The organism is Mycobacterium sp. IDUB_1, assembly GCF_055419625.1.
Genome location: NZ_JBVAYA010000003.1, coordinates 572,365 through 629,430, shown reverse-complemented (window position 1 = coordinate 629,430; position 57,066 = coordinate 572,365). Strand labels below are relative to the sequence as shown.

The following is a 57,066-nucleotide window of genomic DNA, read 5'->3' as shown; positions in this document are numbered from 1 at the left end:
CGCGCGTGCTCGAGTCGGAAGAAGTCGCCGGCGAAGTCGACGGGTCCATCGCTTTCCCAGAGCGTCTTGATCACCTGGATCGCTTCTTCGAAGCGGCTGACGGGCTTGGCGAAATCGAACCCGTAGGGCACGGTGTTCTCCAACTCGCCCGAGCCCAGTCCCAGGATGAAGCGACCGCCGCTGAGATGGTCGACGGTCAGAGCGGTCTGGGCAAGCATGGCCGGGTGTCTGCGGACGGTGTCCACCACACTCGTCACGAGGGGCGTTCTGGTCGTCAGGACAGCCGCCGCGGCGGCTACGGCCATTCCGTCGAGATGGCGGTGCGGCGACGGTGACACCGTCGCCAGGTCGGTGAACTCGGGTGTCCAGATGGAGTCCGGCCAAAAGCTGACCATGTGGTCGGGCAGCCAGATCGAGTGGTAACGCCCAGAGTCGTACTCCGCCAGGACATCCAGGGAGAGTGGCAGAGTGGTGCGTAGGAACGCGGCGGGCTGAATCATCGTGCTTGCCAACTGTGCCTCCGGTGGCTCGAGACCCGATTACGCCTTCGGTTGCTCCGGGCGCTTCATCACTCGCTCGGCGGCGGCCCAGTGGGCGTCGGACACCCACAGCTTGGCGAAGGAATCGATCGCCTCCTCGGGCGTGGCTCCCGCGATCACACGCTTGATGGCGGTGACCGGTGCGGCCGCCAGCTTGCGTGCCAGAGTGCGCCACTGGTCCTCGAAAGAGTCGCGGGGGACCACGACGTCGATGAGGCCCACGCGCTGGGCCTCGTGCGCGTCGAGTACGTGCCCGGTGCCTGCCAGAAGCAGAGCGCGGCTCTTTCCGACGATGTCAGCGAGGCGCTCGGCGCCACCCCAAGCCGGCATGATCGCCAGCGCGACTTGATTGAAGCCGATCTTCACGTCGTCGGCGGCCAGTCGGATGTCGGCAGCTACCGCCACCTCGGCGCCACCGCCAAAGGCGTGCCCGTTCAGCGCCGCCAGCACCGGACCGGGGAAGCCGGCGATCCGATCGCAGACCGCACGCATCCGCCTGGCCATCGCCGCCGCATCGGCTTCGCTGCGAAGGGCGGCGAGTTCCTTCAGGTCGCCGCCGGACACGAATGCCTTGTCTCCTGCACCCCTGATCACCAGTGCCCGAGCGCACGCAGCTCCGTCCAGGGCTCTGTCGAGCTGATCCATCGTCTCCAGCGAGATGGCATTGCGCGCATGCGGGCGGTCGATGGTGACGACGGCAACGCCGTCGTCAATGTCCAGATCGACCATGGATTGACCTGCCGTTCTCATTGCATGGCATTGGCATTCTCAATAACGGAGAATAGCATCGCCCACGTGTTCGCAACCCCGGTGCGGGTCGTCCCGCGCGACCTCGCCACACGCTACGAGCTAGAGGGCTGGTGGCGGCCGGAGACGCTCGGCGACATGCTGGCAGCGGGCTTGGGGGCGCATCCTGCGGTGAGTTTTCGGGTGCATTCCGAGGAGCGACCCTGGTCGGCACCTTCGGCGACGTCGAACTCGTGGCCCGTCGGCTCGCCGCCGGATTGCGAGAACGTGGGGTCGGGCCAGGCGATGTGGTCGCCATGCAGTTGCCGAATTGGATGGAGGCCGCCGCGACGTTCTGGGCGACGGCGCTGCTCGGTGCCACCGTGGTGCCGATCGTGCATTTCTACGGTTCCAAAGAGGTCAGCCACATCCTGCGTACCGCCGCACCCCGGGCCTTCGTCACCACTGAGCACTTTGGTCGGATGACGTTCTCGCCTGAGCTGTGCAGCGACGTACCGATCGTCGCGTTGGTCGGCTCCGAGGGCGAGCGCGGTTTCGACGCGCTGCTCGCCGATCGTCCCTTGGCGGGGACTGTCGCGGCCGACCCCGGTGCGCCCGCGCTGATCGCGTTCACCTCTGGCACCACCCGCGACCCGAAGGGCGTCGTGCACAGTCATCAGACCCTGAGCTGCGAAACCCGTCAGCTGCTGGCTTCCTACCCGCCCGACCGCGGCCGGCAGATCACGGCCACGCCGGTCGGCCACTTCATCGGCATGGTCTGCGCGTTCTTGATCCCGGTCATCGAGGGGGCCCCGGTCGACCTGGTCGATGCGTGGGATCCAGCGAAGGTCCTCGCACTGATGAAGTCTGAGGGGTTGTCAATTGGCGGTGGGCCGCCCTACTTCGTGACAAGCCTGCTGGACCATCCGGACTGCACTGAGGACCATCGACGCCTATTCACCACGGTGGGGCTTGGCGGATCGACGGTGCCGGCCGCGCTGACCACGCGTCTTGCGGACCTGGGCTTCTTCGTGTTCCGGTCCTACGGCAGCACGGAACATCCATCGATCACCGGATCATCGCCCGACACGCCGGAGAGCAAGCGGCTCTACACCGACGGCAGAGCGCGTCCGGGGGTCGAGCTGAAGCTCGACGAAGACGGCGAAATCCTCAGCCGCGGGCCAGACCTCTGCCTGGGCTATACCGATCCCGAGCTGACGGCCCAGGCTTTCGACGACGAGGGCTGGTACCGGACCGGCGACATCGGCGTGCTCGATGCCGACGGATACCTCACGATCATCGACCGTCGGTCGGACGTGATCATCCGAGGTGGCGAGAACATCAGCGCGCTCGAGGTCGAGGAGGTGCTCCTCGGGATGCCTGAGGTGGTCGAGGCTGTCGTGGTAGCTGCCCCCGATCATCGGTTCGGCGAGCGCGTCGCGGCGGTGCTGCGGATCCGCGCCGACGCTGCGATGCCCACGTTGTCGCAGCTGCGCGAACGTTTCCGGGCTGTCGGTGTAGCCCGGCAGAAGTGGCCGGAGGAACTGCACGAAGTGGACGACTTTCCCCGCACGGCCAGCGGCAAAGTGCAGAAGTTCAGGGTGCGAGAGTCGGTCCGGCGGGGCGCTTGACCCGGTCGAGCATTGCCAGTCGGCGCGCATGAGAATATGATTCTCACAAACGATAAGGAGAATTCCGCATGGGTCAGCTTTCGCACCGGGTCGACATCCCCTTTCCGCTGTTCGACGCAGACAACCACCTCTACGAGCCGCCCGAAGCTCTGACCAAGTACCTGCCGAAGGAATACAAGGACGTCGTCCAGTACGTCGAGATCAACGGCCGAACGAAGATCGCGCTCAAGGGGCAGATCAGCAACTACATCCCCAATCCGACGTTCTCCGTGGTGGCCAGGCCCGGCGCCTGGGAGGAGTACTTCAAATTCGGCAACCCGGACGGTAAGAGCAAGCGCGAACTGTTCGGCGAGCCGATGAAGGCGATCCCGGCCTTCTTCGAGCCCGCACCCCGTCTGGAGAAGATGGACGAGCTCGGCATCCAGCGGTCACTGATGTTCCCCACGTTGGCCAGCCTGATCGAGGAACGTCTCGCCGACGATCCGATCGCCATCCACGTTCTGATCCACTCGCTCAACGAGTGGCTTCACGAGGTCTGGGGCTTCAACTATCAGAACCGCATCTTCACCACCCCGGTCATCACGCTGCCGATTCTGGAGAAGGCGATCGAGGAACTGGAATGGGCGGTGGCGCGAGGTGCCCGCGCGATCCTGATTCGGCCCGCGCCGGTGCCCGGTTTCCGGGGGCCCCGCTCATTCGCCCTTCCCGAGTTCGACCCTTTCTGGGAGCGGGTCGTTCACCATGATGTCTTCGTCGGTATGCACTCGAGCGACAGTGGCTACTCCCGCTACACCTCCGAGTGGGACGGCCAGGCGCAGGAGATGCTGCCGTTCCAAACGAATGCCATGTCGATTCTCAATGAGTGGCGCCCCATCCAGGACGCTGTCGCCTCATGGGTCATCCATGGTGCTCTGTTCCGGCACCCCAAGCTCAAGGTCGGCATCGTGGAAGCTGGCTCCAAATGGATGTTCCCCCTTTTGGATTCCATGGCCGAGGTCTACAAGAAGGCCCCCGAGGCGTTCCTGGGCCATCCGATCGAAGAGATCAAGAACCGTATCTATGTCAGCCCCTTCTATGAGGAGGGCATCGACGATCTGATCAACCTCATCGGTGTCGATCAGGTGCTCTACGGATCCGATTGGCCGCATCCAGAAGGGTTGGCCGAGCCCACCCACTATGTCACCGCGCTCGATCATCTCTCGGTCGACGATCAGGCAAAGATCATGGGCGGCAACTTGTCCCGCCTCATCCTTGCGTGACTCCAGCAGGTCACTGGACGACCATTCCCGAGCTGGTCGCGAGTTCAGCGGATCGCTTCGGCGACAGCGAAGCCGTCGTAGACGGTTCGGTGCGCCTCAGTTTCGCCGAACTCGTCGACCGGATCGGTCGCGCGTCGGGTGCCCTTGCCGACTTTGGCATCCAACGCGGCGACCGTGTCGCGCTGTGGGCCCCGAATTCTGTGCACTGGATCGTCGCCGCCTTCGGCGTGATGGCCGCTGGTGGCGTGCTCGTTCCCGTGAACACGCGATTCGCCGACGGTGAGGCGGCGGATGTCATCAGCCGTAGCGGAGCCAAAGCCGTGCTCGTGCAACGGGGATTTCTGGGTCGCGACTTCGACGTCTCACCGGGGGTCACAGCGGTCGACGTTCGATCGGATGTCTTGGCTTCTGGGAAGCCCTACTGGTGCCCAGCGAGCGGCGACGAAATCGCCGACGTCGTCTACACGTCTGGGACGACGGGTAAACCCAAGGGCGCCATGATGAATCACCGCCAGACGCTGCGTATGTACGAGGAATGGGCCACTCTCGCGGATCTGCGCGAAGGTGACCGCTACCTCATGGTCAACCCGTTCTTCCACACCTTCGGTTTGAAGGCCGGTCTGGTGGCCGCGTTTCTGCGCGGAGCGACCATGCTGCCGGTCGCTCAATTCGACATCGATCGGGTGGTCGACTTGATCGAGCGCGAACGCATCACGATGCTGCCCGGTCCGCCAACGCTGTACCACTCCCTCCTCGACGTCGAAGACAAAACCAGGCTGGCGTCGCTGCGAGCAGGGGTGACCGGCGCGTCCGACATTCCCGTCGAGCTGGTCCGTCGAGTGCACGCCGAACTGCCTTTCGAGACCCTGATGACGGGATACGGCCTGACCGAGGCAGGCAACGTGACGCTCTCTCGGCCCGGCGACTCGTTGGTCGACGTCGCGACCACGGCCGGAGTGCCCTGCGACGGAGTGAACGTGCGCCTGGGCGAGGACGGTGAGGTCCTCGTGAGTGGATACGGCGTCATGCAGGGATACCTCGACGACCCTGCGGCGACAGCCGAGGCCATCGACGACCAGGGTTGGTTGCATACCGGTGACGTCGGGGAGTGCACGGAATCGGGCCGCTTGCGCATCATCGGGCGAAAGAAGGACATGTTCATCGTCGGGGGATTCAACGCCTACCCGGCTGAGATCGAAGGTGTTCTCACAGAGCATCCGGCCGTCGCACAAGCGGCCGTTGTCGGCGTGCCCGACCCCCGGTTGGGTGAAGTCGGCAAAGCCTTCGTCGTACTGCGCCCGGGCGGACTGCTCACCACCGAGGCCCTGGTCCGCTGGACTCGTCAGCAGATGGCCGGTTACAAGGTTCCGCGATTTGTAGAGTTCGTCGACTGCCTACCTACCAATGCCAGTGGCAAAGTGGTCAAGGACAGTCTCCGCTGATCGCCAGGTCAACCCGGAGAACCACATTTTCGCTGTAAAAAAGGGCATTCCGAACGTGAGATTCTCGGGTACGCTAAGGGCAATAGGCAATTTTGGAAACGTGATTCTCGTGCCGCGACGACCGGCCGATCTGAGAGGGGAGGGCAGATGTCCAATCTGGAGCGACCCTCATCCACGCTCAACGGCAGGGGCGCCGGGCACGCGATCATGACGCGCGACAGTGACGGCGCGAACCTCGGTGCCGAACACTTGGCGGCGCTCGCGCAGGAGGCCGAAGCCGAGGCGCTGGCAGCTGAGGCCACCGCGGCGGCGGCGCGAGCGCGTGCCCGGGCGGTGAAGATGCGCAGGCAGGCGAGTGCGGCCGCCACACCGGCGGAGGCGGAAGAAGTTGCGTCACCTGCGTCGCCCGACATCGTCGATGCCGGGCCGCTGATCGAAGAATCACGAACCACCGATGCCGCGGACGATGACGAGATGGCCGCAGGCGCGCCCGTTCCGCCGGTCACCTCGACGGCCTCGGAGACATCTGAATCTTCCGACGGGAGCGTGTCGAAAAGGCGTCGCTCACGTCTGCGCGCGCCCTCGATCTCGCTCAGGATAGTGGCCGCCACGGTGGTGGTCATGTGCACGCTGGGCTTCGTAGGGGCCTCTGGATACATGCTGTGGCAGCACCACAAGGTCGTGACGGAGCAGCAGCGTACGGCGGAGTTCGCGGCTGCCGCCCGCCAAGGCGTTGTCACGCTGATGTCGTTGAATTTCAACAATGCTCAAGACGACGTCAAACGCATCCTCGACAACACGACTGGCGACTTCAAGAAGGACTTCGAAGGCCAGTCCGAGCAGTTCGCCTCGGTTGCGCAGGCCTCGAAGGTCATCACCGAGGCGACAGTCACCGCGACGGGCGTGCAGGCCATGACCGCGGACACCGCTACTGTGCTCGTCGCGGTCACCACGAAGGTCTCCAATGCCGCAAGCAAAGAGCAGCAGCCGCGATCCTGGCGACTTCGAGTGGACATGGCGCGCGACGGCGGTCAACTCAAGCTGGCGAAAGTGGAGTTCGTACCGTGAAGCCAGACGATGATGGAACCGCCGGCGTGATCGGTGTCGAGTCGACGGCGGACGCTTCGACCGAAGGTGCGCAAGGCGACTCCGCCGCCGACGCGGTGTCAGGCGTTGATGCGGGCGCGGACTCGGACGCGACATCCGGGCGCTCCCGGAGCAGGCGCCTCGCCGTTCCCATCGTGCTCGTAGCTGCGTTGCTCGGCTCGGCAGGCTTCGCGGCGTGGCTGTATGTCACGACGTTCCGGCCAGATCGGGAGACGAATGCCTCGGTCGCGGGTGACGTCATCAAGGCGGCGAGCGACGGATCCGTGGCGATGTTGTCGTATGCGCCCGAGTCGATGGACAAGGACTTCGCAGCGGCCAAAGCGCATCTCACTGGTGACTTCCTCTCCTATTACAGTCAGTTCACCCACGACGTCGTCACTCCTGCCGTCCAGCAGAAGGCGGTGAAAACCACTGCAGCAGTGGCGCAATCGGCGGTTTCGGAACTGAAACCGGGTTCCGCTGTGGTTCTGCTGTTCCTGAACCAGACGACTGTCAGCAAGGAGAACCCCGAAGGCTCGTTCACGGCCAGTTCGGTGAAGGTGGGCCTCACCGATGTAGGCGGCAAGTGGCTGATCTCGTCCTTCGACCCCGTCTGAGGATCAATGAGTAGACAGGCGATGGAAATACAGTCGCGGCCACCCGCTGCGAGTATCCGGCTCTGTTTAGTGAAATCTGTTCTGCCACAGTCTGTTTCAATCCGTCGCGTCTTTACAACACGCGATGGATCTGTCATCGTGAGACTAGGTCCGCCCCTCGAGGCGGCGGGTGTATCGGAGGTACCAGCTTGAACGTCGACGATCTGATTCTGGTGAGCATCGACGACCATGTGGTCGAGCCGCCCGACATGTTCCTCAACCATGTGCCCGCGAAGTACAAATCCGATGCGCCGATCGTCGTCACCGACGACAAGGGCGTGGACCAATGGATGTATCAGGGCAAGCCGCAGGGTGTCAGTGGGCTCAACGCTGTGGTGTCATGGCCGCCCGAGGAGTGGGGCCGTGATCCCGCCGGCTTCGCCGAGATGCGACCGGGTGTTTACAACGTGCACGAGCGCGTCCGCGACATGAACCGCAACGGCATCCTCGCCTCGATGTGCTTCCCCACCTTCACGGGGTTCTCCGCCCGCCATCTCAACCAGTTCCGCGAAGATGTCACGCTGATCATGGTGTCGGCGTATAACGATTGGCACATCGACGAGTGGGCGGGCAGCTACCCAGATCGATTCATCCCCATTGCGGTGATGCCCACCTGGAACCCGGAGGCGATGTGCGCGGAGATCCGCCGCGTGGCAGCCAAGGGTTGCCGGGCTGTGACGATGCCGGAATTGCCGCATTTGGAGGGGCTGCCGAGCTACCACGATGGTGAGTACTGGGGTCCGGTGTTCCGGACCCTGTCTGAGCTGGGCGTGGTCATGTGTCTGCACATCGGTACGGGTTTCGGGGCGATCAGTATGGCGCCCAACGCCCCTATCGACAACCTCATCATCCTGGCCACGCAGGTGTCGGCGATGTGTGCGCAGGATCTGCTGTGGGGTCCGGCGATGCGCGACTACCCGGACTTGAAGTTCGCCTTCTCCGAAGGTGGGATCGGTTGGATACCTTTCTATCTCGACCGCAGCGACCGGCATTACACCAACCAGAAGTGGCTGCGCCGCGACTTCGGCGACAAGCTCCCGAGCGAAGTGTTCCGCGAGCACTCCCTGGCTTGTTACGTGACCGACAAGACGTCGCTGAAACTGCGCCACGAGATCGGCATCGACATCATCGCCTGGGAGTGCGACTATCCGCACTCGGACTGCTTCTGGCCGGACGCGCCTGAGCAGGTACTGGCGGAGTTGAACGGAGCGGGAGCCGACGACGAGGACATCGACAAGATCACCTGGCAGAACTCGTGCAGGTTCTTCGGCTGGGACCCGTTCGCGAGGACGCCGAAAGACCAGGCTTCTGTGGGGGCGTTGCGCGCCAAGGCATCCGACGTCGACGTGTCCATCAGGTCGCGCAGCGAGTGGGCGCAACTCTACGCCCAGAAGAACTTGACCACGACCTAGCGGGAGACTGAATCGTCGATCATTCGGGCGCGAGGTCCGAACGGCGGAATCTGACATGGACCGTTACGAGTTACGCAGGCTTGACTACAGCCTCACCGAAGACCACGTCGACCTACAGATCGCATACCGGGGGTTCTTCGAATCTCGCTGCTCGATCGACGTCGTTCGCGCCGCCGAGGCCTCCGGGTTCGACGCCGGGCTGTGGGATCGTCTGTGCGCCATGGGCGCGACGACGATGGCCTTGCCTGAGTCCCACGGTGGTGACGCGGGCACGCTGCTCGATCTGACCCTGGTGGCCGAGGAGGTCGGACGCGCGATCGCACCGGTGCCGTGGATCGATCATGTGGTCACGACACGTCTGCTCGCCGAATTGGGAGCCTTCGACGTCGACCAGGTCCTGGCTGGTGACCTGCTTCGCGGCAGGTGCGTCGCGGCCATGGACCCGCGTACGAGGGTTTCCGGGGATAGGCGACTCATCGCCGCCGGCGCCATCGCCCGCCAGGTGGTCCTCGTCGAGGGAGACGACATCGTTCTCCTGACATTCGGCTCCGATCGCGCGGTCGTCGACAATATCGGCCGTCTGCCCATGGCGTGGATTGATCCGGCTACTGCAGACAGCAGAACGGTGGTGGCTTCCGGACGCGCCGCCCTCGAGAAGTACGAGCAAGCGGTGGACGAGTGGCGACTGTTGACGGCCTCAGCGTTGGTGGGACTTGTGGAGAAGACACTCGACGGCGCAGTCGAATTCGCTAAGAACCGGCAGACCCTCGGCGTTCCGATCTCGACGCTGCAAGCCATCTCGCACCCGATGGCCAATATCGCAGTCGTCGTCCAGAGTGGCCGCAATCTGGCTCGACGAGCGGCGTGGTTCCTCGACCATGAACCCGGCGAGCGCTCTGAGCTCGCGGCGTCGGTATTCGTGTTCATGACCGAAGAGGCGGCCAAAGCTGCGACGATGGCCGTCCACGTGCAGGGCGGTCTCGGCGTCACGGTCGAGGCGGCGGCGTCGGCGTATCTGGTCCGCGCCAAGGGGTGGCCACTCGCCGGCGGTGACGTCAGCGTCGCCGCCAAGCGGATCGCCGACATCGTCGTGGCGCGCGAGAGACGCTTCGACACGACGGCGTAGCGGTGGACTTCTCCCGACTACCGCTGTCAGGCGACGACCAGCATTTCGTGGATCGCGTCCGAACCTCGTTGCGAACATGCGTCACCGACGAGGTGATCCGACGCGCTCGGGAGACCGGCGACAACTTCGACGAGGCTGTCCATCTCGCACTCGGCGAACAAGGCTTCTTGGCCGGAGACTTCCTCCCAGAATCCCATGGTGGATTCAGCCCGGTCCGACGCCGGATCTGGGAGCTCGAAGTGGGACGGGCGCGAACGCCATGGTTTCACTGGGGCACCACCGCCATGGTCGCCCGTATCGTCGAGAAGCTCGGGTCGCCAGAACTGGTCGACGAGATCCTGCCGGGCGTGCTGTCAGGCCAGATCCGGATATGTCTGGGATTCACCGAACCCGACGGCGGGTCTGACGTCGCCACGTGCAGAACCAGGGCCGTGCGAGACGCCGATGTCTGGGTGGTCAGCGGCTCCAAGATGTACACCTCGAACGCCCACCACAGCCGGTATGTCTTCCTGCTCACCAACACCGATCCGGCTGCGCCGAAACATCGCAGCCTGACCATGTTCCTCGTTCCCCTCGACACCGCAGGTGTAGAGATCCGTGGAATTCGGACTGTGGACGGCGACCGGACCAACCTCGTCTTCTACGACGATGTCCGCGTTGACGACAGGTACCGCATCGGTTCGGTGAATGACGGCTGGAGCGTGATGCGGGAAGCGCTCGCGGTCGAACATGGCGTTCAAGAGCGCAATGGCTCCGGGTTGCAGTCTATTTCGACGATGTCACATCACGGGACACTCATGGCCCAGGCAGTCGACGGTGTCGCGGCAGCGATAGGAGACGTTCGACCCGACGGGCGTCGCCGGATAGAGGACGATTCCGTTCGATTCCGCTTCGGCCGCATCGTCGCTCGAATGGAGGCGGCGCTGAGCGCACCCGGGATGTTCGGGCGCGTCGCGCTGGCCCAGATGATGCGTGACGTTGCGCCAGAACTCATGGATGTCGTCGGGGCGGAGTCGAGCCTTCCCGCGGACACCGAAGGCTCCATCGACGACGGCGCAGTGGAACACATGTTCCGATTAGCCGTCCCGATGGGCATCTACGGGGGCACTCTCGAGGTGTTCAGGAACATGATCGCTCAGAGCGTGCTCAAGATGGGCAAACCCAGTTACTCCCGAAGGATAGACGGAGGCGGATGTTGACATGACAACAGATTCGAAAGCGGGACTCTGGTCGCTGGCAGACTTGCTGGGCTTGTTCGATGTGAACGCCGACGGGACGGACCGGTTCGTCGGCGAGACGGGCTTGGCCGGCGTAGACGACCGTCAGGTGGTCGAGGGCACCCAGGTGCTGTCGCAGGCGATCGTAGCCGTGGGAAAGCGGTTCGCGGACAAGTCGATTCGTTCTGCACACGCGGTGTTCAGTCGGGCGATCATGGTTGGCGCACCGGTGGAACTGGTGATCGACGTGGTCGCCGAGGGGAGATCCACTGCTACTGCCGTCGTGTCGGCGGTGCAGGAGGGACGGCGGGCGATCACGATGACGGTGCTGGCCGATGTTCCGTCGGCTGACGTCATAAGGCACCATGTGCCGCGCGCCGAGGTCGGCAAGCCCGCTGAAGCCCACGAGGCGGACATGCCGATGGTCGGGCGGCAAATCCGTATGGTGGACGTGGTCGATGTCAACAGCCCCGACGAGGTCGGGCCGCCGGAACTCCACGCGTGGGTGCACTACGACAGCGTTCCCCCGAGTGACGCATTGGCGAAGGCGTTGTTGGCATACTTCACCGGTCATTTGGGCATTTCCACCACAATGCGGGCCCATGCGGGAATCGGAACGGCGCAAGCGCACCACACAGTGTCCACCGCACCGATGACTGTCACCGTCAGCTTCCACGAGCCGGTGTCCTGGCGGGGTTGGCTGCTGTACACCCACGAGAGCACACAAGCCGGTTCAGGGATGTCCTATGTCCGCGGAACGGTACACACCGATGAGGGTGAACTTCTCGCGTCGTTCTCTCAGGAAGGACTGATCCGTCCGCTGAGGCGCACCGACACCGCGATCGAGGTGCAGTCGCGCCTGTGAACGCTGGGCGTGCCTCGGCCTCAGCGCCGCCAGAAATCGAACGGGTCACGGCCCGGGCGGAAGCCGGCGGCCTCGACGATGTCGACCGCCAACTCGAACCGGTTGCCGACGTGAGCGGGCTGGTGGGCGTCACTGCCGAACGACACGGCGTCGCCGCCTTCTTGCCACCACCACCGCACGAGATCGACTGACGCCAAGGGAGATTTGGTGTTGATCTCCAGCGCCCGCCCCGTTCCGGCCAGCGCGGCGAACACCGTCCGGTAGTGCTCCTCGAAGTCGGTCTCGCGGTAGGCGCCGGCGCGGTCGGCGGGCCAGTAGCGGCGTGGATAGTCGCAGTGGGCGAGGACGGTGAACACGTCCGACCGCTCGATCAGCGTGACCATGTCGGCGAAGTAAAGGCGCACCAGTTCGTGGGGATCGTGGTCGGCGAACAACCGCCTGCTGATCCCTTCGAGGCGGCCTGCCACCGGGATCCCGTGCAGGCTTCCCAGCACCCGGTCGAACCCACCGGCGGCGAGGACAGCCGCGACACTGCCGGAAAACCAGTGAGGCTCACCGGCTTCGATTCCCGACAGGATTCGCAGATCGGGGAACATCTCACGGCAGCGCTCGACATCGGCGAGGTAGCCCTCGATCTCGAGCGGTGCGACGCGGGGTCGATCAGCGAGTGTCATCCCGTGAGCGGAAGCGTCGTCGTCACCCCACTCTGTGAAATCCACGTGCTCGGTGAAGGCCACCGCCGGGATCCCGAGTTCGACCGCGCGTCGGCAGGTGGCCTCCATCGTCGAGGTGTCGGCGGTGTCCCAGGACCACCGCGTGTGCACGTGGTTGTCGGAAGGCAGCATCAGTCCGTGCGAGCCGCTTCGAAGGCCTCGCGCTGGATGCGCTCGAACTGAGCGCCCATGGCCTCGGCCAGGGCGGTCGCCCCCGAGAGCGGCCGCACCATCACCATCAGGTCGTCGATGAGCCCGTTCTCGTCGACGTGGAGGAAGTCGCACCCGGTGATCTTCCTGCCGTCGACCGTTGCCTCGAACAGGAGCGCATGATCGGGACTGGTGGCGTCGCCGATCTCCCTGATGTAGCGGAAGTCGGCGAACACGCGCATGACCGCGCGCAGGATAGCCGCGGTGATCGGCTTCCCGGTGTAGGGCTTGAACGCCACCGGGCTGGTGAAGACGACGTCGTCGGCGAGCAACGCCTCGATGGCGGCTGCGTCGCGCGCCTCGACGGCCTGACGGAAGGGATGCATACCGAAACGGTAGCCAACGCCCGGGTGCTGCGATCACCACGGCCCGTCACCCGCGCGGAATAGCGTTCCCGGTCGTGAAATCGGCGGGTCCGCAGCCATGGCTTCTCACCGGCGGAAGCACTCGACGAGCCTCAGCTGTCATCCCGGGTGCGGCGCTCGGCCATCGCGGCCAGCCGCCATGTGGTCTCTCGGTTGCGGGGGAAAGCGGCGGTCAGCGCCACCTGTTTGGGCAGCAAGTTCAGCGGCGGTGACACCGGCACCTCGGCCATGTCGATGCGGCAGCCGCCGCCGTCCAGGTCGGTGAGGCGAAGGGTGACTCGCGCTTTACCGAACGGTCGGCCGTTGGCGATCAGGACGAGTTCGGTTTCGGGATCGCACGATTCGACGACTGTGCTGTCGTTGAGCACCAGCGGCCAGACGCCGATGGAGTGGTGGATGGTGCTGCCAGGCGCCGGCCACGTCGCGTCGACGGCGCGCATCCGGCTGTTGCCCACCACCCATTGCGAATAGGTCCAGCCGTCGGCGATCACGGCCCAGACGTCGTGGCGCGACGCTGACGTGTCACGCGAGACGACCGGCGTGCTCTCGATGTCCTCGGGTTCTGTCGTCATCGAGTCGAACTACCCGTACCCTCCGCGGGCAAACGTGGCCCGTCTGGTTCCATTGGGGCCGCATTCGAGAAGGAGGTGCCGGCAATGCCCGCGGTGTGGAACGGTGACCCGCTGTGGCTCGCCGACGTGTTGCGCGCCGAGGGCCTCGACGTGGCGGAGTTCCCGGGCTGGCGCGGCCGTGGTCACGGTGATTTCGCCGACATCCGCGGGGTGATGGTGCACCACACGGGGTCGGATACCGCGACAGCCGAATCCATCGCACGGGGTAGGCCCGACCTGTCCGGTCCGCTGTCCGCGCTGCACATTGCGCGCACAGGCACCGTGACAGTGGTGGCGGCGGGGGTCTCCTGGCACGCCGGCAAGGGCTCGTTCCCGTGGCTGCCCGTCAACGGCGCGAATCGGCACATGATCGGCATCGAGTGCGCGAACAGTGGAACGAGCCCGACGGCCCCGCATCGCACGCACTGGCCCGACGCCCAGTACGTCGCTCTGCTGCGCAGCTGTGCCGCGATCTGCCGTCGGCTGGGCCACTCCGCCGACCGGGTCATCGGACACAAGGAGTACGCGGGTCGCGCCCAGGGCAAATGGGACCCCGGCGCGATCGACATGACCATTCTGCGGCGCGACATCGCCGAGGACCAGACCGCCCCGCGGCCGCCCGGCGACGAGTACGCCGACATCCTGCTGCAGCGTGGATCTCGTGGCCCCCAGGTCGCCGAACTGCAGCGACGCCTGAAAGCGGCCTACACCAGCTACGCGGGAGACCTCGTGGTCGACGGTGTGTTCGGACCGCGAACCGAAGCTGCTGTCCTGGAATTCCAGCGCCGCACAACGGGTTTGGTGGTGGACGGAATCGTCGGGCCGGCGACCGCGCGGGCGCTAAGGCTGCGGGTGGTCAGCGTGTCCGGCTGACTTCGACCGGGATGCCGTTGAGGGCGCCGTTGCCCGATGGCTCGTCCAGGAAGTCCACGGGCGACAGGACATTGGTGTTGACGCCGGGGGAGCTGTTGGCCACGTCCAGGCGGGTACCTGCTTTGCCGTGGCCCCAGCCGTGCGGCATCGAGACCACCCCCGGTTTGATCTCGTCGGTGAGTTCGGCCGGCACGTCGATGCTGCCTCCGGAGGACGTGACGGTGACGATGTCGCCGGTGGTGATGCCGCGCCGGTGCGCGTCGTCGCGGTGGATCAGGAGTGTGCAGCGATCGCGGCCCTTCATCAGCGGTGCCACGTTGTGCAGCCAGGAATTGTTGGAGCGCAGGTGGCGCCTGCTGACCAGGACGAGGCCGTCCGGCGCGCGGTCGAGCCGCCGAGCGAGCCGCGGCAGATCGTCCGTCAGGTACGGCGGTGCCACCCGGATCTTCCGGTCAGCGGTCCCGAGGATGTCCGGGATGCGGGGCACCATCGGACCGAAATTGATCCCGTTGGGGTGCTCTCTGAGCGTCGCCAGGGTCAGCCCGCCGGGATTCTCGCCGTAGCGGTCCCCGAAGGGGCCCGTACGCAAGGTGAGGTCCAGGATGCGTTCGGGCCCACCGTGCTCGTAGTGCGCCCGCACCGTCGCGCCGTCGAGTCCCTGGGTGAAGCACAGGTAGTCGAAGAAGCCGTCGTCGATCGCGCCGACGTCGACGTCCTCGGCCGGTGTGCCCGTGCACAGGCCGGTCAGCCGGATCAGGATCTCCCATTCGTCCGGTGCCGAGGGATTCGGTTTGGTGAACACGGGTGGCGAGTAGTTGGCGACGCTGTTGACGGCGAAGTGCAGGATGAGGTCGTCGTGGTGAGGCTGCTCCAATGGTGATGGGCCGGGCAGGATCACGTCGGCGTGGCGGGTTGTTTCGTTGAGCCACAGGTCGATCGAGATCATCGCGTCGAGCAGGGGGAGTGCGTCGTCGAGGCGATCTCCCGCCGGGGTGGACAGCACGGGATTGCCGGCGACAGTGATCAATGCCTTGACCTGGCCCTCGCCGGGTGTAGCGATCTCTTCGGCCAGACATGACACCGGAACCTGGCCCAACACTTCCTTGGCGCCACGCACCCGTGTCCGGAAGCGGCCGAAGTCGGCGGCACCGTCTTCGAGGCCGGGGATGGGTTGCACCGTCACCGACCAGGCTGCCGCGGTGGGGAACATGGCCCCGCCCGGTGTGTCGAAATGTCCGGTCAGGATGTTGACCACGTCGACGAGCCAGCTGGCCAGGCTGCCGAACTCCTGGTTGCAGGTTCCGATGCGGCCGTAGACCACTGCGCGGGGGGTGGTGCCGAGCTGCCGGGCCAGCTCCCGGATGCGGTCGGCGCTGATTCCGGTCACCGCGGACACCCGCTCGGGTGGCCAGTCCGCGGCGAGGGAACGTAGCGTCTCGACTCCGTCGAGGTGCGGTTCGAGGGCGCCGAGTGTCACCAGATCCTCGGCGAACAACGTGTGCACCACCGCGAGCAGCAGCGCGGCGTCGGTGCCCGGGGTGATGGGGAGCCACTCGTCGGCGCGTTCGGCGGTTCGGGTGCGGACGGGGTCCACGACGACGACCGTGCCGCGACGGCGGACAGCCTCGATCAGCCCCATGACATCGGGAGCTGCCAACAGCGAACCCTGCGACGCAGCAGGATTGGCGCCCATGACGACCAAGAGGTCGGTGCGCTCGATGTCGGGCACGGGGAACGTCCACCAGCCGCCGTACATCAGATGCGAAGACAGGTTTTTCGGCCATTGATCGACCGTGCCGGGCGAATAGGTCAGAGGCATTCCCGAGAGTCCGAGCAGCACCCCGGCGTAGCGCGCCAGCGAGAACGAATGGGCCAGCGGATTGCCGGTGTAGGCGGTGACAGCGGCGATTCCGTGTTCGGCGATGACGGGTGCCAGTAGCTCGGTGCAGCGCGCGAACGCGGTGTGCCAATCCACTTCGTGCCACTGACCGTCGATCTTGATCATCGGCGTCCGGATTCGATCGGGATCGTCGTGCACCGCGCCCAGGGACGCACCCTTGGGGCAGATGTGGCCGCGGCTCCACACGTCGTCGCGGTTGGGTCGAACGTCGCTCACCCGCCCCTGCTCGACCTGAATCTTCAAGCCGCACATCGCTTCACACAGTGGACACGTGTAGAGATGAAGTCCGTCCTCGCCGATGCCCGCGAGTTGGCCAGTGTTCGTCATCGAACCCCCTGTGTCGTGACACACTGTATCGACAAATCGACGGACGGGGATGGGCTTTCGTGAATGGATCGGCGGTGGGCGGGTCGACGCCGAGCGCACGGCGACATCATGGATCGCGCCGCGATCCTGCGATCGATGCGTCCGTCCTCGAGGCGGCACGCGCGCTGCTGGTGACGCGGGGTTACGCGGCGACGTCCATCGACCTGATCGCTGCGACCGCCAAGGTGAGCCGGCCGGCCATCTACCGCCGCTGGCGCACCAAGGCGCACCTCATCCACGAGGCCGCATTCCCGGATCTCGGCGCAGAACCCCAGGAGGACGACCTGGCGGCGGAGATCACCCGTCTGTGCCGGGGAGCGCTGGTCATGTACGCCGATCCCATTGTGCGCGAGGCAGTTCCAGGCTTACTCCACGATCTGCGGCTGGAGCCGGCGATGCGCAGACTGATCAACGACCGGCTGGAAGCGGCAGCGCGCCGCAACCTCGGCGAGCACCTGCGACGGTCCGACGCCGCCCGACCCGGCGTCGACGCCGACACCGTCATGGACGTCATCGCCGGAGCCGCGTGGTACGCGGTATGTGTGCGTCGGGTGACCGATCTCGATGACGCGGCCGCGAAGCTGGCGGACCTGGTACTGGGCGGGGTGCTCAGCCCTCAGAGCCGCCCGACCTGACGCAGGCCCTCGGCGGTGTCGGCGATCGTTTCGGCCGGATCGCGCCAGTGCAGACCGAAGTCGCGGGCGCTCGGCGCATCGTCGGACGCCGGCATCTGCGTGTAGTACTGCATGGCCGCAGAGTTGATCGGCGTCTCGAACGGCAGGAACGGTCCCACGACGTCGAAGAGCCGGCCCGCGCTGCGCAGCGCTACGTCAGGCACCGGCACCACGGCGAGTGTGCGGTTGGTGGCGCGTCCGATCATCTGTGCCAGTTGGTCCACGGACACCCGCTGACCGCCGGCCATGTAGCGGCGCGGTCCGCGGCCGGGCTCGAGCAGTGCGACGTGCAAATCGGCCAAATCGCGCACATCGATCACGATCCAGCCGGCGCCTCGGCCGGGCACGGCGTGCATCTTGGCCGACGCCTCCACGCCTTCGGCCGCCTCGCCGAACTGATCGCCTGCGGGCGGTCCCAGCACCATGCCGGGATAGGTGATGTTCACCGGCGCGCCGGCGTCCTGCAGCCCGCGCGCATAGGCCTCGACCGCGGCTTTGGACCGGCCGTAACCGTCGGTGCCGCCGACCACCGGGAGGTCGGCGGTCAGCACCTCGAGGTCGGGCCGGAACAGCGCGGTGAAGCTCGACACGTGCACGATCGGATCGATCCCGGCGGCGACGGAGCCGCCGAGGACGTTGCGCGCACCCTCCAGGTTCGTGTGCAGCATCTCGTCTGCTCGGCTCGGATCGGTCGACACCATGGCCGCGCAGTGGATCACGGCGTCGCATCCCTGGAGCGCGGCTTCCGTGCTCTCGGCGTCGGCGATGTCGCCGAGCACGTGGTCGTCGATGTCGACGCCGATCTTCTCCGCGCTGGTGGCCAGCCTGCCCGCATTGCGCACCAGGAAACGAACCTTGTGCCCGGCGTCCTGCGCTGCCTTCGCGGTCCACGCGCCGACGAAGCCGGTGCCGCCGGTGATCAGTACCAACATGAGCCCTCCGATTCCACGACGCGCTTTATACCCGTTTTCTGCCCGGGCGCCCCACGGGGGAACCCATGGTCATGATCAGGCTGTCACGCCGCCCGGCCCGCAATTGACGGGCGTCAATTAGTTTGTCGGATGTGTCCGTCGCGGCGACCCTGCTGCTATACGTTGACCGGGTGTCCACGCCACCACCGCTCCTGGAAAGCCCCGCCGACCTGACCGTCGAATGGCTCAGCTCCGCACTCGAGCGCGACGTGTCGACCTTCTCGGTCACCCGCATCGGCACCGGTCAGATGAGTGAGTGCTACCGGGTGGACGTGCAGTACGCCTCAGGAGATGAGCGTCCGGCATCGGTGGTCCTCAAGGTGGTCGCCGCTGATCCGAGCAGCCGTCAGACCGGGCTGGCGATGGGGCTCTACGAGCGTGAGGTCCGCTTCTACACCGACATCGCACCGGGCCTCGGCGGTCCGGTCGCGCCCTGTCATCACGCGGCATACGACAGCGCGACGGGGGCGTTCGATCTGCTGCTCGACGACGCCGCCCCGGCGACCGTCGGTGACGAGATCCGCGGTGCGACCCGGAACCAAGCGGACCTCGCGATGCGCCAACTCGGTCTGGTGCACGCTCCGCTGCTGGGCAACGAGGCGCTCGCCGATGCAGCGTGGCTCAACCGTGAGTCGCCGGTCAACCAGGGATTGATCAGCGCGCTGTACGCCGGGTTCATCGACCGCTACGCCGACCAGGTGGCTCCGGAACATCGCGCGGTCTGCGAGCAGTTCGTGAGCGCGTTCGACGCGTACATGGCCGCAGAGGGCGGCAACGGCCGGCGCGGCCTGGTCCACGGCGATTTCCGGCTGGACAACATGCTGTTCGGCCAGCCGGGGGCCGACCGGCCGCTGACCGTCGTCGATTGGCAGACGGTGACGTGGGGTCCGGCGTTCACCGATGTCGCCTATTTCCTCGGGTGCGCTCTACCTGTCGAGGAGCGACGCGCCCGGTACGACGAGCTGCTCACCGCCTATCACGATGCACTCGGCGGAGCTTCCGGCGTCACTGTGGACGAGGTGCGCGAGGGCGTACGGCGGCAGACGTTCTTCGGGGTTCTGATGGCCATCGTGTCGCCGATGCTGGTGGAGAGGACAGCCCGGGGTGACGAGATGTTCATGGCGATGATCGCCCGGCACTGCCAGCACGTGCTCGACACCGATGCACTCTCGCTGCTGCCGCCGCCGTCGACGCCGGAACCGTTGCAGCCGAACGCATCCGACGAAGGGCGACACACCCCGACCAACGAGCCGCTCTGGAGTGAGAGTTGGTACTTCGACTTCGTCGACCCCAGTCAGAACGCGGGCGGCTGGTTCCGGCTCGGCCTCATCCCCAACCAGGGCCACGCCTGGGTCAACGGTCTGCTCTGCGGCCCGGGCCGTCCCACCGTGGCAGTGCTGGACTTCGAGGCACCTCTGCCCGAGGACCACACCGTGGTGGCTGCCGATGGTGCGGAGTTCAGCATGGAGGTCGCCGAACCTCTTGTCCGCTTTTCGGTGACGCTGCGCGGACGGGGGCAGGCTCATGACGATCCGGGCGCGCTGCTGCGCGGCGAGGCGGGCAGGCCCGTCGATGTCGCAGTGGAGCTCGAGTGGACGAGCGAGGGGACGCCCTTTCAGTACCGGGTGTCGCCACGCTACGAGATTCCGTGCCGGGTGTCGGGCACGGTCACGGCCGACGGACATTCGTACATCATCACCGGCGTCGCCGGGCAGCGCGATCATTCGTGGGCGTCGCGGGACTGGTGGGGGATGGACTGGGTGTGGAGTGCTCTTCACCTCGACGACGGGACACATCTGCACGGCGTGGACATCCGCATCCCCGGCGCCCCTGCGCTGTCGGTGGGCTACCGGCAGTGCCGTGGTGAGCCGCTGGTGGAGCTCACCAAAGTCGAAGCGCGCGAGACTGTCTGGGACGGCGAACGACCCGTTTCGGCAGTGGTCGACTACGACGGGCTGACCGCGACGATCACGACAGTGGGTCACGCACCGGTGTTGCTGAGCTCTCCCGACGGCCGACTCAGTCGTTTCCCGCGATCCTGGGCCACGGTCACCACCGATGACGGCCGCACCGGGACGGGGTGGATCGAATGGAACCGCAGTCAGGGCTGAGGATCCCTCAGCTGGGGCGGATCATTTCGAACCGCGCTTCGGGTAGCACGTCGAAGTAGGTCGCAGGCCCGCCGGCGCGAAGGATGGGGCGGGCGGCCGCTGTGTCGTAGACGCCGTCGACCAGGTACTGCCGGTCGATGTGGACCGCGATGACCTCACCCAGCACCAGCCACGTGTCGATCGGCGACCTGTCTCTGTCGTGAAGCTGAATGAGCTGCGTCAGAACGCATTCGAAGTTGACGGGGCTTTCGAGGACCCGCGACGGCTTGACTTCGGCGGAGTCCACGGGCGTGAGCCCGCCGAGGGTGAACTCGTCGACGTCGGGGTCTGCGCTGGCCGCCGTCTCGTTCATGGCTACAGCGATCGGGCGGGTTGCGAGGTTCCACACGAACTCGCCGGTGGCCTCGATGTTGGCGACGCTGTCCTTCCAGCCGATCGAGGCGAAGCCGATCACCGGCGGGTGATAGTTGAACCCGTTGAAGAAGCTGTAGGGAGCCAGGTTAGGCGTGCCGTCTGCGCTCACGGTGGAGATCCAGCCGATCGGCCGCGGCCCGATGATGGCGTTGAACGGATCGTGGGGGAGCCCGGTGCCGTCTGCGGGACGGTAGAAATGAGCGTCGGACGTCGCCATCGCAGCAGTCAATCACACGTTGGTGCGCGGGAGAAAACGCCGAAAAAGAGAGACCGAAAGCCGCAACCTCTGTGATCTCTCGCTGTGACCGCACTACGTGCAGGATCCGCGCCGGCTCACGGTAACACCTCGGCTCACCGAGCGTTGCGCAACTTCACCAGCGATACGAGCCCCATGTCGTAGAGCGCCGCGGGAGGAAACGTGCGTAAACCCCGCACACCGGAGATCCCCGTGCCGGATTGCACGATCTTGCGCGCAATCCGATAGTCCAGATCCTTGAGCGTCCCTCTGTCGGTGGTCGCGTCGAGCAATGCTGATACACCGGCAACGGCAAACGGATTCGTGACATCGAGCATCACGTTGGTGGCCGCGATGAGGTGGTGGATGCGTTCCGCGACAGCTTCGTCTGCGAGTGTGACTGCGGCACCATCGATTCGGGCGGCAATGCGGGCTACCAGGCGCCGAAGCCGATGAGGTCCCAGCGCCACCGTGCCGTCGAAGAGCACCGACATCCCCAGGCAGTTGATCCGGTCGCGACCTCGGTACGCCGGATCGACCTGGCACGGCCGGCCGTGGCCACTGAGTGCCGTCCGCAGGTCTTTCGAGATCTTTCTCCTGACGCCGAGCTCTCCGACGAGGACATCGATACGTCGATCTGCCTCGTGAACAGCGCTCAGGTCGGGGTGCGCTACCAGAAAATCGTCGTTGTATCGGGCATAGAACACGCCGTCGATGTCTGTGATCGCATCGTCCATCGGGACGACGGCGAGATTGCCCAGTGCGGGAACCAGTGGCGTTCCCATGGCCACGCCGTTGAGCCGAGTGAACTCGGCGCCGTCCGCGTCGCGGACGACGGGACGGACCAGCGTGGTGATGATGTTCCAGGCGGCACAACTGATCTGTCCGGACGGTGCGCCCAGGGAGGCGACCTCGCGCAGCATCCTCCACACCGCTGCGTCGGGGCCGACTGGGAGGTTGTCTCCGTATTTCTCGAAGTCCGACTGCAGTACGTACAGCGGGCCGCTGCGGGGCCCTGCGCGGCGGCGATGCTCACGCACGAACGCCGCGAATGCGCGCATTGCGGTGAGGTTGGTCAGGCCGGGGAGATAGGAGTACACGCCGGGTAGCCCGCGGCAGCGGGCATTGTGCGACAACAGTTTGAATAGCGCGGAGCCCACGACGTGGTCGACGAACGCCGCGGTGTGCGCGGTGCGACGTTTCCCGCCCGTCTCCAGGACCCACTGATCGACGGGTTGGGGTCGGTAGGTGGCGGCGGCGACGCTGGAGGCGATGGCACGGGCCAGAGCGCGACGGTCGGCTGCGGCCGCGAAGTAGGTGATGTGCGGGTGGAACTCCGCGTGTCCGAGCCCGCGTTCGGAGCGCTTGGTGTAGATCCGCAGAATCGTCTCGTCGTAGGTCGTCGGATCGATGAGTCGCCGCTCGATGTCGACGGGTTCAAGAGGCACGATCGATACCACCTTCGGGCCACTCGCCCAGGCGCCATTTCCGCAGCGTCTGCAGCCATCCACGGAACTGCTCGGGGTCGGGGTCGGGTGGAAGAACGAACAGCATTCGTACCCTGTTGTGGTGGAAGATGGGCGAAAGCCACCGTCGCGCAACCAAAACCACCAGCGCATCGTCATCGAGGCTGCGGACTGCTGCGGGTAAAGTCATCGCCAGCAGATCATGGTCGAGGCTTCGCAGAGCCTGCCGCCCACTGCGCGTGCTCACGTCGGCTGCGATACCGGCTGGGAATCTGGACAGGAACTCCGGCGTCAACATGCGCGGATTCGTCGGTGGCTGCGGCACCCCTGTCAGGCCGGCCAACCATGTGTCGTCGACGATGCGGGTGAGCGCTGCACGACCGTCAGCAGCGGGCTGGCGCCAACACCGTCCGCGGTGGGCTGCACCACCTGTGCCATCCTGCAGCGACACATGCACCGGCGGCTCGCTCCGTGGGCCACGCTCGTAGAATATCAACGTCGTCGCCGATGTGAAGGCCAGAGCGCCCCTGCTGTGCAGTGCCTTTCGCAACATGTCGACCGCAGCGCGGCGCTGTCGCGCCGGAATCCACTCCGGAACAGTGATCGTGCCGGCGCACACGGGTCCGGGCTCCTCGGCGAGAGCGCGAATCCAGTCCCCGAGGGGTAACTGGCTCGGTCGCGGGGGAGAGCGGTCCTGCAGGTGTTGGACGTTGATGTGAACCAGGAGCAGGACGAGCATCGCCGCAGAGAGTTCGACGAGATCGGATGCGGGGTTGATGTCGATCCACACCAGCGCGAACAGCGCACCGGAGAACAGGATCGTCAGATTGAGCGTGCGGAAGCGTCCCTCGGCAAACAGTCGCATCTGGTACGTGCCGATGAAGCTGCGGGCGAGGAACAGGGGAAGCAGCGCGAGGAGAAAGGTGAGTGGCACATCGGGCAGGACGAAGACGCCCAGGCCGACAGCGAGGGCCCAGAAGTACATCGTGACCATCGGAGTGACCCAGAGCAGACGATGGAAGAACCACACGCGATACTCGCGAAGTGCCGGGATACGGCGCAGCCGAACGAAATCGAAGTAGAACACGGCGGTGGTCTCGTAGGCGCCTCGCAGCAGCGGCAACACGAGGTAGAAGAACTGGAACGCGTCGATGTCACGCCACGCCTCGAACCCGGCCGTCAGGTCATAGGAACGAGTACTGGTGCCGTAGATTCCGGCGATCGCCAGAACGGCGACGGCGTCCAGGCGCAGCCCGAGACCCGCGAGTGTCGCCTCGACCGCCTGCCGCAGTGGCACGAACGGAAGGCGTTGATGCCCTGGTCGCCACCGCGGAGTCTGCCCGTTGAGTCGGTACAGGCGCAGTGTGAAGTGAACGGTGATCCAGATCGAGATCGCATTGGATACGACGATCGCGATGATCACCGCGGCGGTCGGATAGAACAGTGCGCCTATGCCGAGAACGCTGATCTGCGCGACGGCCGGCGCGAACAGTGTCCACGGCGGCCGGAAGATCCGTTGCGTGGCGAACATTCCGGAGTGCAGCACCCGCAACGGAATTCGTGCGGCCAGTTCGATCAGGACCAGAAAGGCGTAGAGGCGTCCGAGGGGGTCGTCACCAGACGGAGCCAACGCCAGCAGCGTGGTCGCACCGGCGACGGTCACAGCGCCCGCGGTGAGGTAGGACAACCTCAACCACGACCCGATCTCGGTGGCGATGGCCTCGCGATCACCGGACACCGAGAACGCGCGGAGCCGTTCGCGCATGATCTCCAGCAGACCCCACCACGCCCCGCTGACGATGAGGCTGCCCACCCGAAGGATCATCACCGTGAACGCGGCGAGTCCCCCCAGGCTGGTGAGGATGATCAGGAACTCGGCGACGTGGACGACGAACGTGATGCCATCCACCAGAAGGGCGTATCGCAGGCGATACCAGAAGTAGCTCAACATCTTTCCGGTCAGCAAGCAGGCGTACAGCGACACTGTGCGGTGGTCCTCGCGTGCCGCCCGCTCGAACCACCGGTCGATGTCGTTCACCCGGAAGTCCTCCTGTCGGCACGCTGCTGTGGGAGGCTTGCCCTGTAGAAGGGTGCACCATGGCGCGAGGCGACGTCGCCGTAATGTCGATTTCAGCTGCGCTGGTGGCGATCGTCGTCGCCGCTGTCACGTACAGCGTCGTCGTCCTCGATTCGAAGCCCGACCCGTCGGCGATGGTGACCGACGATTCTTCGAGTTGGCTCGTGCTGACGTGGGCGCCCAGCTTCTGCTCCGCCGAACCCGCCAATCCGGGATGCACGTCGGGTGATGCGCAGCGCGCGGGTCAAACGATGTTGCTGCACGGCCTGTGGCCCCAGCCGGCGGACCGGCGATACTGCGGCCTGGCGCACGACGTGAAGGAATCGACGTTGCCGCGCCTCGATCTCGATTATCAGGTCGATCAGGATCTGGCGGCGACGACGGTCAACTCGGCCTCGCTGACCCGACACGAGTGGTACACCCACGGCACGTGCTCAGGTGTCTCTCCGGACAGCTACTTCAGCGACGCCACCGCACTGACCCGAGAAGCCCGCGATGCTCTCGATCCGATATTCCGCGAGGCGGCAGGGGCTCGGTTGACCCTCAACGCACTTCGCGACCGCGTCGACGAGAAGCTCGGTGCTGGTGCGGGTGAGCGGGTCGGGCTCAGCTGCCAAAAGGCCACCGGGACCGGGTCGATGGTCGTGGAGATCCGGTTGTCCTTGCCACCCGTGGTTGCACTGCGCGACGGCGATCGGCTGCGGTCGCTGCCGGAACTGCTACAGGACGGTCCGCCGATGCCGGCGCAATGTCGGCATGGCACTGTGCCAGCCTGAACCGAGCGTCAGTACGGCACGACAGTCATCGTGCTGATGGCTCCGATGTGCGCCTGCCGCAACGATCGAGCCATGACTCAGCTTCTTTCCGCAGATGCCGACACTCAGTTCGTCGACGGACCGAGCGCCCGGTTCGCCTATCGACGATTCGGCGTCGAGGGTGCGACTCCAGTGGTACTCGCTCTGCGGTTTCGCGGCACGATGGATCATTGGGATCCGGAGTTCCTGGATCAGCTGGGCGCCGAACGCGACGTGGTCATCTTCGACAACGTCGGTCATGCCAAGACCAGCGGTGATGCGCCGACCACCATGGAGGGGTTGGCGGCCGGTCTCGTGGAGTTCACCGAAGCCTTGGGGCTCAGCGAAGTCGACCTGCTCGGTTGGTCATTGGGTGGCATCGTGGTTCAGGCGGCGACACTGCAGGCCCCGAAGCTGGTGCGGCGCCTCGTCGTGGCCGGCAGCTCGCCCGGCGGCGGCGTGCCAGGCATGCCCGCCGCCGATCCGAAGGTCTGGCAGGTGGCCACCAAACCCCTCAACGACGACGATGACTTCCTTTACCTGTTCTTCCCCGACGCAGGACCGGGGCGGGAGTTGGGGGTGGAATCGCTCCGCCGCTTGGACGCCCGCACGCTGGCATCCGAGCACACGCCTGTGTCTGCCGACACGATGCGCGCCCAACTCGCGGTCATCTCCTCAACGGGGTCGTCGGTGTGGGATCGCCTCCCCGATGTGACGATCCCGGTGTTGGTGGCCAATGGCGCGCACGACCGGATGATCGACGCCTACGCGAGCTACGCCATGGCGTTCCGCTTGCCGAACGCCAAGGTCATCCTCTACAGCGATGCGGGGCACGGCTTCCTTTTCCAGCACATCGAGGATTTCAGCACCGAGATCCTACGGTTCCTGTCCTGAGCTCAGCGGCGGGTGAAGTCGAGTACGATTCGAAATCGGGCTTTGCCGGCCATCATTCGCTCATAGGCCTGCGGAGCTTCCTCGAAAGGCATCGTCTCGATCATCGGCGCGATCTGATGGGTGAGTCCGAAGCTCAAGCTGTCTTCGTTGTCCACCACCGATCCGGTCAGACTGCCGACGATGCTGCGCCCCCCGAAGATCAGATCTGACGTCTGCACCGGTATCGGCTCGGGAGAGGCGCCGACGACGACCAGCCGGCCACGTGGCCGCAACCCCGCCAGTAGGCCGGCCATCGACGCGCCGCTGGCGGCGGTGGCGACTATGGCGGTGGCGCCACCGAGCGTATTCAACGCCGACGTGGTGTCCTCCCGCGCACTGTCGATGTAGTGGTCGGCACCCAACCGCTCTGCGAGAGAAGCCTTCTCGTGACCGCGCGCGATCGCGACGACGCGATATCCCATGCTCTTCGCGTACTGGATTCCCAGATGGCCCAGCCCGCCGATGCCCTGGACCGCGACCAGCGTGTTCGCCGGTGCATTCGCTGCCCGCAGCGCATTGAACACGGTGACGCCCGCGCACAGTAGCGGCGCGGCGGTCAGCGGGTCGAACCGCTCGGGCACGCGCACCAGCCCCGACGCACGCGCGTAGGTCACCTCGGCGTATCCACCGTCGACCGTGGTACCGGGCTGTGGCTGGTCGGTGCAGTTGACGAAGTCACCTCGCCGACAGAAGTCGCAGTGACCGCACTGCCCGCCGAGGAACCCGACACCCACTCTCTCACCCAGCTGCCACCGAGAATCGACACCGGGGCCGACGGCGTCGATTTCGCCGACGATTTCGTGGCCGGGAACGATGGGGAGCGCAGGATCCTCGCGCTGTCCCTCAACTGCCAGCGCGTCGCTGTGGCACACGCCGCATGCCAGGGTTCGGATCCTGACGTGGCCTGGCTCCGGATCGCGCACCTCGCGATCGACGAGACTGAAGCTGCGTGTGCCGGTGACCTGGAAGGCCCGATAGGACGTCATGGATAGAGCGCATCACACGAACGGGCCCGGCGGCATCGGTACGTTGACCGTAGGTCGTGTGAGACAGTCACGCGACGGATTCCCCTGCGACCCGAGCCGTGTCACGGTCGAGTGATCGCGCGCATCCGAAGGAGTCCCGTGACACGAGCCGCTGACGCACCCGCGCCAGATACCCAATCCTCCGCGTTCGCCGCCACCCGCGACATCGACATCGCCGGTGATGTGGTGCGCTACCGTCGCGTGGGATCACCCTCTGAGACCGTCCCTCCTGTGGTGATGTTGCAGCACTTTCGCGGCAACCTCGACTACTGGGATCCCCTTCTGCTCGACACCCTGGCCGCGCACCGCGAGGTCATCACCGTGGACCTGGCAGGGGTGGGAAGCTCGACGGGGCGTACGCCGGACAACGTCACGGATATGGCACGCAATGCGCTGGCCTTCATCGATGCGCTGGGCTTGAGGGAAATCGACATTGTCGGGTTCTCGCTGGGAGGCCATATCGCCCAGGAGATCGCACTGGTCCGACCGCGGCTGCCGCGCCGGCTGGTACTTGCCGGAACTGCACCCCAGGGCGCACCGGACCTGCATCGGTGGAGCGACGACGTCTACCGGTGGGCGGCGAGTGACGTCACCGCACCCGAGGACTTCATTTCGCTGTTCTTCTCCGGCTCGTCCGAGGGAACTCGACTGGCGTGGCAACATCTGGGCCGTACCCACGTCCGCACCGAGAATCGCGACACCGAATCGTCATTGGCCTGCCGGGACGCCCAGTACCAGGCTTTGATGACCTGGGGAATCCCAGAATCGTCAAAACTGGAACGACTGGCTGCGATCACTCAACCCACGCTGGTCGCGGGCGGTGACAACGACACCATGATGTACACGAAGAATTCGGTCCTGCTCGCCGAACGCATTCGCGGCGCGCAACTTCGGATCTACGCCGACGCTGGGCACGGTTTCCTCGACCAGTATCCGGTTGAATTCGGCCAACACGTCGCGCAGTTCCTGGGCCACTGACTCACGCGGTGTCTTGTCTGGAGATGCTGTCCCGCAACTGATTACGACTGGTGATGCCGAGTTTGGGAAATATCTTGTACAGGTGCGCGGCGACCGTTCGGTGAGACAGGTAGATCTGATCCGCGATCTGGCGGTTCGTGAGTCCGGCCGCAGCGAGTCGAGCGATCTGGAGTTCCTGGGGGGTCAACTCGGCGCGCTGTGTCTCCGGGCGCGGACCGGCCAGATGCACCCCGGCGGCGCGCAGTTCGGCGCGCGTGCGCTGTGCCCACATCTGGGCATCGCGGGCTTCGAAGATGCGCAACGCCGCGCCCAGCTGGACGCGGGCGTCGATGATGCGGCGCTGCCGGCGAAGCCACTCGCCGTAGGCCAGTCGGGTGCGGGCGTACTCGAGCGCGGCAGTCTGCTCCGACGGCGCCTGCTCTAGCGCGATCTCGAAGTGACGCTCGGCGTCAGGTCGACCGCCCGCGAGTATCGCCCGGCTACGCTGAACGAGCATGATGAGGTGGGCCGAGCCCAATGTTGTCGCTTGCGAATCGATCTCGTCGATCAACCCGTTGAGGACCACGTCGGTTCTCCCGGCGGCCACCGCGGCTTGGGTGAGATCGGCGATCGCCCAGCGGCGGACACCGCGGTCCGCGCCAATCTGAGACAGCTCAGCGACCGCGAGCTCGGGATCGTGAGTGCACAGTGCGAGCAATCCCTGCGCCCATGCCAGGTCGTCACGCCACATCAGCGCTGTGTCGGTCGGCATGTGTTCTCGAGCGATGCGAAGCGCCTCGTGCGCCGATGGGATGTCACCGCGCCAGACCTGCGCGCGAGCAAGTAGTGCCGCGGCCGCTCCGACACTGACGTGCAGGTCGGCGTCGGTGGCGAGGCGCAGCGCGGTCTGCGCACTGATCATCGCCTCGGTGGGGTGCCCGGCGATGAGTTGCGCACGTGCGGAGCCCCGCAGCGCTTCGCACTCGATTGCGGGCGCCCCCATCTCATGTGACAGACCGATCGCGGTGCTCCAACAGCGTTGCGCGATGTCGAGATCGGATACCGACTCGGCTGCGAGTCCCATCGACATCACGGCAGTCAGATCGTCGGCGACCTCGGCAAGAAGTAGGCCGGCGCTGTCTCGGAATCGCTGGGCCTCCTCTAGGTCGCAGATCGTTGCCAAAGCGATCTCGACGATCGGTTCCCGGCGACCTTCGCACGATCGGAGACGGCCCGCGACGTGCGACCTCTCTTGATGATCCGACCCGAGAAAGCGGCATTGGGCGGCCGCGGCTGCGAGCAATCTCAGCTCGTTCTCCTGATGCGCAGGCGCCGGTGATGCACCGAGTCGGTCGGCCAGCGACAGGAGGTCGGCGACGGGCGGTGATCCGGTGCCCGTGGTCACGCCCAGGGTGAACCGGGCGAAGGCAATGGCGAAGAGGTGGTCGAGATCGGTGGCCAGCGGCTCGACCTCGCAGAGCGCGTCGATTGCAGCCTCGGTGAGGCCCGCTCGGTACGCGGGTTCGACAGATCGCACGAGCCGGCGGACCCGGTCATGGATGTCGGGGGACAACGCCGCTGAACGCCGCCACCCGGCGGCGGCTTCCGCGCTGGCGCCGCTGCTCTGCGCGTGCACGGCCACTCTTTCGAGCTCGGCCGCGACCGCTTCGTCGGGACCGTAGGCCGCAGCCGAGCGCTGCCATGCTGCACGCAGCGGGTCTGTTGCCGCATCGGCGAGGGCGCGGTGGAAGGCGGATCGTCGGGCCAGCCCGACCGACCGGTAGGCCACCGTCCGAATCAGCGGATGGCGAATGCGTACCCCGGCGGCGCTCAACGTCACCAATTCGGCGTTTTCCAAAGGGTCGATGTCGCACTCGCCGAGGCCTACCCGGCCCGCCGCGTCGACGAGTTCGTCGAGGGCACTGTGGTCGGCCGCCGCGATCAATGCGAGCATGTGCCGGCTGGCGGCCGGTATGGCGTCGAGCTGGTCTTCGAATGACTGCTCGATCCGCCGAGTCGTCGGCAGGGGCAATCGCGCCGACACTGCGTCCCGACCGCCGCGGGAGACCATCCCTGTGGTCAGTTCGGCTATTGCCAAAGGATTTCCTGCCGCGTCAGCGAGCACTCGGCGCTGTTGCGACGCACTGAGCCGGTGGCTGCCTACCACGTCGGCCAACAGTGCGTGCGACGTCGCATCGTCGACCGGGCCCAGGGTCATTCGGGGCAGTGATCCGAGGATGGGCACGCGGCCGTCGAATCGGGGTCGAGCTGCACACAACAGCAGTACAGGCGCCCCACCCACCCGTCGTCCCACGAATGTCACAGCTTGCAGCGATGATTCGTCGAGCCATTGGGCGTCGTCGACGACGAGCAGTAGCGGCTGCTCCGCCGCGGCCTCCTCGATGAGACCCAGGAGCGCCACCCCGGTGAGTAGCGGCGGCGGTGGCTGACCCTCGGCCAGTCCGAAAGCGGTCAGCACGGCAGACCCCTGGTGAGTCGGAAGCGCGTCGACGTGCCCCATGATCGGGTACACCAACTCGTGGAACCCCGCGTATCCCACCGATGAGTGGCACTGGACGCCGGCGCAGGACAGCACGCGAAAGCCGTTGTTGCCCGCCCACTGTGCGGCCGCGGAGAGCAGTGTTGACTTTCCGATGCCGGGCTCGCCGCCGATGACCAGTGCGCTACCGCGCCGTGACACGTCGTCGCCCGCGCCGGTGATCACCGAGAACTCTTCGGCGCGTCCGATCATCGCCGGGCTGACCGTACGTTCGGCCATGCACTCGCGCGCCACCACGCGACGCTAGCACGGCTGAATTGGATGGACAAACTCAGCTGGATGGTCAAGTGACTGATGCGCGGAGGCCCTCTGCTGGGCGACGATTCGTGCGTGCACACTTTGGTCGACGACATCCTCGACGCGTATGGCGGCGCGCAACGCTGGTCAGACGTCACCGCGATCACCGCGCGCAAACGTTTCGGCGGTGCAATCTGGGGTCTCAAACAGGTCGCGGGCGTCGTCGACGAGGGCGAGGTCACCGTATGGATCCAACGGCAGCACACCTCGTTGCGACCATTCACCGGTGAGGATCTGAGAAGCGACTACACGCCGGACAGAGTGGCGATCGCGCGCACGGATGGTGTCGTGGTCGAGGCCATCGACCAGCCGCGAGCCACCTTCGCCGGGCACTCGCTCGAAACACCCTGGACTGCAGTTCAACTGGCATACTTCACCGGCTACGCGATGTGGACCTATGCGGCCGAGCCGTTCAATCTCACGTTGCCGGGTGTCGTGATCGAGCAGGGGTCGGACTGGATCGAAAGCGACCAGATCTGGCGACGCCTGTACGTCACGTACCCGGACTCCATCGCGACTCACAGCCCGCGCCAAGTCCTCTACGTCGACGGCGAAGGTCTGATCCGTCGGCGCGACTACCAGGTGGACATCGCCGGGGGATCACCTGCGGCCCACTACGTCTCCGAGTTCGAACGCGTTGACGGGATTGTCGTACCGGCACGCCGGATGATCTACGTTCGCGACGAGCACGACAACCCGATGCTCGACCAACTGGTCGTGTCCATCGAGCTCACCGACATCCGAGTCGTGTGAAACTCTGATCGATGCCGACGGGGCGGTAGCGCATGACGCCTAGGATGTGACGATGCGGACCGACCCATTGCTGGACGATTCCTGCCCGATCGCGCGGGGGATGGCAGTGATCGGGCAGCGGTGGGCGGTCCTGATCGTGCGCGAGGCGATGCTCGGTCGGACCCGCTACTCGGAATTTCGCGACCAACTCGGCATTGCCTCGGACGTTCTCAGCGCCAGGTTGGGTGAGCTCGTCACAGCAGGTGTTCTCGAGACCGTCGAGTATCGCGAACCGGGGGATCGGACCCGCAGCCGCTACGAGCTGACTCCAGCCGGCCGAGACCTTGCTGTGGTGCTCGCGGCGATCGGCCAGTGGGGATACCGGCACGGCGATCGGACCAAGGGGGCGAGTCACCGTTTCGTCGACGCGGAGAGCAACGAGCCGGTGATCGCCGGGTTCCGGCGCAAGGACGGTTCGGTGATCGCGGACGCCGACGTGCGACTCATCGAACGTGTCAAGGGCTGACATCAGGGATATTGTGACAACGCGGCCAAGGCCAGTGTGTACCTGTTGCCGAAGTGTCCGTATCGGCCCATCATGGCGTCGATGACATCCGAGGCGGAGTGAGACGCGGTGACTGCGGCGTCGAAATCCTGTATGTATCGGCGCGATTGGTCGATCTGACGGGTGGCGTCATCATCCGGTGCGCCTGGATCTCGATGACCGGCGATGATCGTGTCCGCACCCAGCGTCGCCACCGCGTCGATGCTGTCGATCCATGCCAGCCGGTCAGCCTGTGTGGAGTACGCCAGCCACATGTGCACATCGTTGTAGACGATGTCGCCGGCGCACACCGTGGCGCTTCCTGGCATGTGCACGACGCTCCCGAGCATGCCGTCCGCCGAACCGACCGTGAACCAGCGCACCTGCTCCCCGTCGATGACGAACTCCTGGGTTGACGTGGCACGCGGCATCCTCGCGGACAGGTCGACGGCATCGCCGAACCACCCCGCCCAGTTCGCCAGGTTTTCGGCCGCGTGCTGTGTCGATGCTTCCGCGGCGACGGGGTCGAGCGCGAGCAGCTCCGCAGACGGGAACGCTTCGAGCACCGGACCTGCGCCGAAGTAGTGGTCGGCGTGGCCATGAGTGAGCAGGATGTTGCGGAGTGTTCGCCCGCTGTCGACGACCCAGTCCCGCAGCGACTTTCCCTGCCCAATCGTCAGCAGCGAATCCACCAGGATGGCGTCGCGTTCGCCGGTGATGAGCGTGGCCGTGGACGCAGGCCAGGTCGCGGGGATGGACGGATCCCAGCCGGGGCCGGGATCGACCGGTGTGTAGTCGGTGGTGAAGACCTGAACGCCCAGCGTCATGGCTCCACGGTAAGTGCTCCGCCAGGCCTGAGACATAGGCAGGATGACTGCACGTCCGCGGATCCGGCGGTCCCCGCCGCGTCCTGTAATCTACTAAGTGAAATAGTAGATCGAGCGAAGGGCGACGACGTCGATGCAGCAGAAGGCGCGGTGGTGGCTCACCGGCATCGTCGTCGTCCTGATCGCCGTCGTCGGGATCGTCGTGCTGAACGTGGGGAGTTCACCGGCGCCAGGTCGGGTCGATGCGCAGAGCCAGGCTGCAGCCGGCCCGCTGCCGGGCGATTCTGCTCCACCGGGGGAAGTGGTTCGCGAGAGCAGTCGACGGCTCAACGCCGTTCCCGGCAGTGACGTGACGTTCGTCGAATTCCTCGATTTCGAGTGTGAAGGGTGCAGAGCACTGTTCCCGGTAGTCGAACAGCTACGTAGCGACTACGGAGATCGCGTCAACTTCGTCATCCGGTACTTCCCGTTGCCGGGGCACTTCAACTCGGAGCGGGCCGCTCGGGCGGTGGAAGCTGCTGCGCAGCAGGGCAAGTTCGAGGACATGTACAAGAAAATGTATGAGACCCAACAGAGTTGGGGCGAGAAGCGCGTCCCTGCCGACGAGGTGTTCCGGAGTTTCGCTGCCGATATGGGTCTCGACATGACCGCCTACGACGCTGCCTACAGCGATCCGGCGACAGCTGCGCGTGTACAGCTCGACGTCGCCGACGGCACAGCGCTCGGCGTTGTCGGCACACCATCGTTCTTCGTCGATGGCACTCGGCTACAGCCGAGGAGCTATCAGGATCTGACCGACGCGCTGGACAAGGCGCTCGCCACCTGACTCTGCCCTCGTCGTGGGCGTTCTCGTCACGGTGTCCGCGGTCCTGAACGGTGATGACGTGCGACACCCACGGCTACCATGAGCGGAAACGCAACCGAGAACGCGAGGAAAGACCCGGTGCAGCAGCGAGGATTCGGCGACCTGGAAGCTGCGGTCATGGACTGCATCTGGGCGTACGACGGTGAGGTCACCGTGCGCGACATCTTCGACGAGATGACGGCGCAGCGGGACATCGCCTACACCACGGTGATGTCCACGATGGACAACCTGCACCGCAAAGGCTGGCTGGATCGTCGGCGCGTGGGCAAGGCGTACAGCTACTGGCCCACGATGACGCGCGAGGAGCGGTCGGCCAACCTGATGCGTGAGGCGTTTCAGTCAGGCGGCGACGCCGACCTCGTGCTGAATTTTTTCCTCCGGCAGATGGACGACGACGAGGCCGCTAGGCTGCGCGCGGCGCTGCGCAAGGTCGCGCGCCGTTCCCGCACATCATGAACGCCGCGCTGTGCGTTCTTCTCTACGGAGCCGTCGTGGTGTGGGTGGCGCCGCCGCTGTTGCGCAGAGTCTCCCGCACGGCGGGCAGCCCTCGGCTGCTGGTCTCCATGTGGCTGACCGCCGTCGTGGTGGCGCTGGCGTCGTGGGTCGTCGGCGTGGCCGGCATGACCAAGGAGGGTCTGGGTCGACACGCGGCAGGCCCGTTGCGTCATTGCCTCGATGCGCTTCTCGCGGTCAACGATCTCGGCTGGGCGGGCCACCTCGTCGTCCTCGCAGGAAGTGCAGCCGTCCTCGCGACCACCGTGGTGGTCGCACGCCGTCTCGTTCTGGCTCTCAGGAGATTGGTGGCAGGGAGTCGTAGGCATGCCGATGCAGCGCACATCCTGGGCACGCCTTCCGGAATGCCCGGTGTCGTCGTCGTGCACAACGACTGCGCGGCTGCGTACTGCGTCGCCGGGCGTCCGGATGCCATCGTCGTCACCAGTGCAGCGGTGTCGACGTTGGGGGAGCGGGAACTCGATGCCGTGCTGGCGCATGAACGCGCACATCTGGCAGGGCGCCATCCCCAGGTGATGATGGTGCTTCGCGCGTTGGCGGGTTCGCTTCCCCGGCTACCGCTGTTCCGGTCGGCCACCGAGACGGTCGGCGCTCTGTTGGAGATGCGTGCCGACGACGCAGCCGTCCGGCGGCACGGCAGTGAGTCCGTTCTCGGTGGTCTCATCAGCCTCGCGGGTGCGCAACGCGCACCAGGTGGGGCGCTCGGAGCAGCTGATACGGCGGTTCTCGAGCGGGCTCAGCGTCTGGCTACTCCCGCCGCGGCGCGGGCGCTTCTGGCCGAGCGCGTCGTCTCGAGCGCGACCATGATCGCACTCGTCGTGGCGCCTGTGCTGATCTCTTTGGCATGCCACCCCTGAGGCACCTGCACCGTTCGGTCGCGGTCTACGTGCGGGCGCTCCATTCCGGTGTCCGCTCAGGAGACGCTTCGGCCAGCGCCTTCACCGTCTTCTCCACATCGAAGTCTTTGCCGTACACCGGAGTTCCGGGCTGCTGTCGCCACGACTCAGAGATTGGGCCGGCATCAACCGGGTCGAAGCCGAGATCGTCGACGATGCCGTGCACGAGGTCGCGGCCGGGGCCGTCGTCACCTGCGACCGGGAGTGCGATCCGATCGGCTACTCCGCTGGGCTTGCCGCTTTCGAGCAGATGCTTCCACCAGATGCCGTTGAACACCTTGAAGACGGGCGCCCCGATCTGATCGGCGACCCAGGCGCTTTCCACCTGCCCGTCTTCGATGGCGGCGATCTCACCGTCGCGCTGCTGCGGGTAGTAGTTGTTGGTCTCGATCACCGGGGCGCCGGGCTTTCGCGCGTCGACGATGCCGTCGGCGAGGTCCGGAACGTTCTTCTGCGGGATGCTGATGATCACCAGATCAGCATCGCTCGCGGCGTCACGCGCCCAGACTGCGGTGGCGCCTGTCTCGGTTGCGAGGTCCGCGAGGGTCTCCGGTGATCGTGAGTTGGCGACATACACCTCGTGGCCGAGTTCGGTGAGACGGCGAGTCAGTGTTCCGCCGATCAAGCCTGCTCCGATGATTCCGATCCGCACAGTGATCCTCCTGTTTGTCGACCTCGTCGGGCAACGTCGGATGGTTGGGCGCTATTCCGTGGGATCTGACTCTCAGCGGAGGTGAATCAGTACCCGGGAATGCTCGGTTTCCTGCTCCGCCGGTCAGCGGCGACTGATTCGTCGTCGGCAGTGGAGTCGTAGCCGACGAACGTCGATTGGAAAAGCCCCTGTGCGGCTCTCGGGCCGAAGCTCAGTTGCCATGGTGACCGGCCACCACCGACGACGAGAGGGGTCGGAAAAGCAAGTGACACCGTGGCTGCCCGTGGCACCAGTAATCGCGCGATGGGGTCTGCAGCCCCATCTCGATTGATCGCGATGTCGAAGTACGACACGTCGCCCTGATTGGCCAGGTGAATGCTGCTGATGCAGCAGGTGCGACTCGGCTCTTCGTCGAGAGTCGCGAACGATTCGCCAGGGCCCCACTCGTTGAACCACCAGAACGGCTGCTGCGGTTGATTGGGCCAATGCGTGATGTTGACGCTCATGAGTGTGACGCTATGCCGCGAAGGCTTCCGGCGACGCCGGACCGGCCGTGTTACCGACCTGTTGCGGGAAAAGGGTCGAACACGGACCGACGGAAATGCACCCGTATTCCCGTCATAACCAGTGCGCAACAGCTGAGCCGTCTAATGGCTCTCAACCGAATCGTTCTTCGGTCCACGTACCCCGGCGGATCACTGTGACCCGTCGGCAACCTCGACATCAACATCGGAGCACCCCATGGCTTTTGACGCATCAATCGCAGACAACATCGCCACCTCGCTGGCCGAGATCCCCCATCCGTCACTGCCCAAGGGCAGCAACATCTACGGCGGCACCAAGATCTTCCCGGACTACCAGGCCGAGGAAGGGGAGAGCTACTTCACCCTCGTGCACGGCATCGCCCACGAATCGTCGGTGAGCTTCGTCGCCGTGCTGCAGGCGACCCGCGCGCTGCGCAAAGGATTCGAGTCCGCCATCTACTTCTACGGTCCCGGCGCCATCAACTGCCTGGCCACCCGCGGCTTTCCCACGACCGGTGACTCCGGTTTTCCTGGTGAGCAGAACATCAACGACGCGCTGGCCACATTCATCAAGGAGGGCGGCACCGTGTTCGCCTGCCGGTTCGGCCTGGCCCTGCACGGCGGCCGCGAAGAAGACTTGATCGAGGGTGTCATCCCTGCACATCCCCTGGACGTGCAGGATGCCCTCATCTACTACGCTCGCAAGGGCGCCATCATCAACTCCACCTACATGGTGTGACGACGAAATGACCACTATTGCAGCGGCTTCCGCGAACTTCACCCGGGATCTGGAACAGAACTACGCTCTGATCGCGTCGCTGGTCGACGAGGCTCGCGACCGTGGGGTCGATTTCCTGGCGCTGCCCGAAGCGGCCATCGGGGGGTACCTGTCGTCACTGGGGAACCATGGGGACACCGTCAAGACCACCACTCGCTCGCTGCCGCCGGCCATCCGTGTCGACGGACCCGAGATCCGTCGGGTGCAGCAGCTCGCCGGTGATCTGGTCGTGGCCATCGGATTCTGCGAACTCTCCGATGACGGCGAAACCCGTTACAACGCAGCGGCTCTGCTCGATGGCGGCACGGTGTACGGGGTGTATCGCAAGGTGCATCAGCCGTTGGGGGAGGGCATGTCCTACTCGGCGGGAGATCGCTACGACGTCTGGGACACCCCGGCCGGTCGGATTGGACTACAGATCTGCTACGACAAAGCGTTTCCGGAAGCAGCCCGGATGATGGCGCTCGACGGCGCACAGATCATCGCCAGCCTCTCTGCGTGGCCGGCGGCCCGCACAGCGACCGCTGAGAATCTGCAGGACGACCGCTGGACGTACCGGTTCAACCAGTTCGACATCGCCCGAGCGCTGGACAACCAGGTGTTCTGGGTGGCTGCCAACCAGAGCGGTACCTTCGGTTCACTGCGATACGTCGGTAACGCGAAGGTAGTGGACCCGGGCGGGAACATCCTGGCCACGACGCTGCTCGGCAGCGGTATGGCTGTCGCCGAGGTCGATATCGACTCGACCTTCCGCACGATGCGCGCCGGCATGTTCCACCTGCGTGACCGCAGGCCCGACGTCTACGGTCCGCTGACCGACACCGAGACAGCGAAGTGGGCGGGGCTGGCCCATGCCTGAGATGACGTTCGACATCCGTTGGCCAGACGGCTCCACGCAGTCGTGCTATTCCCCGAGCCTGGTGATGTACGACTTCCTGACCGCGGGCGAGCGCTACACCGTCAGCGACTTGCTGGACCGTGCCGGTGTGGCGCTGCAGCAGGCCAGCGACAGGGTGCGCGCGAAGTACGGGTTCGCATGCACGTCCGCGTCGGCCACCAATGAGCAGATCATGCACGCCGCCAGGCGGTTCTCCGACGACGCGGAGGTCGTCATCACCGAGATGCGTCCCGCATCGGGGTTGTCATGACCACCGCGACGCACATTCCGGTGGCCATCATCGGCGGTGGGCAAGCCGGGTTGTCGGTCAGCTGGTATCTGAGCAGGGCCGGCATCGAACATGTGGTGCTCGAAGCCGCCACCCCTGTGCACGCCTGGGCGGACAGTCGTTGGGACAACTTCACCCTGGTCACCCCTAACTGGCACTGCAAGCTGCCCGGCTACACCTACGACGGTCCGGATCCTGACGGCTTCATGACCCGCGACGAGGTGGTGGCCTGGCTGCACGGCTGGTTGGAGACGTTCGACGCGCCGCTGCGAACCCACACCCGGGTCACCAGGCTGGCGCAGCGACTGGAGGGTGGATTCGAGCTCACCCTCCAGACTCCCAGCGGGACAGAGATTCTGACGTGTGAGAACGCGGTGATCGCCACGGGCGGATACCCGCTGCCGGTCATACCGGCCTACGCCGCGTCACTGGCCGAGGGCGTCACTCAGATCCACTCTGAGCAGTACCGCAACGCCGATCAACTGCCCGACGGCGCGGTGCTGGTCGTGGGGACCGGACAATCGGGAGCGCAGATTGCCGAGGATCTCCACCTCGCCGGCCGCCAGGTGCACCTCGCCGTGGGGAGCGCACCTCGCGTCGCACGGTTCTACCGCGGCCGTGACTGCATGACGTGGCTTTCCGACATGGGGCTCTACGACCGAGCTGCGCAACAGTATCCGGGTGGAAAAGCCGCGATCGAGAAGACCAATCACTACGTGACAGGACGAGACGGTGGCCGCGATGTGGATCTGCGGCAGTTCGCCTTGGAGGGCATGAAGCTCTACGGGGCGCTGTCCGACGGCAAGGACACCACGCTGCGCTTCGAGCCCACCCTGCGGGCTGCCCTCGACCATGCCGACGCCGTCTTCAACTCGATCTGCTCGGACATCGACGCCTACATCGAACGCGAGGGCATCACCGCGCCGCCGGCCACCCGCTATGAGCCAGTATGGGAGTCCGAGGCAGAGCCCACCACACTGGATGTGGCCGCCGAGAACGTCACCAGCATCGTGTGGGCCATCGGCTACCGGCCGGACTACCGGTGGATAGAGGCCAGCGCGTTCGACGGTGGTGGCCGGCCGATGCAGACTCGTGGGGTCACATCGGTGCCGGGGCTGAGCTTCGTCGGTCTGCCGTGGATGCACACGTGGGGATCGGGCCGGTTCCTCGGCATCGACCGCGACGCCTCGCACATCGCCGCCACCATCATCAGCGGCTACCACGAGTCAGTGCTACGACTCGCCGTCGGGAGCTGACGCCATGACATCCGCACCTACGGCACATCGATGTGCCTTCCACGCACAGAAGACCGCACGAGCGTAGGAGGCTTTTCATGTCTGTATCCACCCGAGTTGATCTTGCGCTGTTGGGTTTTCGGGGCACACCACCCGTGAGTCGCACGGCGGGTGCCGGGCCCAGTGCTGACGGTCACCTGGTCATCGACGGCCTCAATGCCGCCATTCCACGTAACCCGGACAGTCCCTTCGTCTTCGACGGAACGCGAGTGATACTCGACGGCGAGGACACCGGGCTGGACGTCGAGGTGGTGACTCGGCCACGGTTCTATGACCTGTGCACGGTCGACGGTGTGCCCTACGAGAAGCTGGCCCGCCTGCACGGCCGCGACGTGCTGGCCACCACTGTGGTTCAGACATGCATCCGGTACGCCGAAGACCAGCGCTGCCGGTTCTGCACGATCGAGGAATCGCTGCGAACGGGGGCCACCACTGCGGTGAAACGGCCCTCTGAGCTGGCCGAGGTGGCCGCTGCGGCCGTGCGTCTGGATGGCGTCACCCAGATGGTGATGACGACCGGCACATCGGCGGGCAGCGACCGCGGTGCTCGCCACCTGGCCCGCTGTGTCCGTGCGGTCAAGGGTGCGGTGCCGTCGCTGCCCATCCAGGTGCAGTGCGAACCGCCTGCGGACCTGGAGGTGTTGACCGAACTGCGTGAGGCCGGCGCCGACGCCATCGGCATCCACATCGAATCGCTCGACGACGAGGTCCGGAAACGATGGATGCCCGGCAAAGCCCAGGTCACTGTCGAGCGCTATCGGGAGGCCTGGCGTGAGGCGGTACGGGTATTCGGGCGCAACCAGGTGTCGACCTACCTGCTTGTCGGACTCGGGGAAGACCCGCAGGAGTTGATCAGTGGCGCAGCAGAACTGATCGACATGGGGGTGTACCCGTTCGTCGTCCCGTTCCGTCCGCAGTCTGGATCGCTTGCCGTCGACGTCGATGGTGCCTGTGCCCCAAAGGCATCGGTGGTCGAGAAGGTCAGCCGCGAAGTCGCCCTGATGCTGCAGTCAGCCGGCATGACAGGAGCCGACCAACGGGCGGGGTGCGCCGCATGCGGAGCGTGCAGCGTCCTGCAGAACCTGGGGGCGTGATGATCCCGTTCGCAGCGAGCGCGCACGCCCCTGTCGGACTGTCGATCCTGTCCGGCACGCCGCGCCCGGCGGCTCCGTTCCTGATCACCCCGGCGTCGAGCTCGTCAGAGATCACGGCTTACCGGCACCTGCGCCGAGAAGAGTTCGTCTCCGCTCAAGGCCTGTTCACGGGTTCCGACCGCGACGACATCGACGACGATCCACGCACAGTCGTCCTGGTGGCCACCGCCCCCGATGGGAGTGTGCTCGGGGGAGTGCGGCTGGCCCCGGCCACCGACCCCGACATCGGATGGTGGACCGGCAGCAGGCTGGTGGTTCACCCCGGCGTTCGGTCCGACGGTGTAGGCCCCGCGCTGGTGCGGGCGGCCTGCGCCCATGCCGAGTCGGCCGGCGTGCTGCGATTCGAGGCGACCGTGCAACGGCGGTACTCCCGGTTGTTCGAGAGCCTGGGATGGCATCTCGTCGGTGAGCGGGTGGTCGCCGGACAGGAGCACGCCTGGATGCGATGGCCGATCACATCGATCCAACGAGTCGCCACCGCCACCAAGTCGTTTCTCGGTGATGCGTTGGCGCCCCTACGAACTGTGCCGGGAGCACTCGGGCCCGCGGGTTTCGTCGGTGACGACGGCGTGCCGGTGCCGGGAAGCGATCTGATCGCCGCGTGCGACGCGATCATCCCGTCCATGGTGGAACGGGACCCTGAATGGGCCGGCTGGTGTTCGGTTCTGGTCAACGTCAACGATCTGACCGCCATGGGAGCGCGCCCGATCGGTCTCCTCGATGCTGTGGGCGCTCCTACCCGGGCCCTGCTCGACAAGGTGATCGCCGGCGTCGCCCGGGCGTCGGCGGCCTGGCAGGTACCGGTTCTCGGCGGACACACCCAGCTCGGTGTGCCGGCAGCCCTGTCCGTCACTGCGCTGGGACGCAGCAGTGCCCCCGTTCGAGCCGGAGGAGCCGCAGTGGGGGACACGGTGCGGTTGACCGCTGACACTTCGGGTCGATGGCGGCCGGGATATCACGGGCGGCAGTGGGATTCGACCGGCAGACGCAGTAGCGCCGACCTGGTGGCCATGACGGGCCTGGTGGCGCAGGCGTCGCCGAAGTCGGCGAAAGACGTGAGTATGGCCGGCATCGCCGGCACCCTCGGCATGATGGCCGAAGCGTGCGGCACCGGAGCGGAGATCGACGTTGCGTCGGTCCCTCGGCCCACTGATGCGGCGATGGGGGACTGGCTGACCTGCTTCCCGGGGTACGGGATGCTGACCGCGGGACCGCAGTCGGTGCACGCCCCGCCCGCCGGCGTCGACAGCGCCGAATGCGGTGTGCTGACAGCCGAACCCGGCGTGCGGCTGCGGTGGCCCGACGGAATGGTGACGAACGCGCTCGCGCCTGCGGTGACGGGGCTGGGGCCGTCGTAGGCTACAGCCGATGACATCGGTGACCCTGGCTGCGGTGGCCGCGCACTTCGGGCGCGACCTCCCTCGCTGTGTCGAGAAAGTCGTCGGCATCATCGCATCCGCCCGACAGGACGGCGTCGATCTGCTTGTCCTGCCCGACGCGTGCCTGGGTGGGTACATCGGCGACTTCCGTGCCCCCGACCCGGCGGACCCGCCGCCTGCGCTCGATCCCGACGGTCCCGAGATCGCCGACGTCATCGCCGCGGCAGGGCCGATGACCGTCTGCTTGGGATATGCGGAGGCAGCCGCCGGTGGCGGCCGGTACAACGCCGCCATCTGCGTCACCGGCGACGGCGTCCTGGGCACCTATCGCAAGGTGCACCAGCCGGCAGGCGAATCACTGACCTACCTTGCAGGTGAGGACTTTTCGGCATTCGACACCCCTGTGGGGAGACTCGGGATGTTGATCGACTACGACAAGACCTTCCCGGAAGCGGCGCGCACCCTGGCGGCCGAAGGCGCGCACGTCATCGCCGCTCTGTCGGCGTGGCCGGCCAGTATCACCGATCGCGCCTCTCGGCTGCCCGCCGACCGTCAGTCACGTCTGTTCGACTTGTACGATTGCGCTCGCGCCGCCGAGAACCAGGTGGTGTTGGTGTCGTCCAATCAGACTGGTGTGATGGGCAATCTGCGTTTCCTCGGTCAGGCCAAGGTGGTGGGGCCGGGCGGGGACATTCTGGCGACCACCCGAGCAAAAGGGGGGCTCGCGAAGGCGGAGATCGACGTGGACGCCGAGATCAGTCGCGCCCGCAAGGTGCTCAACCACCTCGCGGAACTGCGCCCGGACACCTACCGGAGCGGGTCGTGACGATGCGTGTCGCCCTGCTGACGTACTCGACCAAACCGCGCGGCGGTGTGGTGCACACGCTGAACCTGGCCGAAGCGCTGGCGCACCGCGGGGTCGATGTGACGGTGTGGTCGTTGGCGCGCGCCGGTGATCGCGGCTTCTTCCGTGCCGTCGATCCTGCCGTGACCGTCAATCTGGTCGAGTTCACCGATCTGCCTGGCGACACCGTCACCGATCGGATCGTGCGTTCGATCGCGACACTGCGAGACGCGTTCTGTGCGAATGATTTCGACATCGTGCACGCGCAGGATTGCATCAGCGCCAATGCGGTGGGGCGGTGTATCCGCACGATCCACCATCTCGACCAGTTCACGACCCCCGTCCTCGCCGAATGCCACGAGCGCGCCATCGTCGAGCCATACGCCCGGATCTGTGTCTCACAGGCGGTGGCCGACGAAGTCCGCGCCTGCTGGGGTCTGTCGCCGACGGTGATACCCAATGGTGTTCAAGCGCAACGGTTCATCGATGCATCACACGATGTGGCGGCGCAGCAACGGTGGCACGCAGAGCTCGGTCGGTATGTCCTGGCGGTCGGGGGGATCGAGCCCCGCAAAGGGACGATAGATCTGGTCGAGGCGATGGCTGTGCTTCGGGCGCATGAACCGACAGTCTCGCTGGTGATCGCTGGTGGTGAAACGCTTTTCGACTATCGCGACTACCGGTCCGCATTCGACGAGCGCTGCGCTGAACTGGGCGTCGCCCCAGTGATCCTCGGTACCGTCGAGAACGACGTACTACCGAGTCTGGTGGCCGCATGCGAGGTGTTCGCCTTCCCGTCCACCAAGGAGGGGTTCGGTCTGGCCGCCATGGAGGCGTTGGCCGCTGGCAGGCCCGTGGTGGCGCGTGATCTTCCCGTCCTGCGTGAAGTGTTCGCAAACACCGTGACCTACGCGACCAGACCGATGGGTTTCGCCACTCGGCTTCGGGAAGCAATCGCTACGCCGCCCGACGCGGCGCCGGGTCGCGCATTGGCGTCGAGCATGACGTGGGACGCTGCGGCTGCCGCACATGTCGACTTCTACCGACGTGTCGCGTCATGATGATCGACGATTGGTTCGCACCGACCTGAAGGGAACCCCCATGAGACTCGATGCCGACGCGCGCGCCTTCATCGGCGACGGTGCCGACGCCACGCTGGTCACTCTCAATGCCGACGGCAGTCCCCAGGTGTCGGTCGTGTGGATGGTGCTGCAGTCGACGCCCGACGGGGACGAACTTGTCACTGCTCATCTTGCGGAGTATCAGAAGACCCGCAATATCCGTCGGGACCCGCGCGTGGCGGTGACCATCTTGTCCAGGCAGCCCCATCCCGGAGCTCTGACCTCGTATTTGACCGTGACGGGTGAGGCCAGTGTCGTCGAGGGTGGCGCCCCCGAACTGTTGACCGAGTTGGCGGAGGTCATGCTCGGCTCCAGCGAACATTTCCCACCGAAGGATGCCCCGCCCGGCCTGCTGACCAGAATCCGTATCACCAAGGCGCGCATCATCTGAGCTCGGTGTCTCGAGTGAGCAAGACGGCCCCACTTGACTGATGAACGACACCGTTCGCTGACGAGCCGGTGCCTGCGTGGGCAACGGGTTTCGGAATGTCGTGCAGAAGGGCTGACCGGACGCGGTCAGCATCGGCGCCGCTCCGAGCAGTCCGACGTCGCGCTCACGTGCCGAGAGGGCAGGTGGTCGCGGTCGGTGTGATGCCCCTAGTGTCATGATCTCCGGGTGACCGAAGAGGCTTCTGAAAGCGTGCCGGACCAGCCGAGCGCCATCGCACTGCTCGACATCGCAGGCTCGGGTGTGTTGCCGCCGGTCGATTCCAGGGTGCGCCGGGCGTTCCGGTGGTTGGAGCGGCTGGCGCCGTGGGTGGGGTCGCGCTGGGCGGTCGAGCTGTGGTGCACACCGCCGGTGCTGGAATCAGCTCTGCGTATGCCTCCCGGCGTCGGTCCGGGTGAGCCCATCGACGCCTACTGGGGTGACGGACACCGGGTGGTGGGCGAGCAGTGGGGCGACGGGCCGCCGGTGTACCTGGTGCATGGCTGGGGCGGGCAGCGCGCGCACCTTGCGGTATTCGTCAAACCGTTGATAAAGAGTGGCTTTCGAGCTATTGCTTTCGATCTACCCAGCCACAACGCATCCGAGCCGGGGGAGCTGGCGCCCGGGCGCACCACCGCCACTGAGTGCGCCGACGCGATTGCGGCGATGATCCGGGCACACGGTCCCGCCCACGCGGTGGTGGCGCATTCGTTGGGGGCCAATGCGACTGCACTCGCTGCGGCAGACGGTGCACCCGTCGGGCGACTGGTGTTGTTGGCTCCCATGGGTGACTTCCCTTTGTACCTGGATCTTTTCGCTGCGCGACACGACTTCGGTCCCCGGATTCGTGGCGGTTTACACCGTCGTCTGGAGAGGCGGATCGGCATGCGGCTGGCCGAGACCAACATGTCGCACCTCGGCCGCCGCGCGAACTATCCGCCGTTGCTGCTCATCCACGACCCCGATGACCCGGATAGCCCGTACGCCGCGACGGCGCGACTGTCGACCATCTGGCCGGGCGCTCAATTGATGACGACCCGGGGGCTTGGCCGGCTGGCGCACTACCGAATCCTGCGGCACCGTCCGGCGATCGACGCCGGGATGGAGTTCATCGGCTCGCCCGGCTAGGCCCGTCGAGGATGGACTGACAAACCGGTCACTGGGGAGCGTTCTCCCATGTCGCGGGTGTTGTCCTCGACGTGTATGACACTGCAGCATTCGCGATGACCAGTTGCGTGCACCGCGGGATGCAGAGTCCTCGCTGCAGAACGAGAATGGAATACTCGCTGGATATCCAATTCAGTTGTGATTCAACGTGGTTTTGGAGGGGCGGGCGTCAAGACTTGCCGGGGGCTGTTCGAGCCGGCACCGGCGCGGCGAGCTGCCAGATTGGCGCGATAGCCACGCTGGCCCAACGCCCTTCAGGCCGGTCCCGAGGCGCCGGCCTCGCCGCTGCTGCGCAGGCGGACGTCGGGGCGCACACCAAAGATGACACCGGCCCCGATCGCCAAGGCCGAGCGGATGTATGACTCGCGCCAATTAGCCGTGGGTGAGATCGCCGCTTCCTGCTCGGTCACCCCGACGATCAATTATCGCCGCTTCAAGGCCGACCAAGTCGGCCCAAATCCGCGAAATCCGATCAAGTTCAACAATGTCGGCGACAAGCATTCAGCGCAAGTCGACGCGCATGTCTAGCGACTAACCGCGGCCTAGAGTGTCTGCCACCGACAACCTGCCCTATGGGCCGTGCGTGCGCAGTCGAAGCTTTCGCGGACGTCGTCTCGGTGCCTGCGCCGGATGTCGCTCGCGGCCGTGTGCAGCTACCCCCGGAGGAGCTCGTCGAGGCGACGCAGCGGAAGGGCTGGAAGTCGGTGGCCGTCGCGGCCCGTCATCTCCTCGTTGACCACCATCGAATTGATAATGGCTTCTTCGACCGCTTGCACGGCGGCGGTGTAAAGATCGTCCATACGTCCCCAGGGGATGAAGGACAACGATTTCACATCCGGTTCGCCTCGCGGATAGTCGCTCGACAGTCCCGGCGCCGGCGCGGTTGAGAAGGCCAGGAAAATGTCCCCTGAGAAGTGGCTGCCCGTGGTCCCGGTCCTAGCTATTCCCAGGGGGACTCGTCGCGCCAGAGCCTTGCACTGGCCAGGGAGCAGCGGCGCGTCGGTTGCCACTAGGACGATGAGTGACCCTGCGCCGGGTGGAACAGGTGTTGTGGGATCTGCTCCGTGCCACGGCTCGGCGATCGGATTGTCCTGTGCGAGAGAAGGACCAACATGCGTTCCGGCGATGGTGAGTTCGGTGCGGACCCCGAAATTCGTCTGGGCGAACACCGCGACCGTGTAGGACGTGGTGCCGTAAGCCACCAGCCGCGACGAGGTGCCGTTACCGCCGCTGTAGTCATAACAGCTCATTCCCGTACCGCCGCCAACGGACCCTTCGGCGACCGGTCCGCTTGTCGCGCCATCGAGTGCTGCGCGAACGTGCGCCTCGGTCACGTGGTGTCCGTTGATGTCGTTGAGGTAACCGTCGTAGGTCTCGGCGCAGATTGGAAGCAGCCACCGCCGTGACAACCGCGGATCGACGTCGTTGGCCCAGGCGATGACGGCCGCGTGGCAGGTACCGATGGCATGCGTATTGGAAAGCACCACCGGCATGTCCAGGTAGCCTGCCTCGTCGACCCATGTAGTGCCGGTCATCTCGCCGTTGCCGTTCAGGGAGTACCAGCCGGCCGCGCAGGGTTCTCCAAGGCCGGATCTGCCGCGCGGCAGGACAGCGGTAACGCCGGTTCTGACTGGGCCCTTGCCTACCACCAATGAGCCGTCCCCTTCGATCAGGGTGGTGGTACCCACCTCGATGCCGGGAACGTCGGTGATGGCATTGAGGGCACCGGGATCGCCTCCGAAGGAGATGCCCAGTGCGCGGGCGCGCGGACGTCCATCGGGGGAGTGCGTTGCTGTCACGATCGGTCCTGACTCTTGGTTCGGAGTGGCCCGCGCGGTCCGCGAGGGGCGCAGTCCTTGACGGCGCGGATTCCATGATGCAGCATAAAGGCTCCGAACAAGAGCCAAAGAGCCTTTGTTTATAGGGGAGCGTGACGATGAATCTTCGAGCTGTCGCGACGGTCTGTCTCGCGATGGGGCTGGCCTTATCGGGCTGCAGTCCAGCATCCATTCGCAGCGGTGGCGCGGGGGACACCCTGACGATGTCACTCGCCGCCCCGGTCGACACACTGGACCCGTCTGTGGCCTATCAGACCGGATCGTTCGCCGTTCTAGCCAACATCTTTCAAACGCTGGTCGCGCTCGACCCCAAAGGCGCCATCGTTCCCGGGCTCGCCACCAAGTACGAAGTCGACGCGCCAGCGCACACCATCACCTTCGCCCTGGACCCCGCGGCCAAGTTCTCCGACGGCAAGCCGGTCACTTCGGCCGACGTCGCTTTCTCGGTCGACGTGTGGAAGCAAAGCGCCTCCTACGGTTCCTGGTACGCATCCATCGACCGGGTTACCACTCCGGATCCGCACTCGGCGATCCTGCACCTCAGCTCCACCGGCCTGGCGTCATTGGGGGTCTTGGCCATCGGCACGGCGTCGATCCTCCCCAAGGACTTCGCGGGGATGTCGCGGGAAGACTTCTTCCGAAAGCCGGTCGGATCCGGCCCCTACGCAGTTGAATCGGCCCGATTGTCCGAGCAGGTCGTAGTCGTTGCCAATCCCCACTACGGCAGGCGCGACGACATGTTCTTCAAAAGGGTCGAGTTCGACGTAATCCCCGATGCCAATCAGCGCCTGGTGCAATTTCAATCGAAACAGCTCGACATCGTGAGCGAGATCAGCCCGACCGACGCGGTGCAGTATCCGCAGGAGGTTTTGCGGCGTTCTCCGTCGTTCTGGCAAGATCTGCTGATTGTCAACGTGCGCGATGCGGTGCTGGCCTCACCGGATATGCGCCGAGCCATCTCGTTGGCGGTCGACCGCGAGGCCCTTGTTTCGAGCGTTTACAAGGGTGAAGCGGTATCCGCGACAACCGTTGCGCCACAGATCGTTCCCAACGTCATGCCATGCCCGACGTGCGACTGGGGTCGTCATGACGTTCCAGAGGCGAAGCGACTCGTCAGCTCAGCCGGCTACACCGGCCAGCCCATCACCATCCTCACCGGCGGCGGATCGACCGATCTTGCCGGCCAGGCGTTGGTCCCCATGCTGGCATCGGTGGGCATCAACGCGGTGATCGAGAAAGTCGAAGGTGCGACGCAAACTGACAGGTTGACCAAGGGGGAGTACCAGCTGGCACTGTTGGAGAACACCGCGCTGGCGCCCACCCCTCTGGACCCGGTCGGATTCTTGGCCGATACGGAGAACTATTACGCCGGTGACGACGCCACGGCGGCCCGTGCTGCTGTTCAGATGCTCTACGACGCCCAGAATCAGAACGAGCTACAAGCCGCGAGCGAGTTCTACGAGCGGTGGGCCTACGACAGCGCTTCGGTGATACCGCTGGTCTCCAAGAAACAAACCTTCGCGGTGCAGGCTGGCATCGAGGGTTTCGAAGCACCTGTGTCAACAGGCTTTTCGGTCGCTCCGCTCAGCCGCGCCTCCTCCTGACCGCATCCCGCCCTAGTTCAGAGTCGCGGCGCGGGCAGCACACAGGCCACTTGGTGGTCGGATCCGGCGGAGCGCAAGACCGGGTCGTGACTGTCGCATCCTGTGATGGCTTCCGGGCAACGAGGGTGGAAACGGCATCCGCTCGGGATGTCGAACGCGCTCGGCAATTCACCGTGCAGGACTTCCGAGGCCGGCGCATCAGCTGTGGTGCGGATCGTCGGTGCAGCGCGCAGGAGCGCTCGAGTGTACGGATGTCCCGGCGACCGGAAGATTTGATCGGCCGGCGCCACCTCGACGACGCGACCCAAATACATCACGGCCACGTCGTCACACACCGCGCGGACGACACCCAGATCGTGCGAGATGAATACTAGTGTCAATCCCAACTGCTCCTGTAGTTCGACCAGGAGATTGACGATGGTTGCCTGAACCGACACGTCGAGGGCCGCCACCGCCTCGTCGGCGACCAGCACGTCGGGCTCGACTGCGAGGGCCCGCGCAATCGACACTCGCTGTCGCTGTCCCCCGGAAAGCACTCTGGGCCTTTGCTCGAGCACGTACTGGGGTAGCCCCACCAGGTCGACCAGTTCACGAACGCGTGTGTGGAGAGCGTCGCGGCTTCGATGGCCGTGTGCGACGAGCAGTTCGCGCAGCATAGAGCCCACGGTCATGCGTGGGTTCAACGAGGAGGTCGGGTCCTGGAACACCATCTGGATGCGGCGACGTTGCTCCCTCGAGCGGTGTGCGCCTGCAGGACTACCGTCTATCAGCACCTCGCCCGCGCAGGGTTTCTGTAGACCGACCATGACGCGCGCCAAAGTCGATTTGCCACAACCAGACTCGCCGACAATACCGATGGCCGTTCCGCGGTCAACCGCAAAGCTGACCTCGTCCACCGCGGTGAGTCCGCTAAAGCGCACGCACACGTCGTTCAGCTCGATTATCGGAGTCATCGCACCGCCTCTGAGACGACTTCCTGCCGCCGGCAGGCTGATTGGTGCCGTTCTGCAACAGTGCGCAACGGCGGCCTCGCGGTCGTGCATTCCTCCTCGCTCATCGCACAGCGGGGAGCGAAGACACAACCCGGGGGCCGGGAACCGACATCGGGCGGAAGGCCGGGAATGGTGGTCAAGCGGCCCTTGGGTCGACCGGCGTCCGGAGCCGCCGAAAGAAGACTCCGGGTGTACGGATGGCGGGGGAGGGTCAGCAATTGCGACGCCGCACCGACTTCCACGAAGCTACCGCTGTACATGACCGCCACGTCGTCGGCGATGCGGGAGATCACCGCCAGGTCATGGCTGACGAACACCATGGCCAGGTCGCGCTCGACACGGAGCCTCTCCAGCAGCGACAGTACCTGGTCCTGGATCGTGACATCGAGCGCCGTGGTCGGTTCGTCACACAGCAACACCTGCGGCTCCACCGACAACGCCATTGCGATCATGACGCGCTGCCGCAGACCGCCCGAAAGTTCGTGAGGCCAGCTGTTCGCTCGCCGCCGCGGGTCGGGTACGCCCACCTCGGCCAACAGTTCCAGTGCTCGGGCACGCAGCTTCGATCTCGGAACCCGTTGAGCACGAAGACCTTCAGCCACCAATTCACCGACACGCATGGCCGGATTCAGAGCGCTCATGGCGTCTTGGAAAATCATCGAGAGCGTCCCGGCCGCGACCGTCCCGGCGGTGATTCGTGCCGGCGCCAGTCCCATGATCGCGCGCAGGGTCATGCTTTTGCCGCTGCCGGACTCACCCACGATGCCCAGGCAGCGGCCCGCATGCAGCTCGAATGTCACGTTCTCGACGATTCGGGCGCGCCGAGTTCGACCAGCCGCGACCGTCAACCCCCGCACGCCCAGCACCGGCACGGTCATACGTTCAGCTTCCTTTCAGCCGGTCGTCGAGGCCGTCGCCGATGAGCGCCAAAGCGACACCGAGAACGCAGATCACGATGCCGGGGGCGACGACGAGCCACCAACTGGTCACCATCGCCTGACTGCCGTCGGCAATCATCGATCCCCATTCCGGCACTCCGGGCGGCACGCCTAGGCCGATGAAGGACAGGGTCGACAGGGCCAGGATGGCAAGGGCGATGTCCACGCAGGCGTAGACCAGAACTTGTCCGATGCTGTTGGGCAGGACGTGCCGGGCGATGATACGAGGAACCGGCAGCCCACCCGCTCGGGCTGCTTCGTAGTAGCCCAAGGACGTGACCCGTCGCACTTCTGCATTCAAAAGTCGCGCATAGACCGGCCATCCCACCAACGCGAAGCCCAGGAGCACAGGCGCCTCACCTGGCCCGAGGAAGAGAACGCCGTCACCAGGCCCCATCAGACCCACCAGCACCATGAACAAAACGAGAACAGGGAAAGCAAGCACGACGTCAGCGAGCCGCATCAGAGCGGCACGAACCCACGGGTGAGCCATCCCTGCGATCAGGCCGACGGTACTGCCGATGACCATCGGCAACACCGCACCCAGCACCCCCACCCGCAAGTCCACCCGGGTGGCGTATACCAGGCGCGAGAACACGTCTCGGCCGAGGCTATCGGTGCCGAGCAGGTGCTCGCCATCCGGTGCTACCAGCGCATTGGCGAGGTCCTGGTGCATCGGGTCGAAAGGCGCGATCAGGCTCGGCGCCGACGCCACCACCAGGAACGCCGCGACGACGAGTCCGCCGGCGAGCAACTTTCCCAGTCCCCGCGAGCTGCGGCGACTTTCGGGCACCATCCGCCGAGGCCCGGTGGTGCGATCTGCGGTTGTCGTCATCGCGTCCTCTGTCGGGGGTCCAGCCACTTCGCCGCGCCGTCGGCTAGGGAGTTGGCGATGACGACGGCTACGGAGAACAGCAGCGCGAGTCCCTGGACGACGGAGACATCTCTGTGGCGGGCTCCGTCGATCAGCGCCGAGCCCAGCCCGGGAATGTCGAAGGCGTATTCGATGACGACCACGTCGAACAGGAGCAGACCGAAGAGCACGGCAAGAATGGCGATCGACGGTCCCACGGCATTGCGCAGGATGTGGTGCGTGGTCAAGCGCCACCGGCGGACCTTGAGAGCACGCGCCACTGCGACGTAGTCGGATTCAAGGATTTCTATGAGACTGCTCCGCAGACTGCGAACCAGCAACGGAGAGGTGGTGAAGCCGATAGTCAGCGAGGGAAGTACCAGGGAGCGAACGAGGTCGTCGGGCGTCGAACCCAACCCAGAGACGGGAAACCATCCGGTCTGGAGGGCGACGAACCGAATGGCGATGAACGCCACCCAGAACGATGGTAGGAAGAGGGCCACGAGAGCCAGCGCTCGAATAGTTTGGTCTGCCATGCGATCTCGCCGCGCGGCGGAGATCAGGGCAAGGGGAACGGCGATCGCTACACTAGCCGTTAAGCCACCGGCCAGCAGCATCAGGCTCAGCGGTGCACGTTCGGCGATCAGAGCCGCCACCGACCGGCCATCCCAGGACTGACCGAGATCACCGCGAAGAACGCCGGCCATGTAGCTCACGTACTGCACGAACAAGCTTCGATCGAGTCCCATCTGCGAACGAAGCTCTGCCAGCGCCGGCAGGCTGGCGCGGGGACCGAGTTTGATTTGGGCCGGATCGCTGGGCAGTACACGGGTCGCCACGAATACCGCGACCGACACGATAAGCAGAACCACCAGCAGCTGGGCGAACCACCGCGCCACGGCGATCGATGTGCCGCTGCTGACCGTTGGCCGGAAGGCGCCAGCTCGGGCGCGGCCCGCAGGCGATGGTGAGACGGTGTGCACGCTCAATTTCCTAACAGGGTTCCGCCGAATCACGAGGCGCTGGCGATTAAAGGCTCCAATGCAAGTCCATTAAACCTAGGATAGGAGCGGCCGTGCGTCAACCTTCGAACAGTCAGCCGTGTGCCGCGCCCGATGCAACGACGGCGCCGATGGATGCCTGCAGAGTGTCCAGTCCGCGATGCAGGTCGGTCTCGGTGATGGTCAACGGCGGGGCGATGCGGAAGATGCCGCCCATCCCCGGAAGTTGCACGATGTTCATGTGCAGACCACGCGACAAGCATTCCGCGGTGATCGTGGCTCCGAGCCGATCTGCAGGAGTCTTGCTTTGCTTGTCGCGGACCAGTTCCACACCTTGGAGAAGTCCACGACCCCGTACGTCGCCGACGACTTCGAATCGGTCGCGGATCTCAATCAGCCGTTGAGTCAGCTGCGCACCAAGCTGCGCCGCGCGGGCCACCAGCCCCTCTCGCTCGATGACGTCGAGAACAGTGAGTGCGACCGCGCCGGCAAGCGGGTCGGACACGTGTGTGGTGAAGAACAAGAAACCCCGGTCATGGCAGCTCTGTTCGATCTCTGCCGTGGTGATCGTGGCCGCCACCGGTAGGCCGGCCCCCAACGTCTTTGACAGCGTCAGGATGTCGGGGACGATACCGTCCCGCTCGAAGGCGTACATGGAGCCGGTCCTGCCGAGGCCGGTCTGGGCTTCGTCGACGATCAGCAGCATTCCACGCTGCTCGCACATCGACTTGAGCTCGCGGAAGTAGCCCGCAGGCGGTTCGATGATTCCGCCCGACGACAGGATCGGCTCAACGATGCAGGCCGCCAGACTGCCTGACGACTGGCGGTCGACCAACGCGAATCCGTAGGCGAGTTCGGCTTCCCAGTCGTAGGACTGGTCGGGCTTGCGGAACGGCGACCGGTAGGCATTCGGCGTGGGCAGCGTGAGGTTTCCCGGGACCGGTGGGCCGTAACCTCGGCGCCCAGCAGAGAAGGTAGCCGCCGCCGCCCCGGAAGTCATGCCATGCCAAGACCGGTCGAACGAGACCACCTCGTACTTTCCGGTGTAGAGCTTCGCAATCTTGAGCGCGGCTTCGTTCGCTTCGGCGCCGGTGGTCAACAGCATGGACTTTTGCAGGGGAGCGGGAAGCGTCGCCGCCAGTCTGGTGGCCAACTGCACCACCGGCGCGCTCAACATGCCGCTGTAGAGATGGTCCAACGACGCAATGGCACTCGAAGTGGCAGAGACGATCTCCGGATGGCAATGGCCAAGAATGGAACTCATCTGGCCGGAGGTGAAGTCGAGGATGGCCTCGCCCGCCGAGTCATAGACGTACGAACCCTGTGCCCGTTCGATCACACGCGGAGTAAATGTAGCCCCGTAGCGAATGACGTAGTCGTCGACGGCGTTCCAGAATGATCCCTCGGCCACCAGATGCCACCTTCCAAAGTCTCTCCGCGGTTCAGCAGCATTCCGCCTGCATGGGCACAGGAGCTCTGCCAGGCCCCTGGCTTTGCGGTACCAATTGCGTACCATAAACGGATGTCTACTGTGGACGAAGGCGGCGCACCGACACAGAACAGGGAGCCGTTGATGGCTTTCACGCCGATCGAACCGGTGCGTGCGCATGAGTACGTGGCCGAGCAACTGCGCCACCACATCCTGCTCGGGCTCATTCCGGTCGGTGCAGCACTGCCAACGGAACGTGACCTCGCTCAGATGCTGCGAGTCGGTCGCAACACCATCAAGGCAGCCCTGCACATCCTCGAGTTGGAGAAGTTGATCGAGACACGCCGCGGCCGCTCTGGGGGGACCTTCGTCACCGACCCTCGTCTAGATGGCGACGGCCACGAGCGGCGGTTGCTGGAGATTCGACTGGCAGGCGACGAGCTCGAAGATGCTGTCCGATTCCGCAGGATCATTGAGGAAGGCGCAGCTGCCGAAGCCGCACGAACCGCAGACTCGGACTGCCTCAATCGGCTCAGAGGGCTGATGACGCGGATGCGCGAGACCGACGATCCTCTCCAATTTCACCAGCTGGATACGGAATTCCATATTTTGATCGCCAAATCTACTGGCATCGAACACCTTGCGGCAGCCGTGCGGCAAGTGCGCATCACCCTCAACCAAGCCATCTGGGCGCAACCCGGAACTGCCATGTGGCACGAACGGATCAACAGCGAGCACGAAGCGATTCTCGACGCCATCTACGCCTCCGATCCGGTTCGGGCAGCGCGAGCCATGGGCGAGCACCTCGGACCAACCGAAGCCGGGGTTCGGGTCCTGATCGGCACCTCCAGCTCCTACCGCGCCAAGGGCAGCTGAGCACCGTCAGCCCGGGCTCGACCGGAGATGCCGTGAGCTGCGTTAGTCTATGGCTTTAATAGGGAGCCATAGAAAGGTATTCATGTGCCTCGCCCGGGAGCCGTCATCGCCGTCTGCACAAACCTGGAACGCGCTCGTTGGGGCTTCTGGGACGCCGAGGCGGCCATCGCGCCCGGCAACTACCTGCGCGCCATATCCAGGTCCCACGCACTGTCGGTGCTGATTCCACCGACATCCTCATCCAGCGCACACGTCCATACCGTGCTGGATCGGGTGGACGGCGTGCTGCTCATCGGTGGTGTCGATGTGGACCCCGCGATCTACGGCGCGCGGCGCGAAGAACACACCGAAGCGAGCAATCCAGAAAGAGACGAACACGAACTCGCCGTCGCAGCGGCTGCGCTGCAACGTGACATTCCCCTGCTCGGAATCTGCCGGGGCATGCAGATTCTGAACGTCGCCCTCGGAGGCACACTGATTCAGCATCTCGACAACGCACAGCGTGCTGTTCACCGTCGGGCACTGGGCACTTTCTCGGGAACGGAGCACACGGTGGCGGTGCATGCCGGGTCTGCCCTATTCGACGCTATCGGCGAGGCGGACCACCAAGTCCACTGTCACCATCACCAAGCTGTCGACCGCCTCGGCGATCATCTGCGTGCCGTCGCGCACGCTGGCGATGGGGTCATCGAAGCGGTCGAGTCGAGCAGGCACACCTACGCCGTTGGCGTGCAATGGCATCCGGAAGCCAATGACCGGAGCCGAGTCATTGGGAGCCTGATCGACGCCGCGCGACGCCGTCGTGGCATCGGTTCCCCGCTTTCGTGGCGGGAAACGCCGGGCAGCTGACAGCCAACTCCTTCTAGTGTTGACACCCTCGCCGGGCCATCGTAGATTTGGCCTCGTTACGAGGCCATAAAGCCGAGCTGTGGTGCGTATCGATTGCGCGACCGGCCCAACGATGGGAACAACATGACGCGGCCAGAGCACGCTGCGCTCTTCGAACCACTTGCCATTGGACCGAAGATCTTGCGAAACCGCTTCTATCAGGTACCCCACGGGCCTGGATTCGGTACGGAAAAATACCGAACGCGCGCCCGTTACGCCGCCACCCAAGCCGAAGGGGGCTGGGCCGCAGTG

54 protein-coding genes and 2 pseudogenes (2 of these 56 cut by a window edge) are annotated in these 57,066 nt (G+C 65.5%); 35 read left to right on the top strand and 21 right to left on the bottom strand.

All coding sequences use genetic code 11. The annotated features are described in order from the left end of the window. A pseudogene (locus tag ACZYYX_RS20185) lies at positions 1-500 on the bottom strand (LLM class flavin-dependent oxidoreductase); its annotated part reaches 604 nt to the left of the window's first position; the annotation flags it as partial. A 39-nt stretch (positions 501-539) separates the two neighbouring features. Beyond that, complete coding sequence (locus ACZYYX_RS20180) at positions 540-1,268, bottom strand: enoyl-CoA hydratase/isomerase family protein (RefSeq protein WP_463816367.1); 729 nt, start codon at positions 1,266-1,268, stop codon at positions 540-542. Positions 1,269-1,349: 81 nt separating this feature from the next. Here ACZYYX_RS20180 and ACZYYX_RS20175 point away from each other — a divergent pair. The 9 genes and pseudogenes from ACZYYX_RS20175 to ACZYYX_RS20135 all read left to right on the top strand — a co-directional run bounded on the left by ACZYYX_RS20175 (position 1,350) and on the right by ACZYYX_RS20135 (position 11,959). Continuing rightward, a pseudogene (locus tag ACZYYX_RS20175) lies at positions 1,350-2,896 on the top strand (AMP-binding protein). A 68-nt stretch (positions 2,897-2,964) separates the two neighbouring features. Continuing rightward, positions 2,965-4,155, top strand: coding sequence for an amidohydrolase family protein (locus ACZYYX_RS20170; protein WP_463816366.1), 1,191 nt, complete (start codon positions 2,965-2,967; stop codon positions 4,153-4,155). Continuing rightward, positions 4,152-5,597 carry a FadD3 family acyl-CoA ligase gene (locus ACZYYX_RS20165; protein ID WP_463816365.1) on the top strand — a complete coding sequence of 482 codons (1,446 nt, stop codon included), beginning with the start codon at positions 4,152-4,154 and terminating at the stop codon, positions 5,595-5,597. Before ACZYYX_RS20170 ends, ACZYYX_RS20165 begins: the two co-directional genes overlap by 4 nt. Positions 5,598-5,744: 147 nt before the next feature. Further along, positions 5,745-6,665: a hypothetical protein gene (locus tag ACZYYX_RS20160; protein ID WP_463816364.1), complete on the top strand. Its 921-nt coding sequence runs from the start codon at positions 5,745-5,747 to the stop codon at positions 6,663-6,665. Then, on the top strand, positions 6,662-7,300 hold the full coding sequence (locus ACZYYX_RS20155; protein ID WP_463816363.1) for a twin-arginine translocation pathway signal: 639 nt from the start codon (positions 6,662-6,664) through the stop codon (positions 7,298-7,300). Before ACZYYX_RS20160 ends, ACZYYX_RS20155 begins: the two co-directional genes overlap by 4 nt. Positions 7,301-7,488: 188 nt before the next feature. Continuing rightward, entirely contained in the window at positions 7,489-8,751 is a 1,263-nt protein-coding gene (locus ACZYYX_RS20150) for an amidohydrolase family protein (RefSeq protein ID WP_463816362.1), read from the top strand. A gap of 55 nt (positions 8,752-8,806) precedes the next feature. Further along, the gene (locus ACZYYX_RS20145) at positions 8,807-9,877 is read left to right on the top strand and encodes an acyl-CoA dehydrogenase family protein (protein ID WP_463816361.1); all 1,071 of its coding nucleotides are present in this window, start codon (positions 8,807-8,809) and stop codon (positions 9,875-9,877) included. A 2-nt stretch (positions 9,878-9,879) separates the two neighbouring features. After that, positions 9,880-11,076, top strand: coding sequence for an acyl-CoA dehydrogenase family protein (locus ACZYYX_RS20140; protein ID WP_463816360.1), 1,197 nt, complete (start codon positions 9,880-9,882; stop codon positions 11,074-11,076). Position 11,077: 1 nt separating this feature from the next. Next, complete coding sequence (locus ACZYYX_RS20135) at positions 11,078-11,959, top strand: acyl-CoA thioesterase (RefSeq protein ID WP_463816359.1); 882 nt, start codon at positions 11,078-11,080, stop codon at positions 11,957-11,959. 20 nt (positions 11,960-11,979) lie between these two features. On the opposite strand, the gene ACZYYX_RS20130 is transcribed toward ACZYYX_RS20135, so the two are convergent. From ACZYYX_RS20130 to ACZYYX_RS20120, 3 genes are all read right to left on the bottom strand, one after another. Then, positions 11,980-12,804 (bottom strand): PHP domain-containing protein, encoded by an 825-nt coding sequence (locus ACZYYX_RS20130; RefSeq protein WP_463816358.1) that lies wholly within the window; start codon positions 12,802-12,804, stop codon positions 11,980-11,982. Beyond that, entirely contained in the window at positions 12,804-13,208 is a 405-nt protein-coding gene (locus ACZYYX_RS20125; RefSeq protein ID WP_463816357.1) for a nuclear transport factor 2 family protein, read from the bottom strand. Before ACZYYX_RS20125 ends, ACZYYX_RS20130 begins: the two co-directional genes overlap by 1 nt. 131 nt (positions 13,209-13,339) lie before the next feature. Continuing rightward, positions 13,340-13,819 (bottom strand): SRPBCC family protein, encoded by a 480-nt coding sequence (locus ACZYYX_RS20120; RefSeq protein WP_463816356.1) that lies wholly within the window; start codon positions 13,817-13,819, stop codon positions 13,340-13,342. A gap of 84 nt (positions 13,820-13,903) precedes the next feature. Here ACZYYX_RS20120 and ACZYYX_RS20115 point away from each other — a divergent pair, with 84 nt between their 5' ends. Continuing rightward, the gene (locus ACZYYX_RS20115; RefSeq protein ID WP_463816355.1) at positions 13,904-14,731 is read left to right on the top strand and encodes a peptidoglycan recognition protein family protein; all 828 of its coding nucleotides are present in this window, start codon (positions 13,904-13,906) and stop codon (positions 14,729-14,731) included. On the opposite strand, the gene ACZYYX_RS20110 is transcribed toward ACZYYX_RS20115, so the two are convergent. After that, positions 14,715-16,958 carry a molybdopterin-dependent oxidoreductase gene (locus ACZYYX_RS20110; RefSeq protein ID WP_463816354.1) on the bottom strand — a complete coding sequence of 748 codons (2,244 nt, stop codon included), beginning with the start codon at positions 16,956-16,958 and terminating at the stop codon, positions 14,715-14,717. The genes ACZYYX_RS20115 and ACZYYX_RS20110 overlap by 17 nt on opposite strands. Before the next feature lie 74 nt (positions 16,959-17,032). Here ACZYYX_RS20110 and ACZYYX_RS20105 point away from each other — a divergent pair, with 74 nt between their 5' ends. Beyond that, positions 17,033-17,632 (top strand): TetR/AcrR family transcriptional regulator, encoded by a 600-nt coding sequence (locus tag ACZYYX_RS20105; protein ID WP_463816353.1) that lies wholly within the window; start codon positions 17,033-17,035, stop codon positions 17,630-17,632. Here ACZYYX_RS20105 and ACZYYX_RS20100 read toward each other — a convergent pair. After that, entirely contained in the window at positions 17,614-18,603 is a 990-nt protein-coding gene (locus tag ACZYYX_RS20100; protein ID WP_463816352.1) for an SDR family NAD(P)-dependent oxidoreductase, read from the bottom strand. The two genes, ACZYYX_RS20105 and ACZYYX_RS20100, sit on opposite strands and share 19 nt — an antisense overlap. Positions 18,604-18,773: 170 nt before the next feature. Here ACZYYX_RS20100 and ACZYYX_RS20095 point away from each other — a divergent pair, with 170 nt between their 5' ends. Continuing rightward, positions 18,774-20,753 carry a DUF7064 domain-containing protein gene (locus ACZYYX_RS20095; protein WP_463816351.1) on the top strand — a complete coding sequence of 660 codons (1,980 nt, stop codon included), beginning with the start codon at positions 18,774-18,776 and terminating at the stop codon, positions 20,751-20,753. Between the two features lie 7 nt (positions 20,754-20,760). Here ACZYYX_RS20095 and ACZYYX_RS20090 read toward each other — a convergent pair whose 3' ends face one another. The 3 genes from ACZYYX_RS20090 to ACZYYX_RS20080 all read right to left on the bottom strand — a co-directional run bounded on the left by ACZYYX_RS20090 (position 20,761) and on the right by ACZYYX_RS20080 (position 24,906). Next, positions 20,761-21,384 (bottom strand): flavin reductase family protein, encoded by a 624-nt coding sequence (locus tag ACZYYX_RS20090; protein WP_463816350.1) that lies wholly within the window; start codon positions 21,382-21,384, stop codon positions 20,761-20,763. Positions 21,385-21,518: 134 nt separating this feature from the next. After that, positions 21,519-22,850 (bottom strand): hypothetical protein, encoded by a 1,332-nt coding sequence (locus tag ACZYYX_RS20085; RefSeq protein WP_463816349.1) that lies wholly within the window; start codon positions 22,848-22,850, stop codon positions 21,519-21,521. After that, entirely contained in the window at positions 22,840-24,906 is a 2,067-nt protein-coding gene (locus ACZYYX_RS20080) for a hypothetical protein (protein WP_463816348.1), read from the bottom strand. Before ACZYYX_RS20080 ends, ACZYYX_RS20085 begins: the two co-directional genes overlap by 11 nt. 59 nt (positions 24,907-24,965) lie before the next feature. Here ACZYYX_RS20080 and ACZYYX_RS20075 point away from each other — a divergent pair, with 59 nt between their 5' ends. Beyond that, a complete protein-coding gene (locus tag ACZYYX_RS20075; protein WP_463816347.1) occupies positions 24,966-25,721 on the top strand; it encodes a ribonuclease T2 family protein in 756 nt (251 codons plus the stop codon). Between the two features lie 72 nt (positions 25,722-25,793). Then, positions 25,794-26,633 (top strand): alpha/beta fold hydrolase, encoded by an 840-nt coding sequence (locus tag ACZYYX_RS20070; protein ID WP_463816346.1) that lies wholly within the window; start codon positions 25,794-25,796, stop codon positions 26,631-26,633. 2 nt (positions 26,634-26,635) lie between these two features. Here ACZYYX_RS20070 and ACZYYX_RS20065 read toward each other — a convergent pair whose 3' ends face one another. Next, positions 26,636-27,658 (bottom strand): zinc-binding dehydrogenase, encoded by a 1,023-nt coding sequence (locus ACZYYX_RS20065; RefSeq protein WP_463816345.1) that lies wholly within the window; start codon positions 27,656-27,658, stop codon positions 26,636-26,638. A gap of 138 nt (positions 27,659-27,796) precedes the next feature. On the opposite strand from ACZYYX_RS20065, the gene ACZYYX_RS20060 reads away from it, so the two are divergent. Beyond that, positions 27,797-28,675: an alpha/beta fold hydrolase gene (locus tag ACZYYX_RS20060; protein WP_463816344.1), complete on the top strand. Its 879-nt coding sequence runs from the start codon at positions 27,797-27,799 to the stop codon at positions 28,673-28,675. Between the two features lies 1 nt (position 28,676). On the opposite strand, the gene ACZYYX_RS20055 is transcribed toward ACZYYX_RS20060, so the two are convergent. Beyond that, positions 28,677-31,448 (bottom strand): ATP-binding protein, encoded by a 2,772-nt coding sequence (locus ACZYYX_RS20055; protein WP_463816343.1) that lies wholly within the window; start codon positions 31,446-31,448, stop codon positions 28,677-28,679. 96 nt (positions 31,449-31,544) lie between these two features. Between ACZYYX_RS20055 and ACZYYX_RS20050 the strand changes: the two genes are divergently transcribed. Together ACZYYX_RS20050 and ACZYYX_RS20045 are read left to right on the top strand one after the other, a co-directional pair. Beyond that, positions 31,545-32,264, top strand: a complete 720-nt coding sequence (locus tag ACZYYX_RS20050) for a hypothetical protein (protein ID WP_463816342.1) — start codon at positions 31,545-31,547, stop codon at positions 32,262-32,264. A gap of 52 nt (positions 32,265-32,316) precedes the next feature. Then, positions 32,317-32,769, top strand: a complete 453-nt coding sequence (locus ACZYYX_RS20045) for a winged helix-turn-helix transcriptional regulator (RefSeq protein ID WP_463816341.1) — start codon at positions 32,317-32,319, stop codon at positions 32,767-32,769. A 2-nt stretch (positions 32,770-32,771) separates the two neighbouring features. Here ACZYYX_RS20045 and ACZYYX_RS20040 read toward each other — a convergent pair whose 3' ends face one another. Next, the gene (locus ACZYYX_RS20040) at positions 32,772-33,614 is read right to left on the bottom strand and encodes an MBL fold metallo-hydrolase (RefSeq protein WP_463816340.1); all 843 of its coding nucleotides are present in this window, start codon (positions 33,612-33,614) and stop codon (positions 32,772-32,774) included. A gap of 133 nt (positions 33,615-33,747) precedes the next feature. Between ACZYYX_RS20040 and ACZYYX_RS20035 the strand changes: the two genes are divergently transcribed. The 3 genes from ACZYYX_RS20035 to ACZYYX_RS20025 all read left to right on the top strand — a co-directional run bounded on the left by ACZYYX_RS20035 (position 33,748) and on the right by ACZYYX_RS20025 (position 35,849). Beyond that, positions 33,748-34,440, top strand: coding sequence for a DsbA family protein (locus tag ACZYYX_RS20035; RefSeq protein WP_463816339.1), 693 nt, complete (start codon positions 33,748-33,750; stop codon positions 34,438-34,440). 78 nt (positions 34,441-34,518) lie between these two features. Next, a complete protein-coding gene (locus tag ACZYYX_RS20030; protein WP_463816338.1) occupies positions 34,519-34,935 on the top strand; it encodes a BlaI/MecI/CopY family transcriptional regulator in 417 nt (138 codons plus the stop codon). Further along, positions 34,932-35,849 (top strand): M56 family metallopeptidase, encoded by a 918-nt coding sequence (locus ACZYYX_RS20025; protein WP_463816337.1) that lies wholly within the window; start codon positions 34,932-34,934, stop codon positions 35,847-35,849. Before ACZYYX_RS20030 ends, ACZYYX_RS20025 begins: the two co-directional genes overlap by 4 nt. A 25-nt stretch (positions 35,850-35,874) precedes the next feature. Here the strand turns inward: ACZYYX_RS20025 and ACZYYX_RS20020 are convergent, their stop codons facing one another. Both ACZYYX_RS20020 and ACZYYX_RS20015 read right to left on the bottom strand, forming a co-directional pair. Then, positions 35,875-36,582 (bottom strand): NADPH-dependent F420 reductase, encoded by a 708-nt coding sequence (locus ACZYYX_RS20020; protein WP_463816521.1) that lies wholly within the window; start codon positions 36,580-36,582, stop codon positions 35,875-35,877. Between the two features lie 44 nt (positions 36,583-36,626). Continuing rightward, complete coding sequence (locus tag ACZYYX_RS20015) at positions 36,627-37,046, bottom strand: hypothetical protein (protein WP_463816336.1); 420 nt, start codon at positions 37,044-37,046, stop codon at positions 36,627-36,629. Between the two features lie 235 nt (positions 37,047-37,281). Here ACZYYX_RS20015 and ACZYYX_RS20010 point away from each other — a divergent pair, with 235 nt between their 5' ends. The 11 genes from ACZYYX_RS20010 to ACZYYX_RS19960 all read left to right on the top strand — a co-directional run bounded on the left by ACZYYX_RS20010 (position 37,282) and on the right by ACZYYX_RS19960 (position 46,923). Further along, positions 37,282-37,803, top strand: coding sequence for an MSMEG_0572/Sll0783 family nitrogen starvation response protein (locus tag ACZYYX_RS20010; RefSeq protein WP_463816335.1), 522 nt, complete (start codon positions 37,282-37,284; stop codon positions 37,801-37,803). Between the two features lie 7 nt (positions 37,804-37,810). Beyond that, positions 37,811-38,701, top strand: a complete 891-nt coding sequence (locus ACZYYX_RS20005; RefSeq protein WP_463816334.1) for a carbon-nitrogen hydrolase family protein — start codon at positions 37,811-37,813, stop codon at positions 38,699-38,701. After that, positions 38,694-38,990: an MSMEG_0570 family nitrogen starvation response protein gene (locus ACZYYX_RS20000; RefSeq protein ID WP_463816333.1), complete on the top strand. Its 297-nt coding sequence runs from the start codon at positions 38,694-38,696 to the stop codon at positions 38,988-38,990. Before ACZYYX_RS20005 ends, ACZYYX_RS20000 begins: the two co-directional genes overlap by 8 nt. Further along, positions 38,987-40,264 carry an MSMEG_0569 family flavin-dependent oxidoreductase gene (locus ACZYYX_RS19995; RefSeq protein WP_463816332.1) on the top strand — a complete coding sequence of 426 codons (1,278 nt, stop codon included), beginning with the start codon at positions 38,987-38,989 and terminating at the stop codon, positions 40,262-40,264. Before ACZYYX_RS20000 ends, ACZYYX_RS19995 begins: the two co-directional genes overlap by 4 nt. 77 nt (positions 40,265-40,341) lie before the next feature. Further along, the gene (locus ACZYYX_RS19990; RefSeq protein ID WP_463816331.1) at positions 40,342-41,397 is read left to right on the top strand and encodes an MSMEG_0568 family radical SAM protein; all 1,056 of its coding nucleotides are present in this window, start codon (positions 40,342-40,344) and stop codon (positions 41,395-41,397) included. After that, positions 41,397-42,815: an MSMEG_0567/sll0787 family protein gene (locus ACZYYX_RS19985; RefSeq protein WP_463816520.1), complete on the top strand. Its 1,419-nt coding sequence runs from the start codon at positions 41,397-41,399 to the stop codon at positions 42,813-42,815. Before ACZYYX_RS19990 ends, ACZYYX_RS19985 begins: the two co-directional genes overlap by 1 nt. Before the next feature lie 10 nt (positions 42,816-42,825). Continuing rightward, positions 42,826-43,662, top strand: a complete 837-nt coding sequence (locus tag ACZYYX_RS19980; protein WP_463816330.1) for a carbon-nitrogen hydrolase family protein — start codon at positions 42,826-42,828, stop codon at positions 43,660-43,662. A gap of 2 nt (positions 43,663-43,664) precedes the next feature. Beyond that, positions 43,665-44,741: an MSMEG_0565 family glycosyltransferase gene (locus tag ACZYYX_RS19975; RefSeq protein ID WP_463816519.1), complete on the top strand. Its 1,077-nt coding sequence runs from the start codon at positions 43,665-43,667 to the stop codon at positions 44,739-44,741. 40 nt (positions 44,742-44,781) lie between these two features. After that, positions 44,782-45,192: a PPOX class F420-dependent oxidoreductase gene (locus tag ACZYYX_RS19970; protein WP_463816518.1), complete on the top strand. Its 411-nt coding sequence runs from the start codon at positions 44,782-44,784 to the stop codon at positions 45,190-45,192. Between the two features lie 225 nt (positions 45,193-45,417). Then, entirely contained in the window at positions 45,418-46,356 is a 939-nt protein-coding gene (locus tag ACZYYX_RS19965) for an alpha/beta fold hydrolase (RefSeq protein WP_463816329.1), read from the top strand. Positions 46,357-46,716: 360 nt separating this feature from the next. Then, positions 46,717-46,923, top strand: a complete 207-nt coding sequence (locus ACZYYX_RS19960) for a hypothetical protein (protein ID WP_463816328.1) — start codon at positions 46,717-46,719, stop codon at positions 46,921-46,923. A 125-nt stretch (positions 46,924-47,048) separates the two neighbouring features. Here the strand turns inward: ACZYYX_RS19960 and ACZYYX_RS19955 are convergent, their stop codons facing one another. Beyond that, complete coding sequence (locus ACZYYX_RS19955; protein WP_463816327.1) at positions 47,049-48,194, bottom strand: DmpA family aminopeptidase; 1,146 nt, start codon at positions 48,192-48,194, stop codon at positions 47,049-47,051. A gap of 137 nt (positions 48,195-48,331) precedes the next feature. Here ACZYYX_RS19955 and ACZYYX_RS19950 point away from each other — a divergent pair, with 137 nt between their 5' ends. Beyond that, on the top strand, positions 48,332-49,837 hold the full coding sequence (locus ACZYYX_RS19950; RefSeq protein ID WP_463816326.1) for an ABC transporter substrate-binding protein: 1,506 nt from the start codon (positions 48,332-48,334) through the stop codon (positions 49,835-49,837). Between the two features lie 17 nt (positions 49,838-49,854). On the opposite strand, the gene ACZYYX_RS19945 is transcribed toward ACZYYX_RS19950, so the two are convergent. The 5 genes from ACZYYX_RS19945 to ACZYYX_RS19925 all read right to left on the bottom strand — a co-directional run bounded on the left by ACZYYX_RS19945 (position 49,855) and on the right by ACZYYX_RS19925 (position 55,032). Next, on the bottom strand, positions 49,855-50,790 hold the full coding sequence (locus ACZYYX_RS19945) for an oligopeptide/dipeptide ABC transporter ATP-binding protein (protein ID WP_463816325.1): 936 nt from the start codon (positions 50,788-50,790) through the stop codon (positions 49,855-49,857). Continuing rightward, complete coding sequence (locus ACZYYX_RS19940; RefSeq protein ID WP_463816324.1) at positions 50,787-51,707, bottom strand: ABC transporter ATP-binding protein; 921 nt, start codon at positions 51,705-51,707, stop codon at positions 50,787-50,789. The genes ACZYYX_RS19945 and ACZYYX_RS19940 overlap by 4 nt, the downstream gene beginning before the upstream one ends. Before the next feature lie 4 nt (positions 51,708-51,711). Continuing rightward, the gene (locus tag ACZYYX_RS19935) at positions 51,712-52,521 is read right to left on the bottom strand and encodes an ABC transporter permease (RefSeq protein ID WP_463816323.1); all 810 of its coding nucleotides are present in this window, start codon (positions 52,519-52,521) and stop codon (positions 51,712-51,714) included. 77 nt (positions 52,522-52,598) lie between these two features. Further along, positions 52,599-53,603, bottom strand: coding sequence for an ABC transporter permease (locus tag ACZYYX_RS19930; protein ID WP_463816322.1), 1,005 nt, complete (start codon positions 53,601-53,603; stop codon positions 52,599-52,601). Positions 53,604-53,715: 112 nt separating this feature from the next. Next, positions 53,716-55,032, bottom strand: a complete 1,317-nt coding sequence (locus tag ACZYYX_RS19925; RefSeq protein WP_463816517.1) for an aspartate aminotransferase family protein — start codon at positions 55,030-55,032, stop codon at positions 53,716-53,718. A 111-nt stretch (positions 55,033-55,143) separates the two neighbouring features. On the opposite strand from ACZYYX_RS19925, the gene ACZYYX_RS19920 reads away from it, so the two are divergent. The 3 genes from ACZYYX_RS19920 to ACZYYX_RS19910 all read left to right on the top strand — a co-directional run. After that, entirely contained in the window at positions 55,144-55,926 is a 783-nt protein-coding gene (locus tag ACZYYX_RS19920; protein WP_463816321.1) for a FadR/GntR family transcriptional regulator, read from the top strand. Positions 55,927-56,010: 84 nt separating this feature from the next. Next, entirely contained in the window at positions 56,011-56,775 is a 765-nt protein-coding gene (locus ACZYYX_RS19915; protein WP_463816320.1) for a gamma-glutamyl-gamma-aminobutyrate hydrolase family protein, read from the top strand. Positions 56,776-56,898: 123 nt separating this feature from the next. Then, positions 56,899-57,066: the 5' end (the start) of an oxidoreductase gene (locus ACZYYX_RS19910; protein ID WP_463816319.1), read on the top strand. Its footprint extends 1,947 nt past the window's final position; only the first 168 of its 2,115 coding nucleotides appear in the window; its start codon is at positions 56,899-56,901; the stop codon falls past the right edge of the window.

Coding starts and splice junctions, on each gene's coding strand:
- ACZYYX_RS20180 (WP_463816367.1), bottom strand. CDS start 1,268: ATGGTCGATCTGGACATTGACGACGGCGTTGCCGTCGTCACCATCGAC.
- ACZYYX_RS20170 (WP_463816366.1), top strand. CDS start 2,965: ATGGGTCAGCTTTCGCACCGGGTCGACATCCCCTTTCCGCTGTTCGAC.
- ACZYYX_RS20160 (WP_463816364.1), top strand. CDS start 5,745: ATGTCCAATCTGGAGCGACCCTCATCCACGCTCAACGGCAGGGGCGCC.
- ACZYYX_RS20145 (WP_463816361.1), top strand. CDS start 8,807: ATGGACCGTTACGAGTTACGCAGGCTTGACTACAGCCTCACCGAAGAC.
- ACZYYX_RS20135 (WP_463816359.1), top strand. CDS start 11,078: ATGACAACAGATTCGAAAGCGGGACTCTGGTCGCTGGCAGACTTGCTG.
- ACZYYX_RS20130 (WP_463816358.1), bottom strand. CDS start 12,804: ATGCTGCCTTCCGACAACCACGTGCACACGCGGTGGTCCTGGGACACC.
- ACZYYX_RS20125 (WP_463816357.1), bottom strand. CDS start 13,208: ATGCATCCCTTCCGTCAGGCCGTCGAGGCGCGCGACGCAGCCGCCATC.
- ACZYYX_RS20120 (WP_463816356.1), bottom strand. CDS start 13,819: ATGACGACAGAACCCGAGGACATCGAGAGCACGCCGGTCGTCTCGCGT.
- ACZYYX_RS20115 (WP_463816355.1), top strand. CDS start 13,904: ATGCCCGCGGTGTGGAACGGTGACCCGCTGTGGCTCGCCGACGTGTTG.
- ACZYYX_RS20110 (WP_463816354.1), bottom strand. CDS start 16,958: ATGACGAACACTGGCCAACTCGCGGGCATCGGCGAGGACGGACTTCAT.
- ACZYYX_RS20100 (WP_463816352.1), bottom strand. CDS start 18,603: ATGTTGGTACTGATCACCGGCGGCACCGGCTTCGTCGGCGCGTGGACC.
- ACZYYX_RS20090 (WP_463816350.1), bottom strand. CDS start 21,384: ATGGCGACGTCCGACGCTCATTTCTACCGTCCCGCAGACGGCACCGGG.
- ACZYYX_RS20075 (WP_463816347.1), top strand. CDS start 24,966: ATGGCGCGAGGCGACGTCGCCGTAATGTCGATTTCAGCTGCGCTGGTG.
- ACZYYX_RS20070 (WP_463816346.1), top strand. CDS start 25,794: ATGACTCAGCTTCTTTCCGCAGATGCCGACACTCAGTTCGTCGACGGA.
- ACZYYX_RS20065 (WP_463816345.1), bottom strand. CDS start 27,658: ATGACGTCCTATCGGGCCTTCCAGGTCACCGGCACACGCAGCTTCAGT.
- ACZYYX_RS20045 (WP_463816341.1), top strand. CDS start 32,317: ATGCGGACCGACCCATTGCTGGACGATTCCTGCCCGATCGCGCGGGGG.
- ACZYYX_RS20040 (WP_463816340.1), bottom strand. CDS start 33,614: ATGACGCTGGGCGTTCAGGTCTTCACCACCGACTACACACCGGTCGAT.
- ACZYYX_RS20035 (WP_463816339.1), top strand. CDS start 33,748: ATGCAGCAGAAGGCGCGGTGGTGGCTCACCGGCATCGTCGTCGTCCTG.
- ACZYYX_RS20030 (WP_463816338.1), top strand. CDS start 34,519: ATGAGCGGAAACGCAACCGAGAACGCGAGGAAAGACCCGGTGCAGCAG.
- ACZYYX_RS20025 (WP_463816337.1), top strand. CDS start 34,932: ATGAACGCCGCGCTGTGCGTTCTTCTCTACGGAGCCGTCGTGGTGTGG.
- ACZYYX_RS20015 (WP_463816336.1), bottom strand. CDS start 37,046: ATGAGCGTCAACATCACGCATTGGCCCAATCAACCGCAGCAGCCGTTC.
- ACZYYX_RS20010 (WP_463816335.1), top strand. CDS start 37,282: ATGGCTTTTGACGCATCAATCGCAGACAACATCGCCACCTCGCTGGCC.
- ACZYYX_RS20005 (WP_463816334.1), top strand. CDS start 37,811: ATGACCACTATTGCAGCGGCTTCCGCGAACTTCACCCGGGATCTGGAA.
- ACZYYX_RS20000 (WP_463816333.1), top strand. CDS start 38,694: ATGCCTGAGATGACGTTCGACATCCGTTGGCCAGACGGCTCCACGCAG.
- ACZYYX_RS19995 (WP_463816332.1), top strand. CDS start 38,987: ATGACCACCGCGACGCACATTCCGGTGGCCATCATCGGCGGTGGGCAA.
- ACZYYX_RS19990 (WP_463816331.1), top strand. CDS start 40,342: ATGTCTGTATCCACCCGAGTTGATCTTGCGCTGTTGGGTTTTCGGGGC.
- ACZYYX_RS19985 (WP_463816520.1), top strand. CDS start 41,397: ATGATCCCGTTCGCAGCGAGCGCGCACGCCCCTGTCGGACTGTCGATC.
- ACZYYX_RS19980 (WP_463816330.1), top strand. CDS start 42,826: ATGACATCGGTGACCCTGGCTGCGGTGGCCGCGCACTTCGGGCGCGAC.
- ACZYYX_RS19975 (WP_463816519.1), top strand. CDS start 43,665: ATGCGTGTCGCCCTGCTGACGTACTCGACCAAACCGCGCGGCGGTGTG.
- ACZYYX_RS19970 (WP_463816518.1), top strand. CDS start 44,782: ATGAGACTCGATGCCGACGCGCGCGCCTTCATCGGCGACGGTGCCGAC.
- ACZYYX_RS19960 (WP_463816328.1), top strand. CDS start 46,717: ATGACACCGGCCCCGATCGCCAAGGCCGAGCGGATGTATGACTCGCGC.
- ACZYYX_RS19950 (WP_463816326.1), top strand. CDS start 48,332: ATGAATCTTCGAGCTGTCGCGACGGTCTGTCTCGCGATGGGGCTGGCC.
- ACZYYX_RS19945 (WP_463816325.1), bottom strand. CDS start 50,790: ATGACTCCGATAATCGAGCTGAACGACGTGTGCGTGCGCTTTAGCGGA.
- ACZYYX_RS19940 (WP_463816324.1), bottom strand. CDS start 51,707: ATGACCGTGCCGGTGCTGGGCGTGCGGGGGTTGACGGTCGCGGCTGGT.
- ACZYYX_RS19920 (WP_463816321.1), top strand. CDS start 55,144: ATGTCTACTGTGGACGAAGGCGGCGCACCGACACAGAACAGGGAGCCG.